The sequence below is a fragment of the Stenotrophomonas sp. 21LCFQ19 genome (assembly GCF_056861425.1).
The window spans coordinates 255,942-307,886 of the sequence record NZ_JBSPUF010000004.1 but is presented as its reverse complement, the minus strand read 5'-3'; the positions used below and the strand labels follow the sequence as shown (position 1 = coordinate 307,886).

Annotated in this window: 40 protein-coding genes and 1 pseudogene (1 of these 41 cut by a window edge); 27 read left to right on the top strand and 14 right to left on the bottom strand. The window is 63.2% G+C overall.

What is annotated here, in order from left to right; genetic code table 11:
* The 10 genes from AC13FW_RS06990 to AC13FW_RS06945 all read left to right on the top strand — a co-directional run.
* Positions 1 to 1,812: VWA domain-containing protein (locus AC13FW_RS06990; RefSeq protein ID WP_482988633.1), on the top strand; the 1,812-nt coding region annotated here is incomplete at its 5' end.
* Entirely contained in the window at positions 1,778 to 2,743 is a 966-nt protein-coding gene (locus AC13FW_RS06985) for an OmpA family protein (protein WP_482988632.1), read from the top strand. The genes AC13FW_RS06990 and AC13FW_RS06985, both read left to right, overlap by 35 nt.
* 195 nt (positions 2,744 to 2,938) lie before the next feature.
* A complete protein-coding gene (locus tag AC13FW_RS06980; protein WP_482988631.1) occupies positions 2,939 to 4,327 on the top strand; it encodes a TolC family outer membrane protein in 1,389 nt (462 codons plus the stop codon).
* Positions 4,324 to 6,606 carry a type I secretion system permease/ATPase gene (locus tag AC13FW_RS06975; protein WP_482988630.1) on the top strand — a complete coding sequence of 761 codons (2,283 nt, stop codon included), beginning with the start codon at positions 4,324 to 4,326 and terminating at the stop codon, positions 6,604 to 6,606. The genes AC13FW_RS06980 and AC13FW_RS06975 overlap by 4 nt, the downstream gene beginning before the upstream one ends.
* The gene (locus tag AC13FW_RS06970) at positions 6,603 to 7,787 is read left to right on the top strand and encodes a beta-barrel domain-containing protein (RefSeq protein ID WP_482988629.1); all 1,185 of its coding nucleotides are present in this window, start codon (positions 6,603 to 6,605) and stop codon (positions 7,785 to 7,787) included. The genes AC13FW_RS06975 and AC13FW_RS06970 overlap by 4 nt, the downstream gene beginning before the upstream one ends.
* A 554-nt stretch (positions 7,788 to 8,341) precedes the next feature.
* Positions 8,342 to 9,742 (top strand): sensor histidine kinase, encoded by a 1,401-nt coding sequence (locus AC13FW_RS06965; protein ID WP_482988628.1) that lies wholly within the window; start codon positions 8,342 to 8,344, stop codon positions 9,740 to 9,742.
* Positions 9,743 to 9,883: 141 nt separating this feature from the next.
* On the top strand, positions 9,884 to 10,678 hold the full coding sequence (locus AC13FW_RS06960; protein WP_482988627.1) for a DUF4198 domain-containing protein: 795 nt from the start codon (positions 9,884 to 9,886) through the stop codon (positions 10,676 to 10,678).
* A 26-nt stretch (positions 10,679 to 10,704) separates the two neighbouring features.
* Positions 10,705 to 11,553 (top strand): EF-hand domain-containing protein, encoded by an 849-nt coding sequence (locus AC13FW_RS06955; RefSeq protein ID WP_482988626.1) that lies wholly within the window; start codon positions 10,705 to 10,707, stop codon positions 11,551 to 11,553.
* 157 nt (positions 11,554 to 11,710) lie between these two features.
* Positions 11,711 to 14,008: a TonB-dependent hemoglobin/transferrin/lactoferrin family receptor gene (locus tag AC13FW_RS06950; RefSeq protein ID WP_482988625.1), complete on the top strand. Its 2,298-nt coding sequence runs from the start codon at positions 11,711 to 11,713 to the stop codon at positions 14,006 to 14,008.
* A 182-nt stretch (positions 14,009 to 14,190) separates the two neighbouring features.
* Positions 14,191 to 15,456, top strand: coding sequence for a serine hydrolase domain-containing protein (locus AC13FW_RS06945; protein WP_482988624.1), 1,266 nt, complete (start codon positions 14,191 to 14,193; stop codon positions 15,454 to 15,456).
* A 135-nt stretch (positions 15,457 to 15,591) separates the two neighbouring features.
* On the opposite strand, the gene AC13FW_RS06940 is transcribed toward AC13FW_RS06945, so the two are convergent.
* Both AC13FW_RS06940 and AC13FW_RS06935 read right to left on the bottom strand, forming a co-directional pair.
* Positions 15,592 to 16,233, bottom strand: a complete 642-nt coding sequence (locus AC13FW_RS06940) for a CDGSH iron-sulfur domain-containing protein (protein WP_482988623.1) — start codon at positions 16,231 to 16,233, stop codon at positions 15,592 to 15,594.
* 181 nt (positions 16,234 to 16,414) lie between these two features.
* Positions 16,415 to 17,257 carry a class I SAM-dependent methyltransferase gene (locus AC13FW_RS06935; protein ID WP_482988622.1) on the bottom strand — a complete coding sequence of 281 codons (843 nt, stop codon included), beginning with the start codon at positions 17,255 to 17,257 and terminating at the stop codon, positions 16,415 to 16,417.
* A gap of 306 nt (positions 17,258 to 17,563) precedes the next feature.
* On the opposite strand from AC13FW_RS06935, the gene AC13FW_RS06930 reads away from it, so the two are divergent.
* Positions 17,564 to 19,057: a SulP family inorganic anion transporter gene (locus AC13FW_RS06930; protein WP_482988621.1), complete on the top strand. Its 1,494-nt coding sequence runs from the start codon at positions 17,564 to 17,566 to the stop codon at positions 19,055 to 19,057.
* A 266-nt stretch (positions 19,058 to 19,323) separates the two neighbouring features.
* Here the strand turns inward: AC13FW_RS06930 and AC13FW_RS06925 are convergent, their stop codons facing one another.
* Positions 19,324 to 21,072: an acyl-CoA dehydrogenase family protein gene (locus tag AC13FW_RS06925; RefSeq protein WP_482988620.1), complete on the bottom strand. Its 1,749-nt coding sequence runs from the start codon at positions 21,070 to 21,072 to the stop codon at positions 19,324 to 19,326.
* Between the two features lie 183 nt (positions 21,073 to 21,255).
* Here AC13FW_RS06925 and AC13FW_RS06920 point away from each other — a divergent pair, with 183 nt between their 5' ends.
* Together AC13FW_RS06920 and AC13FW_RS06915 are read left to right on the top strand one after the other, a co-directional pair.
* Entirely contained in the window at positions 21,256 to 22,224 is a 969-nt protein-coding gene (locus tag AC13FW_RS06920; RefSeq protein WP_482988619.1) for a hypothetical protein, read from the top strand.
* Between the two features lie 188 nt (positions 22,225 to 22,412).
* Positions 22,413 to 23,483, top strand: coding sequence for a chitinase (locus AC13FW_RS06915; RefSeq protein WP_482988618.1), 1,071 nt, complete (start codon positions 22,413 to 22,415; stop codon positions 23,481 to 23,483).
* Between the two features lie 320 nt (positions 23,484 to 23,803).
* On the opposite strand, the gene AC13FW_RS06910 is transcribed toward AC13FW_RS06915, so the two are convergent.
* Entirely contained in the window at positions 23,804 to 24,112 is a 309-nt protein-coding gene (locus AC13FW_RS06910; protein ID WP_296250503.1) for an ASCH domain-containing protein, read from the bottom strand.
* A gap of 123 nt (positions 24,113 to 24,235) precedes the next feature.
* Here AC13FW_RS06910 and AC13FW_RS06905 point away from each other — a divergent pair, with 123 nt between their 5' ends.
* Positions 24,236 to 25,009 (top strand): lytic transglycosylase domain-containing protein, encoded by a 774-nt coding sequence (locus AC13FW_RS06905; protein ID WP_296250500.1) that lies wholly within the window; start codon positions 24,236 to 24,238, stop codon positions 25,007 to 25,009.
* A 171-nt stretch (positions 25,010 to 25,180) separates the two neighbouring features.
* Here the strand turns inward: AC13FW_RS06905 and AC13FW_RS06900 are convergent, their stop codons facing one another.
* On the bottom strand, positions 25,181 to 25,654 hold the full coding sequence (locus AC13FW_RS06900; protein WP_481534354.1) for a hypothetical protein: 474 nt from the start codon (positions 25,652 to 25,654) through the stop codon (positions 25,181 to 25,183).
* Between the two features lie 87 nt (positions 25,655 to 25,741).
* On the opposite strand from AC13FW_RS06900, the gene AC13FW_RS06895 reads away from it, so the two are divergent.
* Entirely contained in the window at positions 25,742 to 27,826 is a 2,085-nt protein-coding gene (locus AC13FW_RS06895) for an NHL repeat-containing protein (RefSeq protein WP_482988617.1), read from the top strand.
* Between the two features lie 72 nt (positions 27,827 to 27,898).
* On the opposite strand, the gene AC13FW_RS06890 is transcribed toward AC13FW_RS06895, so the two are convergent.
* The 4 genes and pseudogenes from AC13FW_RS06890 to AC13FW_RS06875 all read right to left on the bottom strand — a co-directional run bounded on the left by AC13FW_RS06890 (position 27,899) and on the right by AC13FW_RS06875 (position 32,927).
* A complete protein-coding gene (locus AC13FW_RS06890) occupies positions 27,899 to 28,621 on the bottom strand; it encodes a hypothetical protein (protein WP_482988616.1) in 723 nt (240 codons plus the stop codon).
* Between the two features lie 17 nt (positions 28,622 to 28,638).
* Positions 28,639 to 28,953 (bottom strand): annotated as a pseudogene (locus AC13FW_RS06885) (Oar protein); the annotation flags it as partial.
* A gap of 205 nt (positions 28,954 to 29,158) precedes the next feature.
* A complete protein-coding gene (locus AC13FW_RS06880) occupies positions 29,159 to 32,257 on the bottom strand; it encodes a TonB-dependent receptor (RefSeq protein WP_282268476.1) in 3,099 nt (1,032 codons plus the stop codon).
* A 253-nt stretch (positions 32,258 to 32,510) separates the two neighbouring features.
* Positions 32,511 to 32,927, bottom strand: coding sequence for a YciI family protein (locus AC13FW_RS06875; RefSeq protein WP_482988615.1), 417 nt, complete (start codon positions 32,925 to 32,927; stop codon positions 32,511 to 32,513).
* Between the two features lie 164 nt (positions 32,928 to 33,091).
* Here AC13FW_RS06875 and AC13FW_RS06870 point away from each other — a divergent pair, with 164 nt between their 5' ends.
* The 10 genes from AC13FW_RS06870 (at position 33,092) to AC13FW_RS06825 (ending at position 43,147) form a co-directional block, all read left to right on the top strand.
* A complete protein-coding gene (locus tag AC13FW_RS06870) occupies positions 33,092 to 33,523 on the top strand; it encodes a YciI family protein (protein ID WP_481509603.1) in 432 nt (143 codons plus the stop codon).
* Positions 33,524 to 33,552: 29 nt separating this feature from the next.
* Positions 33,553 to 33,990 (top strand): VOC family protein, encoded by a 438-nt coding sequence (locus AC13FW_RS06865; RefSeq protein ID WP_482988614.1) that lies wholly within the window; start codon positions 33,553 to 33,555, stop codon positions 33,988 to 33,990.
* Positions 33,987 to 34,400, top strand: coding sequence for a VOC family protein (locus AC13FW_RS06860; RefSeq protein ID WP_482988643.1), 414 nt, complete (start codon positions 33,987 to 33,989; stop codon positions 34,398 to 34,400). The genes AC13FW_RS06865 and AC13FW_RS06860 overlap by 4 nt, the downstream gene beginning before the upstream one ends.
* A 13-nt stretch (positions 34,401 to 34,413) precedes the next feature.
* Complete coding sequence (locus AC13FW_RS06855; protein WP_282268480.1) at positions 34,414 to 34,770, top strand: DUF1428 domain-containing protein; 357 nt, start codon at positions 34,414 to 34,416, stop codon at positions 34,768 to 34,770.
* A gap of 215 nt (positions 34,771 to 34,985) precedes the next feature.
* Entirely contained in the window at positions 34,986 to 36,236 is a 1,251-nt protein-coding gene (locus AC13FW_RS06850) for an RNA polymerase sigma factor (RefSeq protein WP_482988613.1), read from the top strand.
* Between the two features lie 65 nt (positions 36,237 to 36,301).
* Positions 36,302 to 37,951, top strand: coding sequence for a M28 family metallopeptidase (locus tag AC13FW_RS06845; RefSeq protein WP_482988612.1), 1,650 nt, complete (start codon positions 36,302 to 36,304; stop codon positions 37,949 to 37,951).
* Between the two features lie 429 nt (positions 37,952 to 38,380).
* A complete protein-coding gene (locus tag AC13FW_RS06840; RefSeq protein WP_482988611.1) occupies positions 38,381 to 40,354 on the top strand; it encodes a hypothetical protein in 1,974 nt (657 codons plus the stop codon).
* Between the two features lie 331 nt (positions 40,355 to 40,685).
* Positions 40,686 to 42,026, top strand: a complete 1,341-nt coding sequence (locus AC13FW_RS06835; protein WP_482988610.1) for a histidine kinase — start codon at positions 40,686 to 40,688, stop codon at positions 42,024 to 42,026.
* Entirely contained in the window at positions 42,016 to 42,789 is a 774-nt protein-coding gene (locus AC13FW_RS06830) for a LytR/AlgR family response regulator transcription factor (RefSeq protein ID WP_282273343.1), read from the top strand. Before AC13FW_RS06835 ends, AC13FW_RS06830 begins: the two co-directional genes overlap by 11 nt.
* 28 nt (positions 42,790 to 42,817) lie before the next feature.
* The gene (locus tag AC13FW_RS06825; RefSeq protein ID WP_482988609.1) at positions 42,818 to 43,147 is read left to right on the top strand and encodes a hypothetical protein; all 330 of its coding nucleotides are present in this window, start codon (positions 42,818 to 42,820) and stop codon (positions 43,145 to 43,147) included.
* 47 nt (positions 43,148 to 43,194) lie between these two features.
* Here the strand turns inward: AC13FW_RS06825 and AC13FW_RS06820 are convergent, their stop codons facing one another.
* A complete protein-coding gene (locus AC13FW_RS06820; RefSeq protein WP_282273375.1) occupies positions 43,195 to 43,797 on the bottom strand; it encodes a hypothetical protein in 603 nt (200 codons plus the stop codon).
* Between the two features lie 331 nt (positions 43,798 to 44,128).
* On the opposite strand from AC13FW_RS06820, the gene AC13FW_RS06815 reads away from it, so the two are divergent.
* Together AC13FW_RS06815 and AC13FW_RS06810 are read left to right on the top strand one after the other, a co-directional pair.
* Positions 44,129 to 45,055, top strand: coding sequence for an oxygenase MpaB family protein (locus AC13FW_RS06815; RefSeq protein ID WP_482988608.1), 927 nt, complete (start codon positions 44,129 to 44,131; stop codon positions 45,053 to 45,055).
* Positions 45,056 to 45,317: 262 nt separating this feature from the next.
* Positions 45,318 to 46,337: a TraB/GumN family protein gene (locus AC13FW_RS06810; RefSeq protein WP_482988607.1), complete on the top strand. Its 1,020-nt coding sequence runs from the start codon at positions 45,318 to 45,320 to the stop codon at positions 46,335 to 46,337.
* 333 nt (positions 46,338 to 46,670) lie between these two features.
* Here AC13FW_RS06810 and dxs read toward each other — a convergent pair whose 3' ends face one another.
* From dxs to AC13FW_RS06790, 4 genes are all read right to left on the bottom strand, one after another.
* Positions 46,671 to 48,581: a 1-deoxy-D-xylulose-5-phosphate synthase gene (gene dxs, locus AC13FW_RS06805; protein ID WP_482988606.1), complete on the bottom strand. Its 1,911-nt coding sequence runs from the start codon at positions 48,579 to 48,581 to the stop codon at positions 46,671 to 46,673.
* A 166-nt stretch (positions 48,582 to 48,747) separates the two neighbouring features.
* Positions 48,748 to 49,413 (bottom strand): HNH endonuclease, encoded by a 666-nt coding sequence (locus AC13FW_RS06800; RefSeq protein WP_282266789.1) that lies wholly within the window; start codon positions 49,411 to 49,413, stop codon positions 48,748 to 48,750.
* A 320-nt stretch (positions 49,414 to 49,733) separates the two neighbouring features.
* On the bottom strand, positions 49,734 to 51,524 hold the full coding sequence (locus tag AC13FW_RS06795) for an acyl-CoA dehydrogenase C-terminal domain-containing protein (RefSeq protein WP_482988605.1): 1,791 nt from the start codon (positions 51,522 to 51,524) through the stop codon (positions 49,734 to 49,736).
* 37 nt (positions 51,525 to 51,561) lie between these two features.
* Positions 51,562 to 51,945, bottom strand: partial view of an LEA/WHy family protein gene (locus AC13FW_RS06790; protein WP_481532999.1) — the 3' portion only. It continues 93 nt past the right edge of the window; 384 of the gene's 477 nt are visible here — the last part of the coding sequence; the start codon falls outside the window, past its right edge; the stop codon is at positions 51,562 to 51,564.

The following is a 51,945-nucleotide window of genomic DNA, read 5'->3' as shown; positions in this document are numbered from 1 at the left end:
GAGGCCACGGGCAACAGCCACACGATCACCGTGGTGGCCAGCGACGGCAATGGCGGCACGACCACCATCACCGTCACGCTCAACGAGCTGGACGTGGATGACAGCTCGCCGGTCATCATTGCCGCTCAAGCGGAGGTGTACGAGGAGGGACTGCCGGGTGGCTTCCCGGACGGAAACGACAGTCCGACCACCGCGACCGGTCAGGTCGACATCAACGATCCCGATACCGTAGGTGGTCCGCTGACTGTCACCTTGGCTGGCCCGGCTGGCCTGACCTCCGGTGGCGAGGTGGTGACTTGGAGTGGTACCGGTTCCGTGGGCGATCCGTTGATCGGCACGGCAGGTGGCGAGGAGGTTATCAATGCGACCATCGACAACGAGGGCAACTACACGGTCACCTTGCTGAAACCGCTTGATCACTCGGGTAGCGAGGACCAGGCCCTGGATATCGGCCTGACGGTAACCGCAGACGATGGCGTCAATCCGCCAGCTACTGGCACCCTGACAGTGACGGTGCACGACGATGCACCTGTTGCCAACCCGGGTTCGGTGGACGTGGTGCTGCCTGAGCAGGACACCAACGTCATGTTGATCCTGGATATCTCAAGCAGCATGACCGCGAGCAGGGTTGCAGGCATGAAGGCTGCAGTAACCGAGCTGCTCGATACCTATGCCGGGCTCGGGAATGTCGCGGTACGGATCGTGGTGTTCGGCACAGCCGCAGGCACCCAGGCCTGGGGGACGTCATGGGGTGACATCGACGCGGCCAAGACATATGTCAATGGCATCAACGCGAACAGCGCTGGAACCAACTATGACGCTGCCCTGCTCAAGGCGATGGACGCATTCGATGATCCAGGCAAGATCGTTGGAGGCAAGAATGTCTCCTACTTCCTGACGGACGGTGAGCCAAATCAGAACAGCAACTGGGGCATTCCTGGTTCAGCTGGAAACGGCATCAATGATGTGGAAGAGGATGCATGGGTCGACTTCCTGGAAGCCAACAAGATCCTCTCCCAGGTATTTGGCATGGAGGTTCCGACGGGGCAGCAGGCAAACGCACGCGGCAACATGGACCGCATCGCCTATGACGGTATCAACAACGAGGACACCGATTCCGTCTTCGTGAACGATATCGATGACCTGCCGCCGATCCTGCGGGACTCGGCCATCGATGCTGCGCAAGGTGCGGTCGTGGATATGGACGGCACCCTCGGAGGCAACTCTGGTCTCGGTGCCGATGGCGGCGGTCTGCTCGACATCACTGTCAACGGCCGGACCTACCATGACGACGGAAGCGTGACGGGTGGTGTTGCCAACGGTTTGTTCGATGCGGCGACCAACACCTGGAACATCCTTACCGAAGGTCCAAATGGCTCCGTCAATACCGGAGGCCGGCTGATCGTCAACATGGAGACCGGGGAGTACAGCTACACCCCGCCGATCATCGATTCGGGCACCCGGGTCGAGGACATCGGCTTCACACTGATCGACAACGATGGCGACACGGCGTCGTCGACCTTGACCATCACGGTCCATCCGGTGGGCACCGTCCTGCCGGATAGTGCAGATGGCGCAACGTCATTCGCCTTCCATGCTGACGAAAGCATCACCGGCGTGACGGGCGAACAAGCGCATGCCTTGCCGGCGTTGAGCGATCTGGTCGTGTCGTACGGGAGTGGAAGCCTGGATGCATCACTGCCTGGCGGCGACATGCAGACCTTCTCCGGTCCGCTTACGCCGGTCGCGATGCCATTGCCCCTGGTGCATCCGCTGGATGAATTGGACCAGCATCATCAAGCGATGGTGTGACGCATCTGGAGCCGGATTGGCCAGCGGCCCATCCGGCTCCATCGGAATCGATGGCGTGGTACCCGCCCTGCAAGGGCTGGACGTTCCCGCTTTCCTGAAGAATCGAGGTCAAGAAATGAACAAGAAACTCCTGACAAGCATGCTGGCGGTTGCACTGTTGGCTCCGTTTGCGAGCCATGCCCAAAGTCGCAGCAGCGCGGCGGACATCAATCCACACGGGCTGGATTACAGTGACGTGACGATGGAAATCCCCGACTACGACGAACCATTCCAGCGCGACGGACGGCGCGTCCCAACTGCTCAGATCCTGAGCGTGAAGCCGGGGATCAACGAAGGGCAGGTACGCGAGCTGCTGGGTGCACCGCTGTCCACCGAGAACGGTGAGCGGGGGGCTGAGTGGAACTACAACCTCAAGCTTGACGTGGCCGATGAAGATTTCATCGTGTGCCAGTACAAGGTGGTGTTCGAAGCTGACGGAGCAACCGTGCGCGAGACCTCCTGGCGGCGTTACCAGTGCCGACTGGCGATGGCGGCATTGGCCCCGCAGACGACGCCAGCGACGCCTGAGCGGATCGATCTGTCGGGCGATTTCCTGTTCGACTTCGATAAGGACCTGCTCAGTGTCGAGGGCACGCAGGTTCTCGACGGCGTAGCCGCCAAGTTGGTTGGGAACAACAGCAAGGCCGACATCGTTGGCCATACCGACCGGCTTGGCAGCGCTGCCTACAATCAACGATTGTCCGAGCAGCGTGCGCAGGCGGTAGCTGCGTACCTGGTGGATCATGGCATCGCCGTCGACAGGATCACCACGTCCGGACGTGGTTTGGCTGAGCAGGTCAAACAGTGTGAAGGGGAGCGTTCCACCCCCGAGCTGCGCGCCTGCCTCAAGCCCAACCGCCGCGTCGCCATCACCATTACGCCGGTCGATTGACCAAGGTTGGAACGGGGGATGGAAGCACGCAGATCCTTCCTTGTTGCGGGCCGCCACAGCGGCCCGCTCTTTTTGTGTTGGATGTGGAATCCGACGGCTGTTGATGGTGACGCCGGAATCGGGAAGTTGCCGGGTGGACGTCGGCGTTCGGTGTGTTCCTCAGCCAATCCTCGATTGTAAAAACACGTATCTGAAATGAAGAATCTCTTGATGGATCGACATGCGTTGGCTCGATGGATGGCAGCCCTGCTTGTCGTCCTGACCAACACCGCACCGGCAGCGGAGCTGGCGCGTTCTCTCACGCCGGGGCAGCAGGACATGGCGGGCCCATCGCTACCGATGGCGCTGGAACTGGGCCAGGCAGTGGAAATGGCCGCGAAGTGGCATCCGAGCATACGCAATGCTGCGGGCTACCTGATGGAGTCGGACGAAGCGATCCAGGTAGCGCGTGCCGGCTACTACCCGCAACTGCGTGCAGGGCTGGGCTCGGACTGGCGCAACCGCGCTCTGTCGGGATACGACAGTCGCAGCGTTCATCAGCTGACCGTATCCGCCTCCCAGATGCTCTACGACTTCGGCAAGGTCTCCAGTGATGTTGATCGTGCGCAAGCCGACCGCGAGGGTTCCCAGGCGAGAGTCCTGCTGGCGATTGATCAGCTTGTGCAGGAAACCGCGCATGCGTGGATCGAAGTCAGTCGTTACGAGGCGTTGCTGGAACTTGCCAAGGCACAGCGCTCGGGGGTGGGGTCCATCGCTGATCTGGCACGTGAGCGTCGCGCGAAGGGAGCCAGTCCGTTGTCTGATGAACTGCAGGCACAGGCACGTGAAGAAGCTGCATTCGCCAATCTTCTGGAGGTCACCGCTCAACTGGAACGTTGGCGCCTGCAACTGCGGCAGCTCACCGGTGCGCCGCGATTGCCCGTAACGGAAGGCCTGGCGGACACGCAACTCGCAGGTGCCTGCGAAATCGTTGGAGGCGATGCCGGGTCGCAGTCAGTGCCGGCGGTGCTGATCGCCCAGGCGCAACTTCGCGCGGCGCAGGCGGATGTGGAGAATGCTCGCGCACAGAGCCGGCCTACGTTGTCCGTGGATGGCGCTGTAAGCCGCGGTCTGAATGCTGACTCACGCATCAACAGGCCCTACGACGCGTCGATTTCGCTGAACGTGACGGCACCTCTTTACCAAGGTGGCGGTAACGCCGCGCGGCGGCGGGCATCTGGCCATTCGCTGTCAGCGGCAGAGGCGGCATTGGAGCATGTACGGTTGCAGGCCAGTCAGGAGCTGACGGACGCGCGGTCACGCGCGAAAGGTTATGCCGGCCGCAGAAGCGTGTTGGACGAGCGTACCGGCAGCATCGAACATACGCGCGACCTGTACCGGCAACAGTATCTGGATCTGGGAACACGTTCCTTGTTGGACCTGCTCAATGCCGAGCAGGAGTTCCATGGTGCGAGAGTGGAAAGCGTGAACAACATGCTCGATCTGCAGCGCATGCAGGTGGATTGCCTGGCTGCAGCTGGAGGTCTGCGCCGTGCTTTCCGTCTGGATGGCCACACACTGGCTGGCGTGGAGCTGACCCCATGAGCGGCTCCGCAGGGACTGGGGCGAATGCCCCGCAGGACATGAACGGCTGGGTCGATGCGATCCTGTGCGTAGCGAATCACTACCGCATCGACTGTTCGCCTGAAGCGATTCGTATTGCAGCGGCGTGGGATGGAAAAGCTGGTGAGCAGCGGCCGCTGGAGCAGCGTGTGCCGCAGCTGGCACGCCAGGTTGGACTGGCGTTGCGCTGGGTGGCGCCGGAACCCAACCGCCTGACCCCATGGCGCCTGCCTTTGATGGTGCAGCTGAACGACGGACAGGTCGGTGTTGTGACGGCCATGACGGCGGCGGGGTTCACCCTGGAGCTCGGTGGCGATAGCGGCCTGCCCACCACATTGGATGCCGCGACGCTGGATGCGGCGGTGGTCCGCATGGCAGTGGCACGCCCGATGCGCTCGGTGCCGGACAGTCGCGTCGATGAGTACATCAAGCCATTCGAGCCGGGCTGGTTGCGCCAACTGGTATTGGCCGACATGCGGCCATACTGGCACATCCTTCTGGCATCGCTGGTCACCAACGTTCTCGGTATCGCCAGCATCCTGTTCTCGATGCAGGTGTATGACCGGGTTGTACCGGCCCAGTCGATGCCCACGCTGTACGTGCTGTTCGGCGGAGTGCTGCTTTCCATGGTGTTCGCTTACGTGTTGCGACAGGCACGTACGCGGATCACCGATGTATTGGGCAAGCGCGCTGATCTGCGTGTATCGGACAAGGTGTTTGGTCACGCACTTCGCGTGCGTAACGCCGCACGGCCAAAATCGACGGGTACGTTCATATCCCAGCTGCGCGAGCTGGAGTCCGTGCGCGACATGCTGACCTCCACGACCATCGCTGCCGTGGCCGACGTACCATTCTTCCTGCTTTTCTGCGTGATGTTCTGGTACATCGCCGGTAGCCTGGTGTGGATTCCGGTGCTGGCAGCCGTGTTCATGGTGTTGCCTGGAATCCTGTTGCAGAAGCGTCTGCGTGCATTGGCGCAGGAGGGCATGCGCGAGTCGGCGCTGCGCAATGCGATGTTGGTCGAGGCCGTGCAGGGGATAGAAGACATCAAGCTGCTTCAGGCAGAGTCCAGGTTCCAGACGCACTGGAACCACTACAACGAGATCAATGCCGATACCGGCATGAAGCTGCGCGACCTGACAAGCACACTGAGCAACTGGTCCCAGATCGTTCAGACCGGTGTGTTCACCGTCGTGGTGTTCGTCGGAGCGCCGATGGTGATGGAGGGCGACATCACTACGGGTGTGCTGGTGGCCGCCTCGATGCTGTCCAGCCGCATGTTGGGGCCGCTTGCCAGCCTGACCCAGATCCTCAGCCGCTGGCAGCAGGCGCGCATTGCGAAGGACGCGTTGGACAACCTGCTGCGGATGCCGGTGGATACCCCGGACCACGGCAAGCGCATCCATCGTGCGTCGCTGGCTGGCAGTTACGTTTTCACCAATACGGTATTCAGTCATGACGGCCAGCAGCCGGTACTGAAGATTGTGGGGCTCACCGTCCAGCCCGGCGAACGGATCGCAGTCCTTGGTCGCAATGGTGCTGGCAAATCGACGTTGCTGCGGGCGCTTTCCGGAATGATGGAGCCCCAGTCCGGCCACGTACTGCTGGACGATACGCCGCTCTCACACATTGATCCTGCGGATGTCCGAAGGGATGTTGGTTTCCTCTCACAGGAGTCCCGTCTGTTCCATGGAACGTTGCGCGAGAACCTGATGATGGGGGCGCCAACAGCGACCGATGAGGAACTGATGATGGCGCTGCGCGCTGGCGGCGCGTGGTCGTACGTCCGCGCCCTGGCCGATGGCCTGGACCACATGGTGCTGGAAGGGGGCCTGGGCCTGTCAGGTGGCCAGCGCCAGAGCCTGATGCTGGCACGGTTGCTGGTGCGAAAACCGAACGTGCTGTTGCTGGATGAGCCAAGCGCGTCGCTGGATGAGGCGGCCGAACAGGGGGTCATCCAGACACTGGCTGGATTGCCTGAAACCACGACGATGGTCATTGCCACGCATCGCATGGCGATGCTGCAACTGGTGGAACGCGTGTTGGTGGTCGACGACGGTCAGGTGCTGCTGGATGGACCTCGCGATGAGGTCATCGAGAAGCTGCGCGGCAAGGCTGTGGGAACCTCCAGATCCCCGCGAGCCAGACCGGCGTACAAGCTCTCGGTGGGGAACGTCAGGATGAGGACCCAGAATGACCAGGTTGGCCAAGGTGGCGAAAGCGCGGATGGCAGCGACGCACCGGTGGAGGGGAAGCCATGAGCGCATGGAAGGCCGATGAGGTGTCAGGTAGCGACGAGGTCAACGCTACGGGTTCATCCAGGGTGGTGCTATGGATCAGCGGTCTCCTGTTGCTGTTTCTGGTCTGGGCGTGGTGGTTTGAGATCGACGAAGTCTCAAGCGGTACGGGCAAGGTTATCCCGATTTCGCGCGAACAGATGATCCAGTCACTGGAAGGCGGCATCTTGGCCGAGTTGAACGTGGCCGAGGGTGACATCGTCGAGAAAGACCAGGTGCTGGCGCAGCTGGATCCCACCCGCGGCGAATCCAGTGTCGAGGAAACAGCGGCGAAGTATCGTGCTGCATTGGCGAGTTCGGTCCGTTTGCAGGCGGAAGTGGAGGGTGCGACGGTATTGCACTTTCCTGAAGAGCTGGTCTCCGCACACTCCGAGCTGATTGCCAGCGAAGGCGCACTGTTCAGGTCAAGGCGTTCCAGCCTGGCCGAGTCGCTTGGTGGGCTGCAACGTTCGCTGGATCTGGTAAGCCGCGAGCTGCACATCACCGAGTCGTTGCTGGCAACGGGTGCAGCCAGCAGCGTGGAGCTGCTGCGCCTGCAGCGGCAGAGTTCAGAGCTGCGCTTGAAGATTGCCGAGGTGCGCTCGGAGTACATGGTGCGCAGCCGCGAGGAGCTGGCGAAGGCGAATGCAGAGGTTGAGTCGTTGTCCTCGGTCGTCCGCGGACGCGCGGATTCGTTGACGCGGCTGACGCTGCGTTCTCCGGTACGCGGCGTGGTGAAGGATGTCGAGGTAACTACCATTGGTGGCGTGGTGCCGCCAAATGGACAGGCGATGGTGATCGTGCCATTGGGTGATCAATTGTTGGTTGAAACCAAGGTCTCGCCGCGCGACATTGCTTTCATTCATCCCGGTCAGGAGGCCTTGGTGAAGATCACCGCCTACGACTATGCCATCTACGGCGGGCTCTCCGGCAAGGTCGTCACCATTTCGCCAGATACCATCCGCGACGAGGTCAAGCCTGAGGTCGTCTACTACCGGGTGTTCATCCGGACGGACAGCGATGCGCTGCGAAACAAAGCAGGGAAAGAGTTTCCGATCGTGCCGGGCATGATAGCCACGGCCGATATCCGCACCGGTAGCAAGACCATATGGCAGTACCTTGTAAAGCCGCTGAATCGTGCTGGAGAGGCGCTGCGTGAGCGTTGAGCGCGCAACCATGCCTGTGAACGACGGTGGGTTCGTGATCGGTACACCTGGGACGTCCATGTATCTATCTTGGGTGCCTGGGTGGCAGCGAGCTGTTGCAGCCAACCGTGTGCGGATAGTTGTATCAACTTATCGGTCATCCTTGAATGCCATCTGAAAAGCTGCGCCGTTTGGCTGAACTCATTGACGGTTTCGAGAGGGACGTCCCGCTGTTGTCTTCCTGCCAGCGGCATGACCGGCTTACCGCCATATTGCGATTCACCATGCGTCTTGGGGGCGTTGGCGACGCCCGTGTTGAATTCGAGATTGATCGCCTTCTGCTACGTGCCTGCAATGCAGCGTTATCGTCCACGAATTCGGCCACTATCGTCGTTTAGGTGGCCAGGATTGGCGGGATGATGCAACGCTTGTGCCGCCCGCTGAGCATGTTGTCGAGTAGGCCGATCTGATCCCTCGGAGGAACGGCGGGCGCCAGGCGCCGGCCCGCTGTTACATTTTCGAAGTGGGAATGTGCGAGCTGATTATGAATACGATTGCGTCAAGGGGGCAGAAAGGTGGATGACAAGGTCACGGCGTCACTGACGAGTCAGTTGGCCAAGGGATTGGGCTCATGGCGTCAAGTGTTGCAGTGGTTGCGGAGCGTGCCGATTGCCGACGCGGTCGATCGCAGGAATGCGCCAATGCTTCAGCTTATTTCATTTCTGCTGGCGGCTTTGCCTACGGGAGCGTGGTGCTATCGCGCTTTTCTGGTGGATATCCCATGGAGGTCGGGTGAGTTCGCCAACATGGCGCTGTCCTTGTCGGTGAGCTTCATTTCCGCAATGAGCTTCGTGCTCGTCCGCAAGGGAAGATTCAAGGTCGCCTCATATGCATTGCTGTGTGTTTTCGCTGCGACGATCGTTCCTGCGTACTTGATCTCGGGCTTTGGCGCACAGCGCTTTGAACAACCGGTATTGGCAATCTGGATGGCGATTGCTGCGTTGGTTGTGGGGCGTGCAGCGCTATGGACGATGTTCTTCAGTATTGCGGTCGCATTCGCACTGGGTATAGGCGTCGACATCGGGAAGCAGGGCAGCGCGGCCGAGCTGGCCGGCGATGCGGCCTTCAGTACCGCGATGTTCCTGATGATCTCGGTGGTGCTGGATCGGACTTCAGTCGCTCTCCGCGAGAGCCTGCAGGAGGCAAAGGCGCGCGGTGATGCGTTGGTTGTTTCCAATCATCGGCTGACCGAGGAGATGGCAGAGCGGGAGCGCACCTTCACTCAGCTGGTTCAAGCGCAGAAAATGGAGGCCGTCGGAAGGCTTGCCAGTGGTGTTGCGCATGACTTCGGGAATGTTCTGGCAGTTGCCAGTGGCTACGTGCACATCGGACTGCATTCCGGGAATGAAGCGAAGATGCAGGAATCCCTGATGGGTGTGGATCTGGCGGTGAAGCGTGCAACATTGCTGAATCGCAGGCTGCTGTCGTTGGTCCGGCAGGAGGAGGGGGCGGAAGAGTGGTTCGATCCCGGAGAGGCATTGAAGGCGCTGTTGCCGATGATTCGGCAATTGATGGGAGCAGGGGTGAAGGTAGAAGTCGCAGTGGATGAGGGGCTGCCGGCGGTGTTGTTCGACCGGCTGCAGTTCGATCTCATGATCCTGAATGTCGCCGCCAATGCAGATCATGCGATGCCTGATGGTGGGGAATTCTTCCTTCGAGCGTACATGGACGACAATCGGTTGGTGTTGGGATTGGCAGACTCTGGAGAAGGCATGGAAGGCGCGGTGCTGGCACAAGCATTCGATCCGTTCTTCACCACCAAACCGCGTGGAGAAGGGAGCGGCCTTGGTCTTTCTGTCGTTCGCGATCTTGTCGAGCGGGCTGGTGGCAGCGTGAGTGCAGAAAGCCGGTTGGGCATCGGGACAACGATTTTCATCCGTTTTCCCGACTACCTGATGGAACCGAGCCAAGCCTGACATCGCTGCAACAGGGGGGGGCGAGATTCGAGCGGGCGATGCATTCGCCGTGATCGCGAATGAATGGTATTGCGAATCATTCGCAATTGACTTAACGTATCGCCCGCCGGCGTCGCGCCGGTCCCTCCATGAGACCCGTCGATGAACTTCCGTCCTTTGGCCAGCCTGTTGCTGGCCGCTGCGGTACTGCCTGCCCAGGCGCATACCCCGTACCTCGCTCCGGCCACCTTCAAGGTGCAGCCGACCAGCACGGTTACCCTGGATGCCAGCTTCGCCGAGCATTTCTTCGTGCCCGAAGTCGTGTTCGACAACAGCGAGTTCGTCGTCACCGATCCCGATGGCGTGCAGCATGCGCCCGATGTGGTGCAGCGACTGAAGACCCGTGCCGTGGTCGAACAGACCCTGCCGGGCAAGAAGGGCACGTACCGCTTCTCTACCGGCAACCGCCTTGGCGCCGTGTTCCGTACCTGGGAAGTGGATGGTCGCAAGGAAAGCAGCCGTGATCCGGCCAAGCCACTGCCGGCCGGTGCCACCGTGCTCTCGCATTACCAGAGCCTGTCGCGCTCGGAGGTCTACCTCACCGCCGGTGAGCCGACCCGTCAGGCCTTGGCGCCCTACGGCAAGGGCCTGGAACTGGTGCCGGTGACCCATCCATCGGACCTGTATGTCGGTGAGCAGTTCGTCTTCGAGGTGCATTACGACGGCAAGCCGTTGCCGGCACAGAAGGTGGAGATCCACGCCGCACGCGGCGATGACGAGATCCAGCCGGCTCCGGTCGAGCTGAGCACAGACGCCGCTGGCAAGGCCTCGTTCGCCCTGCAGCAAGCGGGCGCTTATCTGGCCCTGATCCGCTACCGCGGCCCGGCACCGGCTGGTGCGGCCGCGCCGGAATACGGCAACAACTACACGCTCAGTTTCCGCGTGCTCGAACCCTGAGCCGCTTTCCAACAGGGATATCCCAGATGAAAACCTACTTTGCTGTTGCCACGATGCTGGCAGCGGTGCTGGCCCCGCTTGCCTCGGCGCAGACCGCCGCACCGCCCGCGGTGTCGCCGACGGTCACCGCCTTCCTGGCCCAGTTCGATCCGGACAAGACCGGAGCAGTGAGCTGGGAAGCCTTCGAGCAGTTCCGTCGGCAGCGTTATGACGCCACCGATGCGAACAATGACGGGCACGTCGATCGCCAGGAGTACGTGGACGAATACCTGCAGCGCTTCGATGTGCGGCTGGCCGACGCGCGTGCCGGCCACCTGCGCCAGACCGATACCCGCTTCAAGGCGCTGGACCGCGACCAGAACGGCAGCATAAGCCGGGCCGAGTTCGATGCCGCCGGTGAGCGCACCTGGGCTGGCTACGAGAAGAGCCAGGACGCCACCCGGGAAACCGCAGCCAGCGATAACCGTGATCCGCTGAAGATGCCGACTTCGCATACCGCCAACGGCATGATCGAGCTGTACGACCGCAATGGTGATGGGCTGGTGGAGCGCGCCGAGTTCGACGCCGCCCGTGCCGCGACCTTCGCCGCTGCCGATACCAACGGCGATGGCGTGCTGGATCTTGCCGAATACACCGCCGAGTTTGAAGGCCGACTGGATGCACAACGCAGCAAGGTTCGCGACGCGGCAAGCCGCCAGGCCGGCGTGCGTTTCGATTCGCTGGATACCGACAAGGATGGTCGCATGACCTTTGCCGAGTACCAGGTGTCCGGCAAGCGCCTGTTCGACCGCGCTGACAGCAATCGCGACGGCATCGTTGACGCACGCGATCCAGAGCCGGTTGCCGGCGCCCACTCGGCCAACGGCAACCGTTGAGCCGCGCGTACCGGTCGCTGCCTGCGACCGGTCGCTCCAGTTTCTGCAATGACACGGCGCCAGTCTGGCGCCGGTGCCCCCCAGCCGGCATGGTCCATGTGATCGAGCAGCCAGGAACGGCGTAGTCCCCGCCATTACCTTTCTGTGGAGATCTCTGATGAATGCAGCTGTATCCGTGCTCGCGTTGGCCGTACTGGCCAGCCTGTCCGGCGTCGCCCGTGCCGAGGCGCCGGACGCCTCGAACCTGGACACCGTCCGCGTTGAGGCCGAACGGGCAAAGAAGAGCAAGTCGCGCAACCAGAACGTGACCGTGCTCAGCGCCGCCGATCTCGATGCCGAGATGGCCAACAACATGGAAGAGGCCATCCGCTACATCCCGGGCGTGAGCGTCGTGGACATGGGCCGCTTCGGTGACAACGGTTTCAACATCCGTGGCCTGGAAAGCGACCGCGTGGCGATCACTGTCGATGGCCTGAGCCTGGCCGAATCGGTGGAGACGGCGCGCTCCTACGAGTTCTTCCGCAGCGGCCGCGGCGATGTGGACATCGATACGCTGAAGAGCCTGCAGGTGGTCAAGGGTGCCGATTCGATCACCTCCGGCAGCGGTGCGCTCGGCGGCGCGGTGGTGTTCACCACCAAGGACCCGGCGGACTATCTCAAGCCTGAAGGTAACGACACCCATGTCGGGGTGAAGTTCGGCTACAGCGGCTCCAACGACGAGACCATGGGCACGCTGAGCTTCGCCAACCGCACCGGCATCGTCGAGTCGATGCTGGTCTATACCCGCCGCGAAGGCCATGAAAGCGAAAGCTGGTACGACAGTACGGTGGACCGGATCGGTGTCGGTCGGCGCACGCCGGATCCGGTCGACAGCACGCGCGACAACCTGCTGGGCAAGGTGGATCTGCAGTTGTCGGATGCGCACACGCTGGGCTTCATGTACGAGCGCGGCCGCGCCCACAACGAAGTCGACAATCTTTCCCGCGTCTACGCACCGGGCTACCTGGAGCGCAAGGGCGACGATCGCAATGACCGCGACCGTTATGGCGTGAGCTGGCAGTGGCGTGCAGGCAATGCCTTGTTCGACACCCTTGATGCACAGCTGGATCGCCAGGTCACCGACAGCCGTGGTGTTACCCGCATTCTGGCCGGCAGTGGTTGCCCGGGTGGTGGCGCTCCCTGCAAGCGCAGCGAAGACCGCGCCACCGAGCAGACCCTGGACCGCGCAGCATTGGATTTCAGCAAGGTGGTGGAAGGCCCGGTGCGGCATGACATCGGCTACGGCCTGGCCTGGCAGCAGCGCGACATCGATTACACCGCAGTGGACACCCGTTGGAATACGGCTGGCGACATTGCCAGCGTGGAGCATGATCCGCGCCAGGTGCCCAAGACCGATGCCCGCTCCTGGAACATGTACGTGCGCGACAGCCTGAGCCTGTTCGACGAGCGCCTGCAGCTCAGCGGTGGCCTGCGCTATGACCGCTACGATTACTCGCCGCAGGTAGACAGTACGTTCGTTGACAAGACCGGCAGCGTGCGTGACCTTCGCTTCTCGGCGCCGAGCTGGCAGGTGGGGGCGGAGTTCCGCTTCCTGCCAGACCATGCGCTGTGGGCGCAGCTGGGCCGTGGCTTCCGTGCACCAAGCGTGGCCGACCTGTATTCGCCGACCAGCGCCAGTGCCGCGTTCGATGCAGTGAGTGGTGCAGCCATCCAGCTCGACACCTCGATGTCCAACCCGGACCTGGACGCGGAGAAGAGCCTGAACATCGAGCTGGGCTACCGCTGGACCACCGACCGCGCGCAGTTGGGGTTCTCGGTGTTCCGCGACCAGTACGACAACTTCATCGAGACGGTGACCACGGCGGTGCCGTATGCCAATGGCTACCGCACCACGGCAACCGGTCCGGTGCAGTACAGCTACAACAGCACGATGCCGGTCAATGCGGGCAAGGTGACGGTGAAGGGCGCCGAGCTGGAAGGGCGTTGGCAGATTGCCGACGCGTGGTCGTCGCGGATGGCGGCGGCGTACAGCAAGGGCGAGAAGCACAATGGTGATCCGCTGGAGAGCATCGTGCCGGCCAGCGCGGTGCTGGGCGTGCGCTATGCGCCTTCGCCGTCGTGGAACGTCAGCGCCAACCTGACCCACGCCTGGGGCAAGAGCGCCAGCGATGCCTACACCACATCGGCCAATGGCACGCAGGTGGTGCCGGCATGGACGGGCAAGGCCGATGGCTACACGGTGCTGGATCTTACCGGTACCTGGAACATCACCTCGCAGTTGCGACTGACTGCAGGCCTCTACAACCTGACCGATCGCGAGTACTACCTGTGGCAGCGCGTGCGGGTGATCAACAAGGGCACCAATACGCTGTACGGCTACGTCAACGATGACGGCATCGGGCGCTACAGCGAGCCGGGCCGGAACGCCCGCGTCACGGTGGCGTATTCGTTCTGAGTCACGGGGGGCTGTGACCAGTCCCTTGCCCCTGGAACAACAGCGTGGAGCGCAGGCTCCGCGCTGTTGTTCTTTTGGGGCCGGTGTGGGTCTGCATGCAGGCGACAACGCGTCCAGATGTTTTGCCCAACGCGCCCGGAACACCGGCTAAGCTCAGCAATCCGCACCGGAGGCTGCTGGCAATGCCGATTCGCACAGATCCAGGTCGTCGTCGCTTCATCACCCACTCCGCAAGCCTGGGCATGCTCGCCGCGTTGCCTTCGGCGCAAGCGCTGGCTGCCCCGTGCAAGAGCACCGCCAGCGGTAGCTGGATTCCGGACGATACCTTCCTCGCCGAGTTGCCGCGGATCATGCAGGCCTTCGCGGTTCCAGGCGTTGGCATCGCCGTGGTTGACGAGGGTGCTGTGGCATGGAGTCGTGGCTTTGGCCTTGCCAACGCGCAGACACGCACGCCTGTGGGTGCGAGCACGGTGTTCGAGGATGCGTCGCTCAGCAAACCGATGTTTGCCTACCTGGTGATGCAGCTGGTGGAGCAGGGACGCATCGACCTTGATGTTCCCTTGGTGGGTTACCGTCGACCGGACTACCTCGGCGATCATCCGTGGATTGCGCTGATCACCGCGCGCGATGTACTGCGGCATACGACAGGTCTGCCCGATTGGCGCAAGTCGCCAGCGACGGAGAAGCTGGTGCCTATGGTGAAGCCTGGTACGCGCATCAACTATTCCGGTGAGGCGTTCGTGTGGCTGCAGCTGGTGGTTGAAGCAATTACCGGCCAGAGCTTGGACGAAACCATGCAGATGCATCTGTTTGGTCCGGCTGGCATGAAGGACAGCAGCTATACGTGGAACGCGGATCTGGCGGCACGCTCGGTTTATGGTCATCCCGCGCACGACCGGGTCGACGGCGGAGTGCCACGGCAAGTCCTTCGCGACCAATGGGGCGTCGCCCAGCAGGTTGCGGATCGCTGGGGTAAGCCGCTGTCTGGGTGGAAATATGAAGATGCCGAACGTGCGATGCCGGAAGTCCTGAAGCTGGCGCCATCGGGCCTGGTGATGTGGCCTGGCGACATCCTCGCCAATGCAGCGGCAAGCCTGCGCACGACGGTGCAGGACTATGCGACCTTCCTCAGTCTGATGATGGCGGGCCGGCAACGCGCGTCGTGGGAGATCAGCGAGGCGGCGCGGCAAGCCATGCTCACGCCGCAGATCAGCTTGCCGGGCCGCTGGACCGAGAAAGGACTGGGTTGGAACACCGAGCAGACCCGTGATGGCCCGGTGTTCTACCATTCCGGCAGCAACAGCGGCATCTTCAAGAATTTCGCCATTGGTGACGCGCAGCGCAGGCGAGGCATCGTGGTGCTGACCAACGGTGGCAGTGGCTCGTTAGTGCATCAGCGGGTGGTGCGCGCGGCGACGGGGTATGACCTGCTTTCGTACGATCTTTGACTGATCCTTCGTGACCTGACTGGCAACAACAGTTCCGGCGGGAAAGCGCCTGGCTGCGGGTGATGCAAGCACTCCAATTCAGTGCATGACTCGACGTTCCTGGATGACTCGCGTGGCTCAGGTTGATGCGGCGAGCTACTCACCATCAGCTTGAAACCCAACCTTCTTGTGGCTGCCATCGCAGAAGGGCTTGTTGTTTGAATGACCACAGCGGCATAGCCAGGTTTCGCTGAGGCGGTCGATGGTGCGGCCGGTGCCGCTGACCACTTCGAGATTGCCGATGACGTGCAGCGGGCCGTTCCTGGTGGGGTTCACCTGCAGCGGGCCATCGCGTTGTGGCAGTGCTTCGGACTTTTTCTCTACCGGTTCACCGGTGGCGATGAAGCCGCACTCGACATGGCGGTGATCGCAGAAGGGTTTGTTATGCGATTCGCCGCAGCGGCATAGCGTGGCGCGCATGCCTTCGTCCTTGCCGGCGATCAGCAGGGGAGCATTGAAGGCGAGTGGGCCGTTCTCACGGATATGCACCAGGTTGACCACCGGCGCAGGTTCGCTGTGGCTGCCGTCGTTGTATTCGTAGCGGATGGCGCCGGAGGGGCAGTTGCGTGCGATCAGCGCCACTTCTTCCGGGACGACCGCATCGGGATGGATCCATTCGCCGACCACATTGGGCACGAACACATCCGGATGGCTGAGCACGCAGTTGCGTGAGTGGATGCATCGTTCACCGTCGAAATGGATGGTGACGGTTTTGCCGCGTACGGTTTCGGTTGCCATGGGCTGCCTCCGCTTCGGAACTCGCAGTGTCGCGCGGAAGAGGTGAAGGCGGGGCGTATACAGCAACATCTTTTTTGTGGGAGCGGCGTGAGCCGCGAAGCTGGGGTCGATGAAACCGCCGTTGGACCGGGGCTTGATGGGGTACGAGCTTCGCGGCTTACGCCGCTCCCACAGAAGCGGGTTATTTGCGCACTGCCAGCACGCCATCCAGCGCCAGTTCGGCTTTGAACCCTGCCTTCTGCAGGCGGGTGGCGACTTCGCGGGGTACGTCACGGCCGCTGGTGAGCTTGTTGGGGGCGCCGGTGTAATGGAACAGACGGCCGCCTTTGCGCAGCACGCGGGCGAGGTGGTCGTAGAACACCTGTGAATACAGCTCGCCGGCAATGCCGAAGCGCGGAGGGTCGTGCAGGACGGCGTCCATCGAGGCATCGGCGATGGTTTCGATTTCCTTCGACACATCACCATGGTTCAACTGCAGGCGGCCACCTGCGTGTTCATCATGCGGATCCGGTGACCACGGGTTCAGGGCGCGCAGCCACAGCACTTCCGTGCTCTTCTCGAACGAACGGATGCCGGCCACGCCTTCATCCAGGCAGCAGGCGGCGAAGTACCCCATGCCGCCGCAGGTATCGAGCACCTGCTTGCCGCGCGGTTCTACCAGCGCCACCTTGCGGCGGGCATCGTCCAGCGGCGAGATCTGCGCGCTGACCAGCATCTTGATGCCGTCAATCTCGAAGGTGGGGATGCCCCAGTCGGTGGGCACCAGCTTGTACAGGCCGCTGCCGAAGCGCGAGGCGGCGCTGAACTCCTCGCCGTCCCAGTAGTAGATCGTGCGGTCCTTGAGCTTGGCCGGCCACGGGTAATGCTGGCCCTTGTACTGCCAGCTGTCGGCGTTGAGGCCGATGGTTTCCTGGCGGCGGCCCAGGTCGAGCGAGGCGCTGAGCTCGCTGCTGCCCTTCTTCAGGGCGCTCTGTAGCTGCTCGAGCAGCGGGCGGGTGAGCAGCGGGCCGGTGTAGTGGGGCATGGGTACGAAGCTGATGCGGGGGAGGGAATGCTACCGCAGGGTGGATTTTTGGGGGTTTGGTTCTTCGCGAAGAGCACCCCTCCCCAGCCCTCCCCTTTGCTCCGCAAAAGGGAGGGGGCAGAAGCTCCCTCCCTTTGCCGCAGGCAAGGGGAGGGCTGGGGAGGGGTAGCTTTGGACGTTCAGGCGTTTGCCGGGAACCCTGCACCAACCAGCGCCCAGCGACCCAAGCAGGCATAATTCGCGCCCCTCATCTTGATTCTGCCTGCGCTGCCGCACCCCATCGGCCAGCGCCGGCGGCCAGCCCGTATGTCCTTCCTGCATTCTGAACTGGCGCAATGGCGCGCCAATCCCCTGCGCGAGATGTTGGCCGGCGCCGTGGCCACCTTCGCGCTGATCCCCGAGGTCATCGCGTTCTCGTTCGTGGCCGGGGTGGACCCGCAGGTTGGCCTGTTCGCTTCCTTCGTGCTGAGCATCGTCATCGCGGTATTCGGCGGGCGGCCGGCGATGATCACGGCGGCTGCCGGTTCGGTGGCCTTGGTGGCGGCGCCGCTGATCAGCGCGCATGGCCTGCCGTATCTGTTTGCCGCCGGCCTGCTGGCGGGCGTGATCCAGATCGTATTCGGCGTGCTGCGGCTGGGCGTGTTGATGCGCTTTGTCAGCAGCTCGGTGCGCACCGGCTTCGTCAATGCGCTGGCTATCCTGATCTTCGCCGCGCAGCTGCCGCAGCTGCACGGCGCCACTGCCGCCACCTGGGCGATGCTGGCGTTGGGCCTGCTGATCATCTACGGACTGCCGCGGCTGCCCCTGCCGGGCATGCGGGCGATTCCGTCGCCGCTGATCTGCATCGTGGTGCTGAGCGTGCTGGCATCGTGGCTGAAGCTGGATCTGCCCACCGTCGCCGATCTGGGCAAACTGCCGGATGCGCTGCCGCAATGGATGGGTCTGCCATCACTGCCGGTTGATCTGGAGACGCTGCGCATCATCGCGATGCCGGCCTTGGCGATCGCGATGGTGGGCCTGCTGGAATCGATGATGACGGCGCGGGTGGTCGATGAGCTCACCGATACGCCCAGTTCCAAGAACAGGGAGTGCACGGGTCTGGGCGTGGCCAATATTGCCGCCAGCCTGTTCGGCGGCATTGCAGGCTGCGGCATGATCGGGCAGACCGTGGGCAACGTGAAGTACGGTGGACGTGGTCGGCTGTCGACCTTGTTTGCCGGCGTGTTCCTGCTGGTGCTGATGGTGTTGTTGAAGCCCTGGGTTGGGCAGGTGCCGGTGATCGCGCTGGTCGCGATCATGGTGATGGTCAGCGTGTCCACCTTTGACTGGCGCAGCCTGGGCGCACTGCTGCGGCATCCACGCCTGTCCGGTGTGGTGATGCTGGCCACGGTAGCGGTGACGCTGGGCACGCACAATCTGGCGGCCGGCGTTGGCGTTGGTGTGTTGCTGAGTGGTGTTTTCTTCGCGCTGAAGGTGGCGCGCCTGTTGCGCGTGGAAACGCTGGATCAGGCTGATGGCAGCCTTCGCCATGTGGTGCGCGGGCAGGTGTTCTTTGCGTCCGCGGATGCCTTCATTGATGCCTTTGATCCACGCGTTGCCGAAGGGCGTGCGGTGACGATCGATCTATCCGGTGCGCAGCTGTGGGATATCACCGCGGTGGCGGCTTTGGAGAAGGTGGTCAGCCGCTATCGCCATCACGGCGTGAAGCCGCGCGTGCTGGGGCTGGACCGACAGGCACGGACGCTGATGCGGCGGGTGTTGCGCGAGGGTGAGCTCGCTGTGGATGACCCAGCTTTGTAGGAGCGGCGTAAGCCGCGAAGCCGGTGGAGCTGCCGATTACCAGGTTGATTGCAATTACAGGATCTTCTTCGGCGGATAGCTCGGTTGCTTCGCGGTTTACACCGCTCCCACAAGCGTTGGCCGCAGGTGTTGCTGTTGTAGGAGCGGCATCCGCCGCGAAGCTGATGCACTTGCCGGTTGCCTGGGAGTTTGCAATTGCAGGAACTTTCTCGGCGGATGGTGCAGTGGCTTCGCGGCTTACGCCGCTCCTGCAAACACCAGAGGGCTTACATCACGTCCCAGGTGTAGCCGCCGCGTTCCAGCACCGATGCGGCCAGCGATTCGACGATCTCATCTTCGTTGCGCTCCAGTCCCCGCACGTTGCGCGCCATGCGCCGGCGCGCCTGGCGGGCGAACAGGCGGGCGATCTTTACCGCGTCGTCCGCTGCGGGGTGACCGGCCTGCAGCAGGCTCTCCACGCGCGACAGCACGCACAGCCCGACGAACAGGTCGATGGCGATATCGGCTACGCGCTTCTGCGCGTGCTGCTGGTCGGCGATCTTCTTGCCGTGCTTGCGCAGCAACCGGTCCGAGGCCTTGGACAGCTCCACCGTGTACTTCTCGCACAAGCGCGCCAAGGGCCGCAACGCATCATTGAGTGGTGCGCGGATACGGCCAGTGCCGTAGCCGGTGGCTTCACGCACGCGGCGTCCGGCATAGTCGCTGAGCACGCCGAAGCCCTTGATCGGGTCGTTGAAGATGCCGCCGACCGCGCTCTGCAGCTCACTCAATGTCGCGCCCACACCCTTCAGGCCATTCAGTGCCACGTACAGGCGCAGGATTTCGTTGGTGCCTTCGAAGATCGACAGGATGCGCGTATCGCGGGTCATCTGCTCGTAGGGCAGTTCGCGCATGAAGCCGTTGCCGGCAGCAATCTGCAGGGCCTCGTAGCAGCTGCGCTGCACCGCTTCGCTGGCGAATATCTTGCTCATCGCCGCTTCCACCGAGTAGTCGGTGCGGCCGCTGTCGATCAGGTGCGCCACCATCCACACCGTGCTTTCGGCGGCGAAGCAATCGGCGGTCATCTGTGCGATCTTCTCGCGCACCAGGCCGAACTCGGCGATCGACTGGCCGAACTGCTTGCGCTCGCTGGCCTGTGCGCAGGCCATGCGGATCAGCGCACGCATGCCGCCGACCGCACCGCCGCCCAGACCCGTGCGGCCGCTGTTGAGGATGTTCATCGCCACCTTGAAGCCCTTGCCGACCGGGCCCAGCACATTGGCCGCGGGAACGCGTACATCGCTGAAGGCGACCGTGGTGGTGGACGAGGCGCGGATGCCCATCTTGTCTTCGTGCGGGCCGTGGCTGACGCCTTCCCAGCCGGCCTCGACGATGAAGGCGGTGACCTTGCCTTCGGGCGTGTCGGTACGCGCGAACACGGTGTAGAAATCGGCGATGCCGCCGTTGGTGATCCAGATCTTCTCGCCGCTCAGCGTCCAGCTGCCGTCGTTGTTGCGGTGTGCCTTGGTGCGGATGGCCGCGGCATCGGAGCCGGCGCCGGATTCGGTGAGGCAGAAGGCCGCGATCATCTCGCCGCTGGCCAGTCTGGGCAGGTAGCGCTGCTTCTGCTCGTCGTTGCCGAACAGCAGCAGGCCCTTCATGCCGATCGAGCTGTGCGCGCCGATGGTCAGCGACACCGAGCTGTCATGGCTGCTGGTCTGGCCCAGCACGCGCGCGTAGGCACCGTTGGACAGCTCCAGCCCGCCGAATTCCTCCGGAATGATCAGCCCGAACAGGCCCATGTCGCGTAGCGCCTGGATGAATTCCGGCGGCTGCTCGGCGTGGCGGTCGTACTGGCGCAGCTCGGCGGTCTTGTCGGCCAGGAACTGGTCGATGGCATCGGTCATCGCGCCCAGCATCTCGCGGTCACGTTCACGGATCTGTGGGTAGGGGAACAGCACATCTTCGGCGATATGGCCAAAGAACAGCTGCTTGGCGATGCTTTCATCCAGGTTCTGTGCTGCAACGGTATTCACGTACGGCTCCTTGTGCTGCGAACGATGACGGCGTTTGCCCGATGATGACCCACTCTTGCCACAGGTTCACACATTCGACGGGCACAATCGTGGAACTCGTTGTGCTCTTGTCGGTCTTTGCAGTGTGCCGACGTACCGTGACAGGGCCGGTTGTTGCCCTGCGTCGTCTTTTGCTGGAGTTGCATGCGTTCCGATCCTGCTGCCGAACCGCTATGGACCCGATTGACTGCCGGCGTGGTTGCCTTGGCGTTCATGTCCGGGCTGGTGCGTTTGCTGTTGCAGTTGCCGGAGCTGAACGTTGCACGGGAGGAAACCCGGATCCAACTGCGCTGGTTGCTGACCTCGCCCCCAGCTGCGGCGCGTTTGCCGGCACAGCAAGCCGTGGCTTCGGCACTGCAGAATCCACCGCTTGCGCAGGCAGTGGCCAGGTTTGACCGGCCTGTGGTTGATGTACCGCCTGCGACTCCGTCGCCTGCCGTGACTGCGGCACCTGCAGCGAAGCCAGCACCAGCGCAGACGGGCTGGTCGCAGCGCCTGTATGGCAAGGACGGCAGTTTGGCGGTGCCCACCGACGGTAACGCCACGCGCCAGAAAAATGCGACCGAGCGGGTGTTCGAACACCGCGATGCGTTGGCCACCGGGGTCGGCGAGCGGCCGCTGGAGGAGTTGGTGTCCGGCATGTTCGAGGACAAGACGAAGCCGCCGACGTTGGGCCAGATTGGTGCCCGTTTGATCCACGGTCCGGATATCCAACCGGCGCAGGCACGGCGCCCGCCCGAGGTTGCGTTCAATCCCAGCCTGCATGAGCGCAAGTCCGATCTCGGTAGCGAAGCCACCGGCGATGCCTACAAGGCCGCGCCCATCCGTTACGAGAAAGCACCGGACATGAAGGGTGAAGCCAGTCGCCGCATTCGCGTTGCGCTGGGCGCGCTGGAGCAGCGCTATCCGCGCTGCAATGGGCAGCAGCGCCGGCAGTGGCTTGCGCCGGTGATGACGCACCTGGATGCGCTGCAGCGCGCCGAGTACCGTTTCAACAATGGGGCCGATCCGGTGGAGGCCGAGCACAGCCTGCTCAGTGCCGCGGACAGCGCCTATGACATGGCCCGGCGCGCACTGTGGGATGCCGAGCGGCGCATGAAAATGTGCACTTGAGCGGCGGTCATCCTGGGCCAGCGGCGGGCTTGGCTGTCGCCATTGCCGGTTCCCGCTGAGCGGCCTGCGCGTCAGCTGCCGGACAAACCGGGACAAAACAGGACGACTTTCCTAAGTTATTGTCTTTGAATGGTTTTTCGCCGGTTTCGCATGCCTAGAATCGGGCGTCTTCCCTTTCTGGTGGTGCGATGAAGTCGATCGGTCTGTTGTTCTCCACGCTGGCGCTTGTTTCCACCTTCGGATGCCAGGCAACGCCGGTGCCGGTGCCGTTGGCAGGTGTTGGTGTCGCCCCGGGGCATAGCCACGCGCTACCCAAGCATGCGTTGGTTGGCTATCTGCATAACTTCGACAACGGCCAGGGCCTGTTGCCGGTGGGCAAGGTGGATGAGAGCTGGGACGTGATCGTGCTGGCCTTCGCCGATGACATGGGCGAGGGCAAGGTGGCGTTCAACCCGGATCCCGCGCTGGACCGCACGCAGCTGATTGCCGACATCGCCGCCAAGCGTGCGCAGGGCAAGATCGTGGTGCTGTCGTTCGGTGGTGAACTGGGCACGGTGACCTTGAACACCCAGCGCGACGAAGACAATTTCGTCCGCACCACCGCCGATGCGATCAACACCTACGGCTTCGATGGTATTGATGTCGATCTGGAAAAGATCGCAGGTGTGGTGCACGGCGCGCCGGTTACGCCACACCTGATTTCGGCGGTGAAGCGCCTGCATGGCATGTACCCGAACCTGTATGTGTCGATGGCGCCGGATCATCCGTATGTGCAGGGCGGCATGGTGTCTATGGAAGGCATCTGGGGTGCGTATCTGCCGCTGATCGATGGCCTGCGCGAGGAACTGGATCTGCTGCATGTGCAGCTTTACAACAACGGTGGTCTGCCCACGCCGTACCGCGCTGAGAAATATCCGGGGGGCAGCGTGGACATGATGGTGGGCTCGGCCAGGATGCTGATCGAAGGGTTTGATCTGGCCGGTGGCAAGGGACGCTTTGCTGGGTTGCGTGCGGACCAGGTGGCTTTGGCCCTGCCGTCGGGTCTGCGCGCTGCAGGCAATGGTTATGCGACGCCGGTGGATATCAATCGTGCCTTCGATTGCCTGACCATGGCGAAGCAATGCGATGAGGTGAAGCCGAGCCAGCCGCATCCGGATTTCCGTGGCGTGATGACCTGGTCGATCAATTGGGATGTGGCCGATGGGCGCGCGTTCTCGGGTCCGGTAGGCGCGCATTTGCGGGCAGCACAGCGGCGTTGATTCTGGCGGGAGCTTATGCGGTTTTGGTTTTTGCTTGAAGCAAAAGCAAAAGCAAAAGCAAAAGCAAAAGCTCCCCTCATCCGGTGCTTCGCACCACCTTCTCCCGTGAACGGGAGAAGGAAAGAGCCACGGCCACCACAGAAGCAACAGCAGAAGCAACAGCAGAAGCAACAGCACATATGTAGCCCGGGTAAGCGCAGCGCACCCGGGGCTGTTGGCGGCCTATCGGAATGACCGCCAGAGCTCCACCCGCCGGCTGTGCTTGCCCGGTCCCGCTCGCTGCGCGGCCAGGCAATCCGTTGGCATTCAGGTGTGTTCTCTCACTCCACCCAGAAATGCACCAGCGTCACCAACTCATCACTGCGAAACCCGGGATACAAGCGCTGCATCACCGCAAGTAATCCTGCAGGCGTGCGACAGCCAGGATCATGCTCATCGCGCAGATCGGCTTCATCCAGGGCATCAAAGGCCCGCAGTTCGGTCTGCAGTGAGATCGGGCCCAAATGGCGGCCTTCACCCAGTTCGATACACGCCTGCGCCACCCCATGCCAACGCGCGCCTCGCCGTACGCTGGTGTTGCGTCCGGTATGGAATTGGGGGTTGTCAAAGCCGAGCAGGGGCACGGTCATGGGTGCTGGAAGGGGCTGGAAAGCAGGTATTCATTCTGGGCGCGATTGGCGGCTTTTTCATCACCTGCCGTTCAAACGGGCAGGCTCAGCATCGTCTCCTTCCTCACGATTGGATCTGGCCCCATGCCGCGCGCGGCCGCACTTGTGCTGTTGCTGCTCTTGTACGGGCTGTGCGCGCCGTTGCAGGCGCGCACGGTGTACCGCTGCGTGCTGAAAGGCACGGTCAGCATGGCCACTGCGCCGGAGCCGGGCTCCAACTGCAAGGCCATCGAGATCGATGACAACGCCGTGCAGACCCCCAATCTGTGGGGCAACTTCGGTGTGTTCAGCGGCACCCTGTATGAGCGCGAGCAGGATGGCAAGCTGGTTTATTCCACCCGTAACCTGCCGGGCTCAACGCCTTATCTGCGTTTCACTGTGGCCACGCCGCCGGGCGAGCCGGCCCATGAAGGTCTGGGCCGGGTGGGCACGCCGCAGTTGAACCGGCACGCCCCGCAATTCCGTGCCGCTGCCAAAGCCACCGGCGTGGATGATGCTTGGTTGCGTGCGGTCGCCCATGCCGAAAGCGCATTCGATGAAAAAGCGGTGTCGCCCAAGGGCGCGCAGGGGGTGATGCAGTTGATGCCGGAGACGGCAACCGAGTACGGGGTGAGTGATCCCCTGTCCCCTGCACAGTCCATCAGCGGCGGTGCGCGCTACATGAAGTCGCTGCTGCGTCGCTACAACGGTGACCGGACCTTGGCAGCAGCTGCTTACAACGCCGGGATCGGGGTGGTTGCACGTTATGGCGGAGTGCCGCCCTATGCGGAGACCCGGCAATACGTGGACAAGGTATTGGCCTTGTACGGGCGTTATCGCGAGGCGATGGGGACGGCGCCGGAGAAGCCTGCTTTGTAGTGGGTTTTTCTGGACTGAGAGAGGCAAAAGCAGGGCAAGAGCACCCCTCCCCAACCCTCCCCTTGCCTGCGCCAAAGGGAGGGGGCAGTTCGCGCGGCGCCGCAGCTTTGGCTTGAGCTCCCTCCCTTGCGCAGCAGGGGAGGGGTGGGGAGGGGTGCTTTTGCTCTGGCTTCAGTTTTCAGCACCAACCAGCCCAGCCTCCAGCAATCGCAACTGCTCCCAACCAACGTGATGCATCAGCTCGCGCACCACCACCAGCGCGGCAACGAAATCCGGGCGCTCGGGTATATCCAGGCTCTTTGCCGGCATCCCCGCCGCTACCTGCGCCAGCTGGTTGAATGCCCGCTCGACTTCGTCGATGTCCAGCTCACAGATCGCCTGCGGCGGATAGCCCAGCACGCCCGGCAAGGGCGCCAGCACTGCATCGGCACACTCCAATACCTCCAGCGAATCCAGGCGCAGCGCTGGAATCCATGGCATCAAGGCATCTTCGGTGCTGGCGATGGCCTGTTCCATTGCCTGCTCCGACGGCGGGAAATGCTGCAGTCCCGCCTCCAGCAGCGAGGGCAGTGACAGCGACAGGCTGATATCCGTGCTCTGCCCAGCCTGCAGGCGGATCGCCTCTTCTTGCAGATATAGATGCATACGGTTCTCCACCATGCAGGGCTTTCGGCGGTTTCGCCGCGGGCCGTGAGCGTCTATGGTGCCGGGTCCGTCGTTGGTTGGGTGTACATGGATCGCAAACATTGGGTAATTGCCGTCATCGCCGTGACCGGCGCCGCGCTGGCTGCCACCTTCGTGTGGGCGCCGCAGGCGCCCGCGCCCGCGGGTCCGCCGCCTACAGCGCTGGGCTGGCAGGCGCAGATCGAGTTGCTGGGGGGCGACGGCGTTGCGGGTAACAGCGCCGGCAAGGCCGCACAGACCCGCTTCAGTGATCCCTGGGGGCTGGCGATGGGTGGTGGCCTGTTGTTCGTCGCCGATGCCGGCGACAACAATCGCATTCTCTACCGCGGCCTGGACGGTGCCTTCCAGGTTCTGGCCGGTGGCACTGAAGGATTTGCCGACGGCCAAGGCGCGGCGGCGAAGTTCAATACGCCGTCGGGCATCGCCCTGGATGCGCAGGGCAATCTCTATGTGGCCGACACCGGCAACCATGCCATCCGCAGGATCAACGCGCAGGGCCAGGTCATTACCCTGGCCGGTGATGGCACGCCGGGCTTCGCTGATGGCAAGGGCGCGCAGGCGCGCTTCAATGGACCAATGGGCGTGGCGGTGGCTGCGGACGGCCGCGTTTATGTCGCCGATACCTGGAATGACCGCATCCGCGTGATTGCCACCGATGGCACGGTCAGCACCCTGGTCGGTGGCGCACTGCCGGGTTGGGAGGATGGGCAGGGCGCCCAGGCGCGTTTTGATACACCGACCGACCTGAAGTTCGACAGCCACGGCAACCTCTGGGTCGCCGACCTGCAGAACAACGCGCTGCGCACGGTCAGCAGCACCGGCATGGTCAGTACCCGGGTTGGCATGCCCAACGCCGATCGGGTGTTGTGGGGACCGATGACCCTGGCCATCACCCATGACGACGTGGTCTATGTTGGCGAGCGGCTGAGCGGGCGCGTGGTGCAGTTGTCAGCACACGGCCATATCGTGGCCGTGGCGGGCAACGATGCCCAGCGCTTCGCGCGCCCTGCAGGGTTGGCGCTGGCGCCGGACGGCAGCCTGCTGTTGAGCGACGCCGATGCCTATCGCATCCATCACCTTGTGCCACACATCGCGACAGCGGCCGATGCGTCGCCGCAACTGGGACCGTCGCCGGACAACCCGCTACCCGCCAATCAAGGCCGCTGGCCACTGGCACCCCAACTGGGCTGGCATGAAGTCACCGGCACGCTGGGCGAGGTGCGTGGCAACTTCAGCGGCGAAAGCAGGCACCACCTGCACAGTGGGTTCGATGTGCGCGGTGATGTGGGTCAGACCGTGTTGGCCATCGCCAGCGCCAAGGTCAGCAGCCCGGCATCGACCTGGACGCTGGGCGGCCAGGCCGAGGGTCTGTCATTGGACAAGCTCGACTACATCCATATGAAGGTTGGCCGCGACGCTGCCAATCGCGCACTGGATCCGGCGCGCATGCAGCTCGTCTACGACGAAGCCGGCCAGTTGGATCGCGTGCGCGTACGTCGTGGCACGCGCTTCCAGCCCGGTGATGCGCTGGGCAGCATCAACAACCAGGCGCATGTGCACCTGGCGATTGGGCCGTCGGGCTACGAGCGCAATGCGGTGCGGCTTGGTTTCTCCAACTACGCTGACCACGTGGCACCGAAGATCGACGACATCGCCCTGCTCGACAGCAACAACCAGCGCCTGATCGACAAGGTCGATGGGCGACTGCAGGTGCCACGCGATGGCGGTGGCCTGCAACTGGTGGTGGAGACCTGGGACCAGGTTGACAACAACCTGCCGCGACGCCGGCTAGGCCTGTACAGCCTGGGTTATCAGATACTCGACGCTACTGGCCGCGCGCTGCCTGGCTACGAACAGCCGCGTACCAACATCATCTTCAACCGCATGCCACCGCAACGCGAAGCGGTGAAGCTCGCTTATGCGGCGGACAGCGGCATCACCGTGCATGGCAGCAGCAGTACCCGCTTCCGCTACGTGCTGACCAATACCGTGCGTGATGGCCTGCTGGGAAGTGGTGAACTACAGCCTATGGAGTTGCAGCCGGGCAACTACACGATCCGGATCACCGCGAAAGACTACAGTGGCAATGAAGCTGCGCTGGGCAACAGGCTCGACGTCAGCATTGCCCACTGATTGTGCGCCCGCGTCCGCTCTGTAGGTGGGGGAATGACGGTTCGCGCTGATCGGAGGTGGCCACGGATGGAATCACCCGTGGCCACCCAGCTTCGGCGCGTCGCTTACCAGTCGTACTGCAGCTGCAGGCGGGCGTAGCGCGGCGTGGTAGTTGTAGAAGTCGGTGATCGTGCCTGCCGAGTTGTACGAGTACCTGGTCTCATATACCTGCACCGGTTTGATCGAGTTGAAGGCATTGAGTACCGAGAGCTGCATGCTCAGGCCTTGGGCCCACTTCGGTTTGTAGACCACGTTGGGGCTGACGTTGAGCGTCCACGGCGTGCGGCCGGAACCGCCCAGCCTGGAGATGTCGTCTTCGGCCACATTGCAGGTGTGGAATACGCCGGCGTAGCCGTACTCGGTACCGAAAGTGCCCATGCCGCCGCCGAGGCAGCTGATCGGTGCGCCCGACTGCACCTGGATGTTGGCACCTACCTGCCACTCGTCGTTGAAGTGGTAGCCGCCGTAAAGCTTGAAGGTATGGCGATGGTCGTTGAACAGATAGCCATCGGTGCCGTACATGATCTCGGCGAAATCGAAATCCGAGGTGGTACCGGTATCGCTCTGGCCATTGGTGCTCTTCACCAGACCTTCGTAGTTCCCGCTGAGCTTTGCCCAGGTGTAGTTGAAGCTGGCATACCACTTGTCAGTGTGTTTTTCCGCAGCGAGGGTAAATGCCTTGTAGTAGCGCTTGGCCTCCGGGCCCAGCTTGTCGGCAGCAACGGTGAGGGTTTCAGCGCTGCCGTTGTCGTCCACATCCAAGCTCAGGGTCAGGACAGCACGGAGCGCGAGCCATTGGAGAACTCGTCGCTACCTGCGACAGCGCCGGGGGCTAGCAGGGTGATGGCTTCAGCGCCGCGGCCAAGCGGCAGCACGGCCAACTGCTCTGAGGTTATCACCGACTTGGAGACCGTGTTGCTGACGTCGATCTAGGGCATGCTGGCAGCGGTAGCCGTCACCGCATTCAGGGTAGTTGCACCTTCGTCCCGAGAGGAAATTTCGGCGCCTGCGCCAAAGCGCAGCAGCACATTCTCACGCTTGTCGAGGGCCTGGCCATCACGTTCCAGGCTGATCGAGTGCTTGCCGATGTGTGCGAGCCAGGCGACCAAGAGGCGTCGTTAAGAAGCTGCGCTGTGCACGCTGCATCCAACGAGCGAGTGGGCAGCCCGTCGAGGACGATTCTTCAAAGGCAGGAGGCCTGAATTGCACGAATGCAATCGATTGCCGGACTTCTGTTTGATAAAAAAGAAGCCCGGCTAGATGCCGGGCTTCTTCCTTTCTGTCCGTTACGACTTAGTAGTCGTATCGGATGCTGAAGCGCATGCTGCGCGGTGCGGAATAGCTGATCACGCGGCCGGTCAGCTGGTAGGGAACGCCGATGCCACCGTTTTCGCCGTACTCAACGATGTTCTGCGCCACTCTGCGGTTCAATACATTGAAGATATCAAAGCTGAACTGCAGCTTGTTGCCTGCCACAAAGCTGGGAGCGTAGTTGACGCCAACGTCCATGCGGGTAGTCCAAGGCATGGTGCCTCGGGACCCACGCGGGGACGCTTCGCCATTGCAGAACCAATAGTACGGGCCGTTGTACAGCACGTTCTCGGTTGCGAAATCATCGTTCGCGTTCACACCGTTATAAATGCCGGTGCAGTTCTTCGGTCGTCCTGAGTACGCTACGAATGTGCCAGAGAAGCGCCATTCATCGTTCAGCTGGTAGTAGCCGAATGCCTTGAACTGGTGGCGGCGATCATTCGGAAGATTGCCGTAACCGCCTTCCGTCTGTTCCACGTGATCCCACGACTGAGTCTGAGCAGCCTGCGCGACGTCCTGACCAATATCGGAATTGGTCATGCCCTCGCCGTTGCCATAGTTGTGAGACCAGGTGTAGTCCAGCTTGTAGTACCAGTCATCAGCAAACGGATGTTCGATGAACAGGTCAACCGAATGATACTTGCGCACCATCTTCGGGAAACCGCCATTGAACTTGGCGTTATGCGGATTGCCTGCGTCGTCATAAAGCACCCAGGTGTTGGTTACACCAGGGTTGCCCATACGGCAGCCGCTGGTGTTGTTCGTCCAGAGACGAGCAGCCTCGGTGTCCATTCCGTCGAAGTCGACATCGCCGGCTTTGTTTCCAGCCGAATCGAAGACATTGTCATACCCGTTAGCTACGCCCCAAGCAATTGCACCACGGGGATCGCAGATGTCGTCGATCATGCTTCCGAGTTCACGGTAGACATAGCGCATTCCGCCGAACAGCTTGTTGCTGATCTGCTTCTCAAAGCCGAGTACGAGTTCGTCCTGGAAATACGGCTTCAAATCGCTTGCTGCCACCGCATTTGGATTCGGTGACTGACCATACTCGGAGTTGGAGGAATACGGACCATTGGGACTGATCAAGCTGGTGTTCAGTGGCAAGCCAGTGTTTGGATCAATGCCGGTATATGAGAAGTACTCGTTGGTAAAGGTCGAACCCGAGGCGCCGCGCTGAGCAACGGTGTTGGGCACGGTTAGGTGATACCGGCCGACGTTACCAAAGACCTTCAGGCTGGAATCGCCGAACACGTCCCACGTGACACCTATACGGGGTGCCCACTGGTCCTTTCCGTCGAGGTAGGCAATGCCATCACCGTTGAAGTTGGTGAAGTTCTCATTGCGCACACCCAGCGAGAGCAGAACCTTGTCAGAAACCTGCCAACGATCTTCCAGGTAATAGGCGTACTGTTCGGTCTTGAATTGGCCACCGTTGTTGTAGACGACCTTTGAAACATACCGGCCATTGGCTGGGATGATCATGCCGCCACCGCCCTGCAAGGCCGTATCGGCCGCGCCGTAGCCGTAATTCCAGTAATAACCAGCGTTACCTGCGGTCACGGTGCCTTCGCGTGACTCGGAGTTCTGTTCGTCATAACCGAAGCGCAGGGAATGGTCACCCACTGTCCAGATCAAGTCGAGGCGGCCACCATCAGTCTCATCGAATGCATCTGGATAGGCCAACTGGGTCAGTGAGCCGAAGCTGAGAGCGTTGCCGCCTGCAAACGGAGTGCCGCGCACTGGAACGATCCCTGCATCGTATCCCCACGGCGTACGGGTGTGTTCCTGTTTCTGCTTGCCGTAGAGCGCGGTCAGCGTCAGGTTCTCTGTGAGGTACCCGGTGTACTTGCCGATGTACAGTTCACCGCCATCCTTGTAGTCACCGCCACCCATCCTGACCTTACCGCGTTGGAAAGGAGCGTTTGACTCCCCGGTCGCAGCATTGTTGGAGTTTGCGACGGCCTGCGTGTAAGCGTAAGGGTAAAGGTATTCAGTGCGCTTGGAGACATCGGATACAGCCGTCAGTTCGAGGGTCTGGTTGTCCGTAATGTTCCAGTCAATCTTGGCGAGCCATCGTGGCACGTCGTACTCAAATTCACCATAGTTGGTGGTGGAGCCAGCACGTGCACCGTACGTTTCGACACTGCGGTCCTGGAACTCGCCGCTGGCGTAGAAGAACAGTCGGTCCTTGACGATCGGACCACTGACGTAGGCGCCGTAGCTGACCGACTCGTCCTTGTAATCATGCAGGTTCTGATAGAGCTGGCCGTCCAGCGCCAGCCCGACCTTGGGTACATAGATGTTGCGCCGATGGTCTGCGTTCGGGTTCCAGATTGCTTGGCCACCGAAACGCCAATCGTTGCTGCCGCGCTTGGTCACCATGTTGATCACGCCACCGGTGGCGCGGCCGAACTCTGCGCCGTAGCCCGAAGTCAGGACCTGCATCTGATCAAGACCATTGAATGGCAGGGTGGTTGAGCCCAGGCCTGTGAGCGGATTGGTGACCGCGTAGCCATTGATGTAATAGGCGTTTTCCGTGACCGAAGCACCGCCGAAGGATGCGACACCGTTGTACCGAGAATCGCCAGCCACAACGCCTGGTGCCAACAGCGCAACTGCATTGATCGAGCGCCCGATGGGCATCTTCTCGATCTGTTCGGAGGTGAAAACCGAGCGGATGTCGGTCGAACTCACGTCGATCGAGGGGCTATTGCTTCCCGTCACGGTTATCGAATCGAGGGTGGTTGCATCACCACCTGATGCGCCGAACGAAACCTGGCTAGCGCTGCCCAGGTTGACGGCAACATCATCGCGCGTGGCGATGGTTCTGCCATCTTTTTTCAACTCGACTTTGTAGCTTCCGAGTGCCAGCGACGGTGCTTGATAGCGGCCATTGGCATCTGCGGTGACAGTGCGCGATTGGCCAGTACCGGAGTTGTAGATGACGATGGTGGTGCCCGGCTCGGCGTTGCCGAAGATGGAACCGGTAGCGTTGGACTGAGCGTGTGCCGCACCTGCGATGCAAAGACTGAGCGCTGTGCAGAGCACTGCGCGCTTCAACGTCATGTGGTTGGTCATACCTTCTCTCTCAGGAATGTTAGTCGCCGGTGCTGCTACTGGATCGAGCTAAACACCAGGTGAACGAACTTTAGCGGCGAAAAGGCTGAAAATTAACAAATGGTGAACATTTTTCTTTTAAAATTTTTTAATGCTCTTTGTTTTCAATGGCTTGTAGGTTTGCACTGTTAGGACTTTTTTCGTCAAACAGTAACCTTTGTTATCAAAATGCGATGAGATTGGTACGGGCATGGGGCTTGTGGGGAGAGCTTCGCTAAGTGACGTAGCCCGGCTCCACAGAATGGTCCTTCATCCCACAGCAGTGGAGCCGTACCTTTTCCTGCTCCAGGTCATCCACCGCACGCACCTCGATGCTGCCGTACGCTGCCCACGGGAATTGCCGCGCGATGCGCATGGCTTCATCGGCGTCAGCTGCTTCGATCAGGTTGAAGCCGGCCAGGATTTCGCGGGTCTCCGCGAACGGGCCATCGATGATCCGTGACTGGCCCTGGCGGCTGCGCAGGGTCTGTGCGCCGCCAGGTGGCTGCAGGCGTTGTGACATCAACAGTGTGCCCTGCGCCTGCAGGGCATCGGCATGCTGCAGGCAGCCGCGCATCAGCGCGTCGTAGTCATCGGCAGGCACGGTCTGCAGCAGTTGCGGGTCGATGTAGATCAACAGCATGAACTTCATGGTCCAGCCTCAGGCGCAGGGGTTGCACATGATGTCGCATCGCGCCTGCTGCGTTGCCGCATGAATTCATTCATAAAAAGATGGCGGGACCATGTCGAGGTTGCCAGCCGTGCTTCGTCGTACCTGATGTGTAGCGGGCATGCCGCCTGCAACGGAGCACGGCGATGAAAGTGATGGTGCTGGTGAAAGCGACCCCCGAGACCGAGGCCGGGGTGATGCCAACGCAGGCGGAGATTGCCGCGATGGGAGCCTTCAATGAGGAGCTGGTGAAGGCCGGAATCATGCTGGCTGGCGAGGGCTTGAAGCCCACGTCACAGGCGGCGCGGGTGCGTTTCGCCGCAGAGGGCCGCAGCGTGATTGATGGTCCGTTCGCTGAAACCCGCGAGCTCGTTGCCGGCTTCTGGCTGTGGCAGGTGCGCTCGCTGGACGAGGCGGTGGAGTGGCTCAAGCGGGCCCCGTTCACCCCGACCAACGGCAGTGCGGTGGAAGTGGAGATCCGCCCGTTCTTCGAAGCTGAAGATTTCGGCGCGGCCTTCACCCCGGAATTGCAGGCACAGGAGCAGCGTTTACGCGAGCAGATCGAGCGCAACAACTGAACCCAACCCCGAGCAGCAGGAGCAGGACGATGAAATTGATTCCGTTTTTGGGCTTCAACGGCCAGACCCACGAGGCGATGGCGTTTTACGCCAAGGCGCTGGGCGGCACGGTGGTGTCGGAGATGAAGTACGGTGACATGCCGCCGAGTCCGGACATGGACGCCGAAGGCTGCGGCGGTTTCATGCCGCAACCGGAGCAGATCGCGCATTGCCAGGTCGAAGCCGGCGGCGCGACGCTGATGGCTGCCGATGGTCCGCAAGGTGATGGTGGCAGTGCCACCACCATCAATGTCGACGTCGACAGCATCGAGGAAGCCGAGCGTGTGTTCGCGGCCCTGTCCGAAGGTGGGCAGGTGCAGATGGCCTTGGCCGAAACCTTCTGGGCGCACCGCTGGGGCATGTTGCTGGACCGCTACGGAAAGCCGTGGATGGTCAACTGCATGAAGCCGATGCCGGCGGAGGGCTGAGCATGGGCAACCCGCAGATGATCTTCGTCAATCTTCCAGTGCGTGACCTGCAAGCCTCCAGGGCTTTCTTCGGCGCACTGGGTTACAGCTTCAACCCGCAGTTCAGCGATGACAACGCGGCCTGCATGGTGATCAGCGACAGCATCTTCGTGATGCTGCTGGTGGAGCCGTTCTTCCAGACCTTCACCAGCAAACCGCTGGTTGATGCGCGCAAGCAGACCGAGGTGATCACCTGCTTGTCGGCGGTCAGCCGGCCAGCGGTGGATGAGCTGGTGGACAAGGCCCTGGCCGCCGGTGGCAGCGAGCCGATGCCGGCGCGTGATTACGGCTTCATGTACCAGCGCGGCTTCGCCGACCTCGATGGCCACCTGTGGGAAATAGCCCATATGGATGGCGAACCGGGCCAATAACCAGGAGACGATCATGGCTTACGTGGATGGATATGTGTTGCCGGTACCCAGCGCGAAGATCGATGATTACAAACGCATCGCGCGCAAGGCCGGGAAAGTATGGAAGGAGCACGGCGCCTTGGCGTATGTCGAAGCGGTGGCCGAGGACGTGAAGCCGGGCAAGCGCACCTCATTCCCGCAGGCGGTGAAGCTGAAGGAAGACGAGGTGGTGGTGTTCGCCTACGTGGTGTTCCGCTCGCGCGCGCACCGCGACAAGGTCAATGCCAAGGCGATGGCCGATCCACGATTGGCCGGCATGGGACCGAAGGACATGCCCTTCGATGGCAAGCGCATGTTCTGGGGCGGGTTCAAGCCGTTCGTGCAGTTGTGAGCTTCTGCTCCCTTTCGCGTAGCGAAGGGGAGGCTCTGCTCCCTCCCTTGCGCCGAAGGCGGAGGGGAGGGCTGGGGAGGGGTTGGCTTTTGTTTTGCCGCTGTGATGGAAGTCTCCTTGATCGTATGCATCACCAGCTTCGCGGCTGACGCCGCTCCTACAACACCGCACTCCGCACTTGCGGCAGTCGAACCGCGATGCTCTGATCGCGCCCTATGAGCGATCCACAACTGCAACGACTGCTCGACACCCTTTGGCGCATGGAGTCGCCACGCTTGGTAGCGCGCCTGGCGCGCATGCTGGGTGACCTCGACAGCGCCGAGGAACTTGCCCAGGACGCGCTGGTTGCGGCCTTGGAGCATTGGCCCAGGCAGGGGATTCCGGAAAATCCCGCCGCCTGGCTGATGGCCACCGCGCAGCGGCGGGCCATTGACCGGCTGCGACAACGGCGCCTGCATGCGCAGCGGCAGACGCAGATCATCGACGAACTGCAGGACTACAGCATGGGCGCGGACCAGTCCGACCATCTGGACGACATCGGTGATGACCTGCTGCGGCTGGTGTTCGTCGCCTGCCATCCCGAACTGCCTGCCGATGCGCGGGTCGCGCTGACCCTGCGCCTGCTGTGTGGCTTGAGCACCACCGAGATCGCCCGTGCTTACCTGGTTCCCGAGCCCACCATCGCCCAGCGCATCGTCCGCGCCAAGCGATTGCTGGCCGAGCGCAAGGTGGCGTTCGAAGTGCCGCGCCTGCAGGAGCTGTCCGCCCGCCTGCAGTCGGTGCTGGACGTGGTCTATCTGGTGTTCAACGAGGGCTACGCGGCCAGCAGCGGCGAGGACTGGGTGCGGCCGGCGCTATGCGAAGAGGCGCTGCGGCTGTGTCGGGTGCTGGCCGGATTGATGCCCAACACGGTGCCGGTGCTTGGTCTGCTGGCCTTGATGGAGCTTCAGGCCTCGCGCCTGCGTGCACGGACCGCCGCCGATGGTTCGGCCGTATTGCTGCTGGAGCAGGACCGCAGCCGTTGGGATTGGCTGCAGATCGCGCGCGGGCAGGCGGCGTTGGATCAGGCAACGAAACTGGGCGGTGCCGATGACGCCTATGTATTGCAGGCGGGCATCGCCGCCTGTCATGCACGCGCAAGGCTGGCCGAGCAGACCGATTGGCAGACCATCGCCGTGTTGTATGCGCGCCTGGCCGAGGTGATGCCCTCACCCGTGGTTGAGCTCAACCGGGTGGTGGCGGTGGCGCAGGCCCAAGGTGCGTTGCCGGCCTGGAGCTTGCTGCAAGCGTTGATCGATGATCCGCAGCTGCAAGGCTACGCGCCGTTGCAGGCTGTGCGCGGTGACCTGCTGGCGCGGCTCGGGCGTGCCGATGAGGCGCGCCAGGCGTTCGAACAGGCCGCGGCGCTGAGCAGCAATGCGCGCGAGCGCGAGGCGCTGCTGAGCCGTGCGGCAACCCTGCACTAAGACACTGCACATCGGCGCGCTGGGCTGGCTACACTCCAAAAGTTGCCTTACCACTGGAGTACAGCGTGAAACGAGTCGTAATCAGCCTGTTGGCGATGTCGGTATCCACAGCCCTGATGGCTGCCCCGCCCAAGTTTGATGGCGCGCGCATCTCGGCCGATGTCCGCGAGCTCGCCTCCGACGCCTATGAAGGCCGCTCCCCGGCCACCGCTGGCGAAGAAAAGACCATCGCCTTCCTGAGCAGGCAGTTCGCTGCTGCCGGTATGCAGCCGGGCGGTGACCTGCAGGACGGCAAGCGCCTGTGGACCCAGGCGGTGCCGCTGCTGAAGGGTGACATCGTCGGCAAGCCGGTGCTGTCGCTGAGCAGCCAGGGCAAGCCACAGACGCTGACCCAGGGCCAGGAGATCGCCGTGCGCGCGGCCATGAACGGCGCCAGCGCAGTGGATATCAGCAATGCACCGCTGGTGTTCCTCGGCTATGGCGTCAAGGCGCCGGAGCGCAACTGGGACGACTTCAAGGGCGTGGACCTGAAGGGCAAGATCGCCGTGGTGCTGATCAACGACCCGGATTTTGAATCCGGTGCCGGTGACTTCGACGGCAAGGGCATGACCTATTACGGCCGCTGGACCTACAAGTACGAGGAAGGTGCGCGCCAGGGCGCCGCCGGCGTGCTGATCGTCCACGAAACCGCCCCCGCCTCCTATGGCTGGGCGACGGTGGCCGGTTCCAATACCAACACCATGTTCGACGTGGTCCGGCAGAACCCGGCCGAGGCGCACCCGGCGCTGGAAGGCTGGATCCAGCGCGACCTAGCGGTGGACCTGTTCAAGCGCGCCGGGCTGGATTTCGAGACGCTGAAGAAGCAGGCGCAGTCGCGTGATTTCCGGCCGGTGGAGCTGAAGGGCGAAACCTTCTCGGCCAGCTACCAGGTCAAGAACGAGGTCATCACCTCGCACAATGTGGTCGCGCGCCTGGAAGGCAGCACCTATCCGGATGAAACCGTCATCTACTCCGGGCACTGGGACCACATTGGCGTCGGTGAGCCGGATGCGCGTGGCGACCGCATCTTCAACGGCGCGATGGACAACGCCTCCGGCACCGCTGCACTGGTCGAGCTGGCGCGTGGTTTCGCCACCCAGCCCAGACCGCAGCGCTCGGTGCTGTTCCTGGCCGTGACAGCGGAAGAAAAGGGCCTGCTGGGGTCGGAGTACTACGCCAGCAACCCGCTGTATCCGCTGGCCAAGACGGTTGCGGTGATCAACATGGACGGCATGTCGCCGTACAGCCCGTCGCGTGACTTCGGCATCTACGGCACCGCCAAGGTCGAACTGCTGGACCAGCTCAAGGACGTGGCCAAGGGCTGGGACATCCGCTACACCCCGGACACCAAACCGGAAGCCGGCCTGTTCTTCCGCTCCGATCACTTCCCGTTCGCCAAGCGCGGCGTGCCGGCCTTGTCGTATGGCGCGGGACAGGACTGGATCGACGGTGGCGTCGCCGCCGGCAAGAAGGCCTCCGACGAGTACACCGCCAAGCGCTACCACCAGCAGGGTGACGAATGGCAGGCCGACTGGACCTTCGCCGGTGCAGCGCGTGACCTGGAAGTGCTCTATACCTTGGGCGAGAAGCTGGCCAACTCGCGTGACTGGCCGAACTGGAGCCCGGAAGAGAGTTTCCGCGCGACACGTGATGCGAGTGCGGCAGAGCGCAAGTAAGGTTTGAAGGCTTTGAAGGCTTTGAAGGCTTTGAAGGCTTTGAAGGCTTTGAAGGCTTTGAAGGTTTTGAAGGTTTTGAAGGTTTTGAAGCCCCTCTCCCGCGTGCGGGAGAGGGGTTGGGGTGAGGGCAGCTTCTGCGCAGCGCGCAGCGCTGCCGTGCCTTCAGGCGTTACCGGTGAAGCCCTGCCGAGCATGGCTCGGCACTACAAGCCCCTCTCCCGCTTGCGGGAGGGGGGTTGGGGTGAGGGCAGCTTCTGCGCAGCGCGCAGCGCTGTCGTGCCTTCAGACGTTACCGATGAAGCCCCTGCCGAGCATGGCTCGGCACTACAAGCCCCTCTCCCTGCGGGAGAGGGGTTGGGGTGAGGGTCGGGGACCCATAAATACATACAGCCCCCAAGAATCCGGTCACCGCACCATCAAGGAAGACCCATGACAAACACCAGCGCCTGCCGCGCAATCCTGTGCCTGGTTGGCATCACCTCCTCGTTGTGGGCCTCTGCCGCGCCTTTACCGGCAAACTGGCAGATGTTGCCGACCGCGCAGCAGGCGCCAGAGAAAGGCTTGCCGTCAGCCCTGCAGGCACCCTTGCTGGCCAAACAGCAACGCCCGTTGGACAGGGTGGAACTGCTGGTAGCGTTGCCGTTCGAGCAGGTGCTGCCGGTGGTGCAGGCCAGCCTGGCACCGCTGGGCAAATTCAATGCACCGGTACAGCGCACCCGCGTGGCCTACATGGATCACGGCTGGGGCAATGTGCTGATCGCGCGCCGCCCGGAATTGAAGGCCGAGTTCATCCGCCGCTACCGCATGCCTGCATTGCAGACGGCGGTGGAGCAGGGCGCGCTGCTCGCCGAGGAACTGCCGCTGCGTGAGCAGCGTCTGCAGCGTGACCCCACGGTCGATGCGATGAGCGACAAGCTGGCCGAACTGCAGGGCAGCTTCGCCAGCTGGCAGGCCAGTGCCGAGCAGAAACACGGCGTACTCAGCCGTGCCAAAAGCACGGTCGAAGTGCGGGTGATGCAGGTCGACGAAGCGCTGGGAAAACCGGCAACGGCAATCAGCTTGAGCCGAACCGACGACTGGCCAAACCCGAATGGTGGCATCGTCGACCAGCTGCGCGAGTTCAACGTGATGGGCGGTGGACCCTCGCCACGTTTGAGCCGCCGCCGAGTGCCGGAGGCGGTGTTCACGCCGGTGTACGACGCCGTGCGCGCGCTGCCCGGTGCAGCCCTGCAGATCGGCGTCGGCGCCAGTGATTGGCAGCTGCCGGCGCAGGCAGATATTCGCATCGTCGAACCGACCTTGACGGCGCCGGGCGGCAACAAGGACGCGACCGCAGCGCAACGCCTGCTGCCCTTCGGCAGTGGCGACTACTACGACATGCGGCCGCTGGCCGACGGCAGCGTACTCCTGCTCAGCAGCTATCCCGATGCCTTGTGGCGCTGGGCGCCGGGCATGGGCGAGAAGCCGCAGCGTCTGTGGCAAGCCAGCGCGGATGCCGGCCGCGCTGGCCTGAGCGTGGACCCGCAGGGCCGCACTGCCTGGCTGGCGGTACAGCAGCAGATCGTGGAGTACAGCCTGGACCAGCAACGTGCGCTGGCGCATCCGCTGCGCTGGGCAGCCGGTGTGCGTCAACCGATCAGCGGCGGCTGGAAGTGGACGCATGACACGCAAGGCCGGCCGGTGCCGTACGACCATGCCCTGGACGGCGGTGGGGCACTTCGCGATGTGCTGCGCGTGCTTGAGCCGCAGGCGACGCCATCGGCCGATGGTGAGCCGTGGATCTATGCGCAGCGTTTCGATGCGCCACGGCAAGGCGTGGTTGGTGGCTATCCGGGCAACTCGCTGGTCAAGCCAGTGCGCTGGGACAGGCCGGGGCAGGGTTTCTGGATCGAGGACCCGGCAGGCTTGACCGAGTTGGATGGCACGACCGGGCGGGTCAGTCGCGTGCTGACCCTGTCACGCCGCTTCGGCAAGGTCGATGGCAATGACGACACCGGCATGGCGCAGTGGGTGCCAGCGCCACTGGGCTCGGCCAAGGGCGGTTGGGTTGCGGTCGGCTTCGTGCTGATGGAAGGCAACCGCCGCGATCCGGGCATGCATGTGGTGGATCTGGCCAGCGGCAAGTTGCGCTATTCGTTGGCGTTGCCGGGGCTGAACGCATTGAATGCGGCAACGGCCTCGGCCGATGGACGTCTGCTGGCTTTGGGCGGCAATGATGGCGGCACCCCGGTGCTGGCGGTGTGGAATCTTGAGTCGGGGCAGTCGCTGTCATTGAATGCCAGCCGCTCCGCCTGCTGGGACCTGCGCCAGCTGCATTGGGCGCCGCAGGGTGACGCGCTGATCGGCCTGTGTGGCGATGGCGTGTCGCGGTGGGTGCTGCCGGCAGAGTGGAGATCCAGGTAGTGCCGAGCCATGCTCGGCAGAGGCCTCACCGGTAGTGCCCAGGTAGTGCCGAGCCACGCTCGGCAGGGACCTCCCCGGTAGTGCCCAGGTAGTGCCGAGCCATGCTCGGCAGGGCCCTTCCCGGTAGTGCCCAGGTAGTGCCGAGCCATGCCCGGCAGAGGCCTTCCCGGTAAGGCCCGTTGCCGAGCATGGCTCGGCACTACAGTTCCAGCCGGCTTTTCCATCCCCGCCAATCCGGGCTTGGTCGCCCTTTTCCGGGTTTCGTCGCAGGCCGCTTGCAGCCTGTCCGGCGGCGCCTATGCTCACCCCCAATCCCTACGGTGACTGCCCCATGTTCGCCAGCCTCTTCCTCGGTTTCCGCATCCTCGCCGCCTGGGCGCTGACGATTCTCGTCGCTGCGTTCCTGTGGAGTGGCCTGTTCAGCGGCATGGACCAGTCACCGGGCTGGATCTTCGGCCTCGCTGCGATGGCGTTGGCGGTGTTTGCGCTGACTGCCGTGGTTGGCCATATCCGCCGCGTCACCCTGATTGCCGATCGCCTCGACGCACAGTCGCTGGCCAATCGCCATCGCCGCCAGGTCGAGCTGCCGCTGGATGCGCCCACCGCATTCGCGTTGCTGGAACAGGTCATCGGACAGATGCCGCGCATCGAGCGCCTGGAGCGCTCGATTGGCACCTTGCAACTGCGCGCTACCCAGCGCCGCGCCGATCCCTATGGCGAGCGGCCACCCTCACGCTGGAACCCGATGGCGCGGCTGGCGATCAAGCACAACCAGATCACCGCCCGCGTGATTCCCGGCGCGGATACCAGCAGCGTCACCCTGTTCTTCGAGCCCGATGCCGGCGCCTGGGTTGACCTGTGGCTGCTGGATGAAGGCAGCAACTACGAGAACGCCGAAGCCATCACCCATGCCTTGAGCGGCAAGGTTGCCCAGCAGCGCCGCGAAGAACGCGCACAGGCTGCACGCACCGAGGCCGAAAAAGAACTCAGCGTGGCCCGTTTGAACCTGCTGCATGCCCAGGTTGAGCCGCACTTCCTCTACAACACGCTGGCCAACGCGCAGGTACTGACCCGCAGCGATCCGGCCCGTGCCGAGCAGATGCTGGGGCACCTGATCCAATACCTGCGCAGCTCCCTGCCAGGCATCGATCAGTCGGTGTCCACGCTGGGACAGGAACTGGAGCGGGTGAAGGCCTATCTGGAAATCCTACAGATCCGCATGGGCTCGCGGCTGACGTTGCAGATCGATGTGCCCGAACACCTGCACGGCGTCAGCCTGCCGTCGATGTCGTTGCAGACCCTGGTCGAGAACGCGATCAAGCACGGCCTGGAGCCCAAGAGCGGCGGCGGCACGGTGTGGATACTGGCGCGCGAGCTGGATGGTCAGTTGACGATCACCGTCGCCGACGACGGCCAGGGCATCAGCACCGACAACAGTGGCACCGGCATCGGCCTGAAGAACCTGCGCGAGCGCCTGCGCCTGAGCTGCGGCGAGCAGGCCACGCTTGCGCTGGTTTCCAACTTCCCCAGCGGCATGGCCGCCACCATCAGCCTGCCCAAGCAGCTTGCCTCGCCACCGCCGGTCGCCGCCGCCGCAACGACAGCTGCGCCGGCAAACAACGCGCCGGTGCAGGCAACAGTGAATATCCCGGAGCTGCCCCGTGCATCTTGAAGCCCTTATTGCCGAAGACGAGCCGCTGCTGCGTCAGGCCCTGGTAGCCCAGTTGCAGCGCCTGTGGCCTGAGCTGGACATCGTCGCCGAATGCGAGGACGGTGCCGCTGCACTGGAAGCGCTGGAAACACACAAGCCCGATCTGGCCTTCCTCGACATCCGCATGCCTGGCATCACCGGCCTGGACGTGGCCCGCGCGCTGCAGCGGCTGAGCCCGCACACCGAGGTGGTGTTCGTCACCGCCTACGATCAGTACGCGATCAGCGCGTTTGAACAAGGCGCGGTCGACTACCTGCTCAAGCCGGTCAGTGATGAGCGGCTGGTGGCGACCCGTCAGCGCGTGCTGGCGCGCAGGCAGAGTGGCAACACCGATCCAAGCGTGCTGGAGCGGCTGTTGCAGCAGCTGGCAAGGCAACCCGCCGCGCCATTGGCCGCACCGCCGCTGGCCTGGATCACCGCCAGCAATGGTCGCGAAACCCGCCTGGTGATGCTGGACGAAGTGCTGTATTTCCGCGCCGACAGCAAATACACGGTGGTAGTCACCGCCGAGGAAGAATTGCTGCTGCGCAGCTCGCTGCGCGAACTGACGGCTGCCCTGGACGCCAACAGCTTCCGCCAGATCCACCGCGCCACCATCGTCAACATGAAGGCAGTGGCGGCGGTGAGCCGCGATGACAGCGGCCGCGGCGTACTACGGCTGAAACAGCGCAGTGAAACGCTGATGGTCAGCCAACCCTTCATGAGTCTGTTCCGCGGCATGTGATGCCGCCCCCGCTTGCCGGAGTATTGCCATGCATTACCTGACAGTTTTGATCGGCAGCCTGCTGTCGATGCTGGGCATCCATGAAACCCCCGGGCAGACCTCGGTGACCCGCATCAGCGGTGAACAGAGCCTGCTCAGCCGCACCACCGTGGTCAACGGTGTCAGTCGCTTCCAGTGCCTGCAGAGTGATAGTGGTCGCTGCAATTATCTGCTGTACCGCGAGCATTGCAGTGGTGCAGCCGATGCACAGCTGTGCCGGCGTGAAAGCCTGGGCGAATTTGTCGTCGTGGTTGGCACCACCCGCCAGCTGAGTGGCTTGCCCAAAGGGTATTCCCAGCAGGTAACCCTGCAAAAATAAAATCGCCGCGACGAGCGCGGCGATGGGTTTCAAAGCGTGCGATTGGCTCAGAACGCAGGCTGTAGCCGCAAGCCATCGTCACCGATGTGATTGAGCTTGCCGACCAGTTCCGAATGCTGCCGCATGCGTCCGAGTTCACGCATGATGCGCACGTCCTCATGACGCAGCTCGCGGGTGCTGGTGACGGCCTGCTTGTAGTCCAGGACTTCCGGGTAGTGCTCGGCCATTTCCAGCGCCTCGGCCACTTCATCCACGCTGTCGGCATCGGAGCTGATGCGGGCGCGGCTGTTGAAGGCCTTCATCCAGCGCTCGAAACCGGCGGTGTGGTCGAACATGTTGGCCATGAACCAGATCACGAACAGGATCGATACCCATGAGCCGAGCACGATCACCACGCGGGTGAAGGTGATATGGAAGTCATCGCGCCACAGGTAATTGGTGATCAAGCCAAGAATCAGCAGTGACGATGCCTGCCACAGCACGATCGAGGCCATCAGCCACTGGCACTTGGCCTTGGCCAGCACCGACACTTCCTCGCGTATCTGCTGATCGCTCAGGTTTTTCCAATGATCGACCTGTTTCTCGAACGGGCTGTTGTACAGCTCGTTGTCTTGCAGCAGCAATCCCAAACCTTTGAACAGTGCGATCATGTTGAGCTCCTTGCAGATACTTGCTGGAACGAGCGACGGATGCAGGTTGGTGCGGTCAGGCAGGCTCAGTTCTAGCACTTTCGTCGCACTTGGCAATGGGGGCGGTGCGAAGAACCGACCGGCGGTGTTTGCCGTGACATCCTGACAGCGCGGATTTTTTGCGGTGCGTCATCGTCCAAGCCGAAGGACGTTTCAGTTTTTTTCGAATTCTCTGCTGCATTCGCACATGGGGCGCCTGGCACCGGCACCGGGGCTTGACGGCGGCTGTACGGTTGCCGGATCGGCGGCTCAAGCAAGCCAGCTGCGCAGCCGGACCGGTACGATAGGCACCATGTCATCCCTGTTCAGCCCCGTCTCTGCCGCCGCCACCGCCCATATCCGTCGCTGGGTGCTGGACGCCTTTCCACGTAACCAGAATGGCGTTGAATACGACACGCCGCTGGCTGATCCGGGCTGGTTCGGGCCGGGCAGCGTTACCTGGCGTATCCATTCCGAGTTCCCCGGCATGTTGGCCGGCGGCCTGTGCGCGTTGATGCTGCAGTTGCTGCACCCGCGTGCCTTGGCTGGCGTCTACGACCACTCCAATTTCCGTGAAGACCTTGTCGGACGGCTGCGCCGCACCACCAGCTTTGTCGCCGGTACCAGCTATGCACCGGTAGCCGAGGTCGAGAAGCTGGTCAGCAAGGTTCGGCGTATTCATGCGCAGGTGGTGGGCACGCTACCCGATGGCCGCACGTATGCCGCTGATGATCCGCAACTGTTGACCTGGGTGCATGTCACCGAAGCCTATGGCTTTCTGGAAGGCTGCCGGCGCTATTGCCGCGAGGTGCCGACTGTCATCGCTGACCGTTATTACGACGAGTATCGACGCGTGGCTGAGGCCTTGGGTGCACGTGATGTGCCAGCCAGTGAGGCGCAGGTGCGCCAGTACTTCCAGGCGCAGCAGTCGCAGCTGAGCATGGATGAGCGCTCACGCGAGGTCTTGGAGGTGCTCAGCGATGTGCGTCTGCCAGTGCCATTGCCGGGCGTGTCGCGCGATGTGTTTCTCGCCGCCGGTGCGGCCTTGTTGCCGGAGTGGGCGGTGCAGCTGCTCGGCCGCAGTCGCGGCCAGCAGTTGCAATCGGTGGTGGCGGCGCGGGTGCTGCGCAGCGTGGCGCCGTTGTTCCGGATAGCGTTGAACGATGGTATTTCGACCCGCGCCTGCAAGCGGGTAGGGCAGGACCCAGCGGTGCTTTCGGCTTGGCCTGATCCGGCGTAGTGGGGGGGGGGGGGGGGCCGGGGGGGGGGGGGGGGTGGGGAGGGACGGGGCGAGCGGGGGACCGACCCCCCCACCCCCCCCCCCCCGCCCCGGCCCCCCCCCCCCCCCCCCCGGCCCCCCCCCCCCCCCCCCCCCCCCCCCCCCCCCCCCCCCCACTACATGGTTGGCTGGCAGTTCATTGCGCTCGAAGAACGATGTTCTAACGCATTGCTGCAACGAAATGGCTAATGTCGCCAGCCAGATCGTCCCAGGGAAGACAGGTATGTCGGTAGTGCAGGGCTTGCGTGGTTGCTGTCTGTTGATGTGCTTTGCAGGAGGGGTTTCGGCGCAGGAAGTGATGGACGTGCCTGCGGACGCGGGAGCGGCACCGATCCGCGATATGGACGCGGTCGTCGTCCATGGCGTGCAGCCCGGGCCTGGCTTGTGGCGGGTCAGCAAGGACGGGCATGTGCTTTGGATCCTGGGCACGGTGTCGCCCTTGCCCAACCAGATTGATTGGCGGGCCGATGAGGTGCGAGCGGTGATCGCGCGCTCCGGGCAGGTGTTGCTGTCACCTGGGGTGGTGTTTGACGCCGACGTGGGTTTCTTTGGCAAGCTCGCGTTGGCGCCATCGGTCTGGAAGGTGATGCGCAACGAAGACGGCGCGGAGCTGGGCGATGTGCTGGCGCCGCCGCTGTATGCGCGCTGGCGTGCGGTGAAACAACGTTATCTGCCGCGCGATGGCGGGGTCGAGCGCAAACGGCCGATGTTCGCGGCCGGTGAGTTGCAGGCGGCGGCGATGAAATCCATCGGCCTCGGTCAGAAGCCGGTGGTCTGGCCGGTGGTGGAGGCTGCCGCGAAGGCGGCGGGTATCACGCCTACCTCAACGAGCTGGAAGATCAAGATCGAGGACCCGAAGGCCGCGGTCCGCGAGTTCCGCGAGGGTGGCATGGATGATGCAGTGTGCCTCGAACGGACCGTGGACTTGGTTGAGAACGATCTGCCGACCTTGGTCGAGCGTGCGAATGCTTGGGCAATGGGCGATGTGGAGGCGTTGCGGCGCTCACCGTATGAGGACGCGGGTGCGGCCTGCATGCAGGCGATCACGCAGTCGGGCTTCGTGCGCAATCGCGGTTTCGGTGATCTGAAGGCGGGTGTGCGCCAGCATTGGTTGTCGATTGCGGAGACTGCCGTGCAGCGCAATGAAGAAACGTTTGCGATGTTGCCGGTGGATCGGTTGCTGGAGGCCGATGGCTATCTGGCAGCGCTGCGGGCGCGTGGGTATGAGGTTGAGTCGCCCTGAAAAGCAGTTCTGTGGTGACAGCGCGGAGCTGATGCAAGGACTGTGGGTACAGTCCAAGTAGCCCGGGTAAGCGGGAGCGCACCCGGGGCTGTTCGCGGTGATCTAAGCGGCCGCTGGAGAATGATTTGCCCTGGTGCGCTGCGCTTACCCGGGCTACGGTGTTGCTGGTTTGAGGGAGCGGCGTAAGCCGCGAAGCTGGGATAGCTCGAGCAGCCAGTTTTCGTATCGCCGGATGGTGTTTTTGCTTCGCGGCTTACGCCGCTCCCACAACGAAAAATCCGATGCCAGGGGACTGGCATCGGATTTCGGGATAGTCGCAAATCGGAGTCCAGCTCAGCTTGCCGCACTCAACGGCGCGGTGCTGTCCTGCAGCTTCGGCCAGCGCTTCAAAATTGCTGCGCGAATGCCCGCTGCATCAATCCCGGCCTCGGCCAGCAGGTCTTCGCGGCTGGCGTGGTGCTGGTAGCTGTCGGGCAGGCCGAGGTGCAGCATCGGCATCAGCACGGCTTTGGCGTTGAGCAGTTCGGAGACGCCCGAACCAGCACCGCCGGCAACCACGTTGTCTTCAACGGTGACAAAGCCGTCGTGCGTGCGTGCCAGTTCCAGCAGCATCGCCTTGTCCAGCGGCTTGATGAAACGCATGTTGACTACGCTCAGGCCGAGTTCGCGGCCGACCTGTTCGGCCGCCGGTACGCTGGCACCGAAGGCGAGGATGGCGATGCGGCTGCCTTGTACGCGCAGCTGCGCCTTGCCGATTTCCAGCGTGGACAGATCGGTGCCAACGGCAGCGCCGGGACCGGTGCCACGCGGGTAGCGCACTGCAGCCGGGCCCTTGTATTGCAGGCCGGTGCTCAACATCTGCCGGCATTCGGCTTCATCGCCCGGGGCCATGACCACCATGTTGGGCACGCAGCGCAGATAACTCAGGTCAAGGTTGCCTGCGTGGGTGGCGCCGTCCGGGCCGACAACACCGGCACGGTCGATGGCGAACAGCACGTCCAGGTCCTGGGTGGCGACGTCATGTACCAGCTGATCGTAGGCGCGCTGCAGGAAGGTGGAGTAGATGGCGACCACGGGCTTGGCGCCCTGCGTGGCCATGCCGGCGGCCAACGTCACCGCATGCTGCTCGGCGATGGCGACGTCGAAGTAACGCTGCGGGTATTCCTTGCTGAAACGCACCAGCCCCGAGCCTTCGCGCATGGCCGGGGTGATCGCCAGCAGCTTCGGGTCGGCTGCGGCGGCGTCACACAGCCAGTCGCCGAAGATGTCGGTATAGGTCGGCTTCTTGGGCGCGCCCTTTTCCGGCAGGCCCTTGCTGGGGTCGAACGGACCGACGGCGTGGTAGCCGATCTGGTCGTCCTCGGCCGGCTCGTAGCCTTTGCCCTTGGTGGTCATGATGTGCAGCAGGTGCGGACCCTTGGCATCCTTCAGGTGCTTGAGGGTCGATACCAGCAGCGGCAGATCATGGCCGTCGATCGGGCCGGTGTAATGGAAACCCATCTGCTCGAAGGCGGTGGACGGCACGAACATGCCCTTCCACTGTTCTTCCCAGCGCTTCACGAAACGCGCAGGCGGGCTGTGGCGCTTGTCGCCGAGGATCTTCTTGCCGCTCTCGCGCAGGGCGTTGAGGGTGCGGCTGGCGGTTGCCCGGCCCAGCATCTTGGTCAGTCCACCGACGGCTTCGGAGATGGACATGTTGTTGTCGTTGAGGATGACCAGCACGTTCGGCTCGTCGTCCATGCCGCCTGCGTGGGCCAGCGCTTCAAACGCCATGCCGGCGGTCATCGCGCCGTCGCCGATCACCGCGATCACCTTGCGGTCATCGCCCTGGCGCTGGCGCGCGATGGCCATGCCCAGTGCGGCGGAGATCGAGGTCGAGGAGTGGCCGACGCCGAAGGTGTCGAACTCGCTTTCCTCACGCTTGGGGAACGGCGCAACGCCGTCCTTCTGCTTGACGGTGTGGATGCTGTCGCGACGACCGGTGAGGATCTTGTGCGGGTAGGTCTGGTGGCCCACGTCCCACACCAACTGGTCGACCGGGGTGTCATACAGATAGTGCAGGGCAACGGTAAGCTCGATCACGCCCAGGCCTGCCGCGAAGTGACCGCCGCTCTTGCCCACCGATTCGATCAGGTAGGCGCGCAATTCGCCGGCAATGGCCCCCAGTTCGCTCTCGTCGAACAGACGCAGGTCATCGGGAGTCTTGATGCGCGACAGGCGCGGATAGCTGGCAGAGTCGATCATGGTCTTCGCGTTTCACTCGAAACGGTATTTTCCCCGTCCGGAGAGGGTGGGGCAAGCAAAGCACATCATCAATGAGTGCCGGATGAGGTGGTTTGGCACCAAGCTGAAGGCCGTGTTCAGCCTGGATGGCAGTTTCGCATGAATACGCGGGCCCGCGATGCCGGGCTCAGAGCCCGCGTTGCAGTGCTTTGCGCGGCAACTGCGACTTCAGGAAGGCCATCTGGTCGGCGAGGATGTTGCGGTTGGACAGGATCAGGTGCTCGATCCAGCTGGGCCGGTACGGCACCGCCAGCAGCGGCATATTGGCCTGCGCCGGGGTGCGGTTGCTCTTGCGCGAGTTGCAGTGGAAGCAGGCGCTGACCACGTTTTCCCAGGTGTCCTTGCCGCCCTTGGACACGGGCAGGACGTGGTCGCGGGTCAGCTGCGGGCGGCTGAAGTGCTGGCCGCAATACAGGCAGAGCTGGGCATCGCGCGCGAACAGCGCGGGATTGGTGAGGTTGGGCGTGGGGTCGATCGCGCGCGAGCGGGCGTGGCCGCGGGAGGCGATGATCGGGTGCAGGTCCATGCCGCTGCGCAGGCCGGTCAGCCGCGATATTGCGCCGTGTACGTGCAGGCAGGGATCGCCCATGGTCCAGGCGACGGCGCCGCGTGCATACAGGCAGGCGGCATCCTGCCAGTTGATCCAGTCCAGCACGCGGCCATGCGCATCCAGCGACAGCAGTCGCACGGAGCCGAGGCGGTGCAGGGAGGGCGGAAGTGAAAACCCGTCTGTCGGAGCGGAAGTCCCGGCTCCGGTATCGATCAGACTACGCGGTGTAGTGTCTGTCTCCATCGGGTTAACAGCTTATACACGATGCGTGACAGTTTGTGTAAAGGCGGGTGGCGGCCGGTGGTTTTGTGGGAGCGGCGTGAGCCGCGGAGCTGGGGGTGTCTCGGACGCCTGAGAGCTTACCCCTCCCCAGCCCTCCCCTCCGCCTTCGGCGCAAGGGAGGGGGCTAAGCAAGAGCTGCCCTCACCCCAACCCCTCTCCCGCAGGCGGGAGAGGGGCTTCAGGGTCGCAGGCTTTCCTGATCGTTCCCTTCTCCCGCGTGCGGGAGAAGGTGCCCCGAAGGGGCGGATGAGGGGAGCTTTGCCCCTGCTTTCGCTTCCGGATCAGTCGCCGAAGCGGACCGAATCCATCGCCATCAGCGAGTCGGCGCCGGCGGAGATGCCGGCAGCGTGGCTCAGGGTGCGCGGCAGGATGCGGGCGTAGTAGAAGCGCGCGGTCTCCAGCTTGGCCTGCTTGAAGGCCTCCGGGTGGCTGGATGCCTGTGCGGCGACCACCGAGCGGGCCCACCAGTAGGCCACGGCGATGTAGCCGCTGTAGAAGAGGTAGTCCCAGCTGGCCGCGCCCAGTTCTTCCGGGTTGGCGGCGGCACGCTGCAGCACGTCGATCGTCAGCTTGCCCCATTCCTTGGCCTTGCCACCCAACACCGGCAGGAACTCGGCGACGGCCGGGTTGCTGGCATTGGCGGCGATGAACTGCTCGATCTCGGCCAGGAACAGCTTCAGGCCGGCGCCCTGCGAGGCGGCGGTCTTGCGGCCGATCAGGTCCAGCGCCTGGATGCCGGTGGTGCCTTCATACAAGGTGGTGATGCGGGCATCACGGGCGTACTGCTCCATGCCGTGCTCGGCGATGTAGCCGTGGCCGCCGAATACCTGCTGGCCGTTGTACGTAGCCTCGATGCTCCACTCGGTCAGGCACGCCTTGACGATGGGGGTGAGGAAGCTGACCAGCGTGTCGGCGTCGGCGCGTGCCTGCGCATCGGCGCTGCTGTGTGCGGCATCGAGCTGGGTGTAGGCGTGTGCGGCGAGCAGGCGGCCACCTTCGGTCAGTGCCTTGGTGGTCAGCAGCATGCGGCGCACATCGGGCTGGGCGATGATCGGATCGGCCGGCTTGTCCGGCTGCACGGCACCCTTGGGTGCGCGCGACTGCAGGCGCTCGCGGGCATAGGCCAGTGCGCCCTGGTAGGCACGCTCGGACTGCGCCAGACCCTGCACGCCAACGCCGAGGCGGGCGGAGTTCATCATCACGAACATCGCCTGCAGGCCCTTGTGCGGCTGGCCGACGAGGTAGCCTTGGGCGCCGTCGAAGTTCATCACGCAGGTAGACGAGCCGTGGATGCCCATTTTGTGTTCCAGCGCGCCGCAATGCAGTTCATTGCGCTCGCCCTGCTTGCCTTCGCGGTCGACCTTGTACTTCGGGGTGACGAACAGCGAGATGCCCTTCGGGCCGGCCGGTGCGTCGGGCAGCTTGGCCAGCACCAGGTGCACGATGTTGTCGGCGAGGTCGTGCTCGCCGGCGGTGATGAAGATCTTGGTGCCGGTGATTGAATAGCTGCCGTCGGCGTTCGGCTCGGCGCGGGTCTTGAGCAGGCCCAGGTCGGTGCCGGCATGCGGCTCGGTCAGGCACATGGTGCCGGTCCAGTTGCCGGCCACCAGCGGCTTGAGGAAGGCTTCCTTCTGCCAGTCTTCGCCGTAGTGCTTGAGCGCTTCAACAGCGCCGTGCGACAGCATCGGGAACAGGCTCCAGGCCAGGTTGGCCGAGGACACCATTTCGCTCAAGGCCATGCCCATGGTTTCCGGCATGCCCTGGCCGCCGAAATCCGGCGACGCGGTCAGGCCGGTCCAGCCGCCTTCGACGAACTGTGCGTAGGCTTCCTTGAAGCCTGGAGCGGTGGTGACTTCGTTGGTGGCCTTGTCGAGCTTGCAGCCGGTCTGGTCGCCGATCGCATTGAGCGGGGCCAGCACGCTGGTGCTGAAGCGGCCGGCTTCTTCCAGCACCGCGTCGATGACGTCCGCGGTAGCGTCTTCGAATCCCATCGAGGCAAACAGGGACTCGGCCTTCAATACGTCGTGCAGGGCGAAACGGAGATCGGTAACAGGGGCTTTGTAGTTGCTCATCAGGCGGCTCTCGAACAATGCGGGAACGGATGGGGGATCAGCGCAGTACGCCGGGCAGGCCGGGGGCCTGGTTGAGGCTGTTGCGCGATTTGATGTCGAAACTGCGTTGTTTCTTTTCTTCCGGCGTGGCGCTGACGCTGCCTTCCAGTTCGTAGAACAGCGAGCGGCCACCGGCCAGTGCATCGGCCACGACGATGCGTGCCGAGGACGCGGGCTGCAGGCGGACCTTGATGACGTCGGCCGATTCCGGGCCGATCGACAGCGCCGGGCTGGCGCTGAGCGTGCCGGCGGCTTCATCGCCAACCTTCACTGCCAGCGACACGTTGTCGAAACGCATCGGCATCGAGCTGTAGTTGCGCAGGCGCAGTTCCACTTCCCAGTTGCCGTCATTGCCGACGCTCAATTGCTGGATGCTGGCTGC

Coding starts and splice junctions, on each gene's coding strand:
- AC13FW_RS06985 (WP_482988632.1), top strand. CDS start 1,778: ATGAATTGGACCAGCATCATCAAGCGATGGTGTGACGCATCTGGAGCC.
- AC13FW_RS06980 (WP_482988631.1), top strand. CDS start 2,939: ATGAAGAATCTCTTGATGGATCGACATGCGTTGGCTCGATGGATGGCA.
- AC13FW_RS06975 (WP_482988630.1), top strand. CDS start 4,324: ATGAGCGGCTCCGCAGGGACTGGGGCGAATGCCCCGCAGGACATGAAC.
- AC13FW_RS06970 (WP_482988629.1), top strand. CDS start 6,603: ATGAGCGCATGGAAGGCCGATGAGGTGTCAGGTAGCGACGAGGTCAAC.
- AC13FW_RS06960 (WP_482988627.1), top strand. CDS start 9,884: ATGAACTTCCGTCCTTTGGCCAGCCTGTTGCTGGCCGCTGCGGTACTG.
- AC13FW_RS06955 (WP_482988626.1), top strand. CDS start 10,705: ATGAAAACCTACTTTGCTGTTGCCACGATGCTGGCAGCGGTGCTGGCC.
- AC13FW_RS06950 (WP_482988625.1), top strand. CDS start 11,711: ATGAATGCAGCTGTATCCGTGCTCGCGTTGGCCGTACTGGCCAGCCTG.
- AC13FW_RS06945 (WP_482988624.1), top strand. CDS start 14,191: ATGCCGATTCGCACAGATCCAGGTCGTCGTCGCTTCATCACCCACTCC.
- AC13FW_RS06940 (WP_482988623.1), bottom strand. CDS start 16,233: ATGGCAACCGAAACCGTACGCGGCAAAACCGTCACCATCCATTTCGAC.
- AC13FW_RS06935 (WP_482988622.1), bottom strand. CDS start 17,257: ATGCCCCACTACACCGGCCCGCTGCTCACCCGCCCGCTGCTCGAGCAG.
- AC13FW_RS06930 (WP_482988621.1), top strand. CDS start 17,564: ATGTCCTTCCTGCATTCTGAACTGGCGCAATGGCGCGCCAATCCCCTG.
- AC13FW_RS06920 (WP_482988619.1), top strand. CDS start 21,256: ATGCGTTCCGATCCTGCTGCCGAACCGCTATGGACCCGATTGACTGCC.
- AC13FW_RS06915 (WP_482988618.1), top strand. CDS start 22,413: ATGAAGTCGATCGGTCTGTTGTTCTCCACGCTGGCGCTTGTTTCCACC.
- AC13FW_RS06910 (WP_296250503.1), bottom strand. CDS start 24,112: ATGACCGTGCCCCTGCTCGGCTTTGACAACCCCCAATTCCATACCGGA.
- AC13FW_RS06905 (WP_296250500.1), top strand. CDS start 24,236: ATGCCGCGCGCGGCCGCACTTGTGCTGTTGCTGCTCTTGTACGGGCTG.
- AC13FW_RS06900 (WP_481534354.1), bottom strand. CDS start 25,654: ATGCATCTATATCTGCAAGAAGAGGCGATCCGCCTGCAGGCTGGGCAG.
- AC13FW_RS06895 (WP_482988617.1), top strand. CDS start 25,742: ATGGATCGCAAACATTGGGTAATTGCCGTCATCGCCGTGACCGGCGCC.
- AC13FW_RS06880 (WP_282268476.1), bottom strand. CDS start 32,257: ATGACCAACCACATGACGTTGAAGCGCGCAGTGCTCTGCACAGCGCTC.
- AC13FW_RS06875 (WP_482988615.1), bottom strand. CDS start 32,927: ATGAAGTTCATGCTGTTGATCTACATCGACCCGCAACTGCTGCAGACC.
- AC13FW_RS06870 (WP_481509603.1), top strand. CDS start 33,092: ATGAAAGTGATGGTGCTGGTGAAAGCGACCCCCGAGACCGAGGCCGGG.
- AC13FW_RS06865 (WP_482988614.1), top strand. CDS start 33,553: ATGAAATTGATTCCGTTTTTGGGCTTCAACGGCCAGACCCACGAGGCG.
- AC13FW_RS06855 (WP_282268480.1), top strand. CDS start 34,414: ATGGCTTACGTGGATGGATATGTGTTGCCGGTACCCAGCGCGAAGATC.
- AC13FW_RS06850 (WP_482988613.1), top strand. CDS start 34,986: ATGAGCGATCCACAACTGCAACGACTGCTCGACACCCTTTGGCGCATG.
- AC13FW_RS06840 (WP_482988611.1), top strand. CDS start 38,381: ATGACAAACACCAGCGCCTGCCGCGCAATCCTGTGCCTGGTTGGCATC.
- AC13FW_RS06835 (WP_482988610.1), top strand. CDS start 40,686: ATGTTCGCCAGCCTCTTCCTCGGTTTCCGCATCCTCGCCGCCTGGGCG.
- AC13FW_RS06825 (WP_482988609.1), top strand. CDS start 42,818: ATGCATTACCTGACAGTTTTGATCGGCAGCCTGCTGTCGATGCTGGGC.
- AC13FW_RS06820 (WP_282273375.1), bottom strand. CDS start 43,797: ATGATCGCACTGTTCAAAGGTTTGGGATTGCTGCTGCAAGACAACGAG.
- AC13FW_RS06815 (WP_482988608.1), top strand. CDS start 44,129: ATGTCATCCCTGTTCAGCCCCGTCTCTGCCGCCGCCACCGCCCATATC.
- AC13FW_RS06810 (WP_482988607.1), top strand. CDS start 45,318: ATGTCGGTAGTGCAGGGCTTGCGTGGTTGCTGTCTGTTGATGTGCTTT.
- dxs (WP_482988606.1), bottom strand. CDS start 48,581: ATGATCGACTCTGCCAGCTATCCGCGCCTGTCGCGCATCAAGACTCCC.
- AC13FW_RS06800 (WP_282266789.1), bottom strand. CDS start 49,413: ATGGAGACAGACACTACACCGCGTAGTCTGATCGATACCGGAGCCGGG.
- AC13FW_RS06795 (WP_482988605.1), bottom strand. CDS start 51,524: ATGAGCAACTACAAAGCCCCTGTTACCGATCTCCGTTTCGCCCTGCAC.